Raw genomic sequence first — 55447 nt, forward strand, 5'->3', positions numbered from 1 at the left:
GGCCGTGTTCGCGGAAGATCGGCCGGAGATCCCAGCCGATGTTGCTGACCACTCCCACGGCGATCCCGCGACCGCGCAGCGCCTGGAGAACCTCGGCGGCGTCGGGATAGGGAGCCCATGCGGCGGGAGTCATATGGCGGTCATAGAGCGCGTCATGCAGCGCCGGGTCGGGCAACGGCACCTGGCGGGAGAGTCCGGTGTATGCGGCCCGGTGCAGTTCGGCGGTCCTGTCCCGGGTGGCCCATGCCTCCGCGAGGTGGTCGGGCACGTGCTGCGGAAACGACCCGCCGGCCAGGGCGCCGGCAGCCTCCAGGGCGGCGGCGGTGCGGAGCAACTCCGGCTCGGGAAGGACGATTCCCGCCTCGTCGAGCACGGCGCGCAACCACGATTCGCTGGACTCGATACGGAACAGGGTCCCGGAGAAGTCGAACAACACGCCTTTGATCGTCATGGGCCTGATCCTTCGCGCCCCTGCCTCATCCGGTCAAGGACGGCCGGAGCCGCGCACCTCCTGAGCGCGTCCATCGCGCCACGTCGTGTGCCGCCCGGTCTTCCCCGGCACGTCGTCTCCTTGCTGCATCACGTCCCCGTACGGCATGCCCCTCCTGTCCGGCATGACCCTCCCGTAGGACGTCACCGCGAGCGCCACCAGCAGGGACCCGAGCAACCAGCCGCCCAGTACGTCCGACGGCCAGTGCACACCCAGCCATACGCGGGTCAGCCCGACCCCGATGACGGAGAACACGGCGAGCACCACCGCCGCGCGCCACAGGGCCCGCCCCGCGCCGTAGAGCCGGACCAGCCACAGCAGCAGCCCGCACACGACCGTCGCCGTCATGGCATGGCCTGAGGGAAAGGCCGCGTAGTGGGCGGAGTCCACGGGGTCGGGCCACACGGGCCGTTCGCGTCCGACCGCCGCCTTGAGTGACTGCTGGATACATGTGCCGATTGCACATGTGGCTGCAACCCATAGGGCGAGCCACCATGCACGGTGCCGCCAGGCCAGCCACACAGCGGTGGCGGCGCACAGCGCACGCATTGTCCAGGGATCCCACACCCAGTCCGTCAGAATGCGGTTGACCTGCGTGAGCTCCGGTTCGGCGACCGCCCAGCGGTGCGTCGTGCGGGAGATGCCGCCGTCGAGGTCCACAAGGGGCCCCCACTGGAGCGTGACCAGCAGGACGAGCAGAACCGAGGGAACCGCAAGGGCCAGAGCGGCGCGCGCGGACCGGGTGTCGAGTGTGCGGTGTGTGCGGGCCGGATCCTGAAGCGGTGCAGGGTGCATGGAGTGATACTCGCCGACGGCCCGGCCCGAAGGCCAACTCCGGGGCATGTGGCCCGTGTCATCCCAGGGCGTGCAGGCCGGGCACGAACGTCACCAGCAGCGGCACGACGGGCACCAGGGCGGCGGCCGCGGTCAACTGCAGCCGGCGTCCGGCGGTCAGCCGAGCCGGGGGAGCGAGCAACCGGTGCACCCGCTGCGGCACATGCGCCTCCGGAGCTGGGCAAGGGCCGAAGACCCCCCGGTCCTCGTTCAGGCCGACCAGGGCAAGCGCGATCGTCAGCCGTCCGAAACGGCGCGACGCGACGTCGTCGGCCGCCAGTTCGACCAGCCAGTGCATCTCGTCCCGGAAGGCCGCGAAGACCGGTACCTGCGGAAAGCCGTTGGCCAGCGCGGCCGAGCAGTGAAGCAGCCAGTCGTGCCGGGCCTGCGCATGTCCCTGCTCGTGGGCGAGCACGGCATCCAACTGACGCCCCTTCAACCGGCGCAACGCTGCCGTGGTGATGACCAGCCGGGGCGCCGCACCCGGCAGCCACCAGGCGTCGGGGCGCTCGCCCTCCAGTACCACGAGCCGGTCACTGCCCGGCTCCTCGCCGGGCAGCAGCGGTGCACGGACGAGGAGTTCGGCCCGCCGCTTCCTGCGCCGCCCCCGCGCACGGGCGATCTCGCGGGTCAGCATCGCCGCGGTCCACACACCGCCGCAGGCGAGCAGTACGGCGATCGCCGCAGGCCAGGGACCGGTGGTGCCGGGGTTGTACGCGGCCACGACCGCGTGCGGCGCCGGGGCGAACACATGACCGCGCACCGCCTGCCAGGCGACAGCGGCGCTGAGCGTCATCGAGAGGGCGCAGCACAGCAGAACGGCCGCCACGACGCACTGCCACACCCACAACGCGACCACCGGTTCGCGTTCCGCCCAGTCGGACCGGGCGAGCAGCCGCGGGGCCATGACGGCGGTCAGGGCGCCGAGCAGCAGCAGTGCCGCGGGGACCATCATGAGCGCCAGCCTATTCAGGGGGCGGTGCCCGAGGGTATGGGCCGTCGCTGCAAGTGACGTATGCCACGGGCGGATCCGGGACCTGCCGGACCGGAGAACGGGTGTCAGAGCGTGAGCAGCATCGCGATCATGCCGATGCCCATGGACAGCCGGCACGCCCGGGCCAGCTCCGGCCGGTCGCCCCACGCGGCCGGCGCGGAACCACGGCCGCCGTGTCCCTCTCCCAAGCTCTCGGCTTCGCCCGAGAAGGAGGGACCTCCAGCCGCCGCCACGGGCACGAGCCGGACGCCCGCCCACAGCACGTATCCGGCGAAGTAGAGCAGCAGTACGCCCGTGAGCAGCGGAACACCCGCGCCGCCATGACCGGCGTGCCCCTCTGGTGCGGCGGCCATCACCGCCGCCATGTACACCATGGCGAACGCGCCCACCAGGTGGTGCAGATGGTGCGGGCTGGTACGGGCCGCCCACAGAGCGTGCAGCGCCGCGGCGCCGAACACCGCCGTATAGAGGAGCCACGTCCAGGGCGGCGGGGTCAGTGCGGCGGCGGGCACGCTCATCACGGCCATCCCGAAGCCCATGAGGGCTTCGCCGCCCGCCGCCCGGCGCTGATCCTCCACGCCGCTGCGCATGCGGAGCAGACAGTACGCCCCGGCCGCCGCACACAGCGCGACGAGCAGCCAGCCGGACGATGCCGGTCCGTGCACGGCGCACCTCCCCCGCTCGACGATGTCGGCGAGTAGATGCCCCCGGGCTGCGGGGGCGCATGCGAGCGCACGGGGGTATTGGGGGAGCACTCGGCATGGAGAGGGGGAGGGGAGGGGGCCGATCGGTTTTCGAATGTTTTTCTTGTGAAACACTTGCTAAACTTGTCTCCATGAGCAGCGCACCACCCCACCAGCCTCGACGTGTCCACCGGCTGCCGCTTGCCGGTGTCCTGCGCCTCGGCAAGGCGCCCGACATCTGGTTCAAGCGGGCCTGGAGCGTCGCGATCTCGGCAGCGATCCCGATCCTCACGCTGCTGGCGCTCGACCGGCTCGATCTCGCCATGTACACCATGGCCGGTTCGTTCTGTGCCCTCTACGCGCACAATCGCCCCTACGCCGCACGCGCGCGTGCCCTCTTCTGGGTCGTCGTCGGCATGGTCGCGGGGCTCGCCGTCGCCCTGGTCACCGCCTCGCTCACAAGTTCCGCGGTGGTGCTGGTGACCGTCGGAGCGGTACTCGCCGCCGCGCAGAAGATCCTCTGCGATGCGACGCGTCTCGGCCCGCCCGGCTCGGTGATCTTCACTTTCATCACCTCCGCCTCGCTGTTCGCTCCGCAGACGCTCGGACAGGTGCCCGGCCATCTCGCGCTGGCAGCCGGTGCCGGCGTCGTCTCCTGGCTGATCGGCATGGCACCCGCCCTGGTCCGGCCGCACGGCCCCGAGCGCCGCGCCACCGCCGACGCCCTGAATGCCGCAGCCGCCTACGTCGGCACCCAGGGCACCGCCGCCGGGCATGAACGCGCCCGGAGCGCAGGTGCCGCCGCCATCCACGCGGCCTGGGAGTCGCTGATGGCCACCGGCGAGCGCACCGCGGCGCGGCGCGCCCTCGAACTCCTCGTCGTCCGCGCCGAGGTCGCCCTGGCCGCCCCCACGGCCACGGACGCCGTACAGCTGCGCGCCTGGGCCAGGGCACTGCGCGGCAGCGGCGCGGTACCCCGCCCCCCGGTCACGATCGGCGCCGCCGACGAACTCCTCGGCGTCGACGCCGAGGCCGCGGGCGCGAAGCCCTCGCTGTGGCGCCGCATCGGCCCCGGCTCGCCGCTACTGCCCATCGCCCTGCGCTGCGCCATCGGCTGCGCCGTCGCCGGATATGCGTCACTCGCCCTCGGCGTCGGCCGCCCGTACTGGGCCATCGTCACCGCGGCCTCCCTCTACCAGGCCAACGTCACGCTGTCCTGGAAGCGGGGCGTGCAGCGCGTCGTCGGCAATCTCGTCGGCGTGCTGCTGTTCGCGGCGATCGTGCCGGTCGCCCACCTCGGCCAGGCGGCGCTCGTCGTCTGCTTCCTGGTCGTCAGCTGGGTCGTCGAGTGGCTGATGGGCCGCAACTACTGGCTCGGCAGCGCGTTCGTGACGCCCATGGCACTGCTCATCACCGAGTTCGCGCAGTTCCAGCAGACCGGCGAACTGGTCGTCGACCGAGTCGTGGACACGCTGGTCGGCGCCCTGGTCGGCATGGCCGCCGCCATCGCCGTCACGAACCGGCGCGCCGCCGACCAGATCGAGCGCGCCCTGACAGCCACCGACAGCGCCCGCGAACATGCCGAGCGCATCCTGGCCGACCCCCACCCCGCGCCCGGCGCCCTGGAAACAGCCCGCCGAGCTCTCGCCGCAGCGGTCGTCGCCCTGCGCGACGCAGCCGACGCCGCCGCAGGAGAATGGTGGCAGCGCGCGCTGCCCATGGAGAAGGTGGTCCTCGCCGAGCAGGCCGGACACCGTACGCTTGCCGCCTTGGTACGGCGGCAGGGCCTGCACGCATCGGAAGGTGCACGGACATGACGACACCGAACCGCCGTACGGCGGCCGACGACACCGTCGCCGTGGTGGTGCGGCAGTGGCAGGCCGTCCATCCCGGCACGGACACCGGACCCATGGAGATCATCGGCCGCATCAACCGCTGTGCGGCACTGCTGCAGCAGGCCGAGGACGCGCCACTGCGGCGGGCCGGACTCACCCGCCCCGAGTTCGACCTCCTCGGCGCACTGCGCCGTACGGGCCGCGACCTGACGCCGAGCGGGCTCGCACGCGAGACCTTCTCCTCCGGTGCCGCCGTCACCAAGCGCCTCAAGCAGCTCCAGGAGCGCGGTCTCATCGAGCGGCACGGCGACGTCCGCGACCGGCGCGTCGCCCATGTGACGCTGACGGACGCGGGTCGCGACCTGGTCGACTCGATCCTCCCCGTGCAGCTCGGCTACGAGAAGGACGTCCTCTCCGGCCTCGACCCCGCGGACCAGCGGGAGCTGAGCGCCCGCCTGGGAGAGCTGCTCCGCCGCTTGGAGGGGGGCACTGGGCGGGCCCCGGGCCTAGGCCCAGGGCCCTAGGCCCGGCGCCACAGAAGGACTGGTGCCGGGGCCGGTGCCTGAGGCCTGCCGGGGCGTGAAGCCGAACCGAGCGGCCCGAGGGGTCAGATGCCCGGACGGCAGCGGATCGGGTGATCGGCGGGGACTTCGACGATGCAGATCCTGATGCCGTCGGGGTCGGCGATCCACATCTCGATCAACCCCCACGGCTCCTTCTGTGGCGGCCGCAGCACGTCGACGCCGCGCTCCTTGAGCTGGTCGTGGGCCGCGGCCGCGTCCGCGACCTGCATCCACAGTTCCATTCCGGGGGACGGCGGGGAATCGGAGCGGCCCGAGACCTCGAGGAAACCGCCGCCGAGGAAGTAGACCGTGCCGCGCTCGGGCCCCGTGCCGAACTCGCGGTAGACGCCCAGACCCAGCTGCTCGCCGTAGAAGGCCCGTGAACGCTCGGGATCGGTCGGCCGCAGCAGGATCCTGCTGCTCAGTACGTGCACCATACCGACGCACCCTAGCCGCCGCGTTAGGCTCAACGGAGCCCCGGCAGCACCAGAGATCGGAGAACCGCCCCATGGAGACCGCCCCGCGCCCCGACACCGGCGACCTCGTCTTCAGGGCGGCCATCGACGCCGACGTGGACGCGCTCGTCGCGCTCATCGAATCGGCGTACCGCGGGGACTCCAGCCGCGGCGGCTGGACGACCGAGGCGGACATCCTCGAAGGTCAGCGCACCGACCCTGAGGGCGTCCTCGCCGTCATCAAGTCGCCCGACAGCCGGCTGCTGACCGTCGAGCGCGACGGCGCGATCATCGCCTGCTGCCAGCTGGAGCACCGGGGTGCGAGCGCCTACTTCGGGATGTTCGCCGTCCGGCCCGATCTGCAGGGCGGCGGGCTGGGCAAGGTGATCATCGCCGAGGCGGAGCGGACCGCGCGCGAGGAGTGGGGCGCGACCGAGATGCAGATGACGGTGATCTCGGTGCGCGAGGACCTCGTAGCCTGGTACGAGCGGCGCGGCTACCGCCGTACGGGTGAGATGACGCCCTTCCCGTACGGCGACGAGCGGTTCGGCATCCCCCAGCGCCCGGACCTGCAGTTCGAACTGCTGGTCAAGCCGCTCGGCTGACCCTCATGCGGTGACCCGGCCGGTTCCCTCGGCCGCCACGGGGTGAACCGCGCCCGGTGCTCACGCGGTGAACCGGCCCGTGCGCTTGATCTCCGGGTAGTCGGTGGTCGCCCCGTCCAGCTCGAGGGCGCGCACCAGCCGCAGATGCTCCTGGGTGTTCACGACCCAGCCGATGATCCTCAGGTCGGCCTTGCGCGCGCGCTCCACGATCTCCAGGGTGAGGCGGCGGATGTTCAGCACGAGCGCGGCGGCACCGACCGCCGTGGCCCGCTCCACGACGTCGGTGCCGTAGCGGCTGGCGACGAGCGCCGTCCGTACGCCGGGGACGAGACGCGAGATCTCGGCGATGGCCTCGTCGTGGAACGACAGCACCTCGACCCGCGAGACGAGATCGCGCCGGTGCATGACCTCTGCCAGTGCGCGGGCCGCGGCCACGTCCTTGATCTCTGCCTGCAGCGGTGACTTGACCGCGTCCAGCACCTCTTCGAAAACGGGGATACGCTCGCCGCCGCCCGCGTCCAGGGCGCGCAGCTCGTCGAGGGTCTTCTCGGCGATCGGCCCCTTGCCGTCGGTCGTACGGTCCACGTCGGCGTCGTGCATCACCACGAGCGCGCCGTCCTTGCTGAGATGCAGATCGAGTTCGATCAGGTCGAGGCCCGCGTGTTCCGCGGCGATGAAGGAACGAAGGGTGTTCTCGGGCTCGACACCCATGATTCCGCGATGACCGATGGTGAGGAAGTTCAAGGTGGACTCCGCTTCCGTCGACGGCGGCTCGGCTCCCGCGCGGCACCGTGCCCCCGCTCCATCGCAGCTCGGGGTAGGGGGCGCCGCGCGGCCAGATCGCAGCCTAACGGCCCGCCTCCGCGATGGAACCGTTCCGACGCGGGTCGGTGGAAGCGTTCGCTCTGGTGCCGACGACCCCCAGGACGATCGCGGTGATGGCGGCGGCGACGAGGACGGTGCGGGTGCTCATGACTGCCGGGCTCCAAGGGTGTGAGGGGAGGGACGCGGCCTGTCCTACCGGCCGGCGCGCCACCGCCGCGTACCCGTCACTCCTGCGTGGGCGCGTCCTGAAAAGGGTTGACGGCCGCCGGATCTGCTCGAATCGGAGGACTGCCCTGGACCCTCGGGCGCCGCGGAGATCATTCCGTCGAATCTGTCACAAATTGCCTCCTGTGACGCGGTGTCACAGAAAAAAGAGCGGTGTGGGCAGGGGATCGCCGGAGGATCTACGGAACTCTCGCCTTGTGAGGCAAAGCGCTTACACATATGGTGTGCCTACGCGAGGTTCTCCCGTGGAGGATGGGTTATGACGGAAATTCTTGTGCAGGCGGTCGTGGAGGGGAAGGATCCTTCCATGGGCAGGGTGGTGGAGCACCCGGCTTGGCCCGTGATCAAGGATGCCGTGGAAGAGATACGGCCCTGGCAGGCCAAGGACGGTTCGATCGACTTCGCGGCCGACGGTGCGCCGTCGAAGTTCGTGGCCGAACTCGCCGTGGACCGCGTGGTGTCGGCCATCGAGCAGCTCGCGCCGCTTCTGCCGCACGACGCCGAGTATCACCACGCCCTGGTCAAGGATCTGCGCCGCTGGGCCGAGGGCGGCTTCCAGGTCCCGGACTTCCTGGACTCGCTGCTCGCGTTCCAGCCGGCCGCGCACCGCGAGCACGGGCTGCAGCACCTCGTGGTCTTCCCGATGTACACGCAGAACGGCAACCCGGACCGCAACCTCGAAGCGGTCGTGCTGCGCATGGTGTGGCCGGACTGGCTCGCCGAGCTGGAGCGCACGCGCTACGACAACCCGCTCTTCTGCGGCATCACGTTCGAGGACTTCACCTCCGGCTACGACACCAACTCCGCGGTGCTCTTCCCGGAGACCATCGCCGTGCGCGAGGCGCCCGAGCGCTTCACCTGGGGCGGCATATTCTGCGACCGCGAGGCGGCCCGCTTCCGCCGCGTCACCGGCGCCGCGGTCGACATCCTGGGTCTCGACCTGCCCGACGACATCCGCGACATGGTCGCCGATCAGGACCGCTGCCAGCAGGCGTTCGTCCTGTGGGACATGGTCCACGACCGCACCCACAGCCACGGCGATCTGCCCTTCGACCCGTTCATGATCAAGCAGCGCCAGCCGTTCTGGATGTACGGCCTGGAGGAGCTGCGCTGCGACCTCACCGCCTTCAAGGAGGCCGTGAAGCTCGAGGCCGACGGCTTCTCGCAGGGCCGGGACGTGCAGTACGCGGTGCTGTTCGACCGTATGTTCCGCTTCCCCGTCACCGGCGAGCGCGTACGCAACTACGACGGCCTCGGCGGCCAGCTGCTCTTCGCGTACCTGCACAAGCACGACGTGGTGCGCTGGACGGACAACAAGCTGCACATCGACTGGGACCGCGCCCCGCAGGTCACCAACCAGCTGTGCGCCGAGATCGAGAAGCTCTACCGCGACGGAATCGACCGGCCGAAGCTGGTCCACTGGTTCGCCGGATACGAGCTGGTGTCCCGCTACCTCGCCCCGCACCCCGGATCGCGCTGGGCCAAGGGCCCCGACGCCCTTGACCTGACGCAGCCGCCGCGCAAACTCGTGGATGACGTGCTTCCGGACGAGTTTCCGCTCAGCATGTTCTATGAGGCGCTCTCCAAGAAGCTGAAGGACGTGATCGCCTCCACCAAGGGGATCACGGCGGACAGCGCCGAGCGGGTCGCCGCGTGAGCGATCACGTCCACAACACTGCTCAGGAGGCGAGGATCATGGGGAACGGGGCTCTCAGCGGTGCGGTGATCGCGGTGGCCGGTGCGGGTGGACCCGCAGGGCGTGCGGCGCTGCTGCGGCTCGCCGAGGCGGGGGCCACCGTCGTCGGCTCGGACAACGATCCGGAGCGACTGGCGGAGGCCGTTGACGCGGCACGTTACGCACACGGCGGCGCCAGCGTCGTCGGGGACACGGTCGACCTGCTCGACCTGGGGGCCACCCGCGACTGGGCCACCCGCATCGAGAAGGACTTCGGCCGGGTCGACGGGCTCGTGCACCTCGTCGGCGGCTGGCGCGGCAGCGAGACGTTCACCAGGACGAACGTCGACGACTGGGACTTCCTCGAGTTGCTGCTCATCCGCACCGTGCAGCACACTTCCCTGGCCTTCCACGAGGCGCTGCAGCGCAGCGACCGCGGCCGGTACGTCCTGATCAGCGCCGCGGGGGCGAGCAATCCCACCGCGGGCAACGCCGCCTACGCAGCGGCCAAGGCCGCCGCCGAGGCATGGACACTGGCCATGGCGGACTTCTTCCGCAAGGCCGGGGGCCCTGAGGGGCCCACGTCGGCGGCTGCGATCCTGGTGGTGAAGGCGCTGGTGCACGAGGCCATGCGCGCCGAGAAACCCAACGCGAAGTTCGCGGGCTTCACAGACGTCAAGGAGCTGGCCGAGGCCATCGCCGGGCTCTGGGAGAGGCCCGCCCAGGAAGTGAACGGACAGCGTCTGTGGCTCACCGAGAAGCCGTGAACCCTCCGAAGACCGACGCCCGGCGTCATCACGACCCGGAGATCCGCGGATTCGCCAGCGACAACTACGCCGGCGCCCACCCCGAGGTCCTCGCCGCGCTCGCCCTCGCCAACGGCGGTCACCAGATCGCCTACGGCGAGGACGACTACACCGCGCATCTGCAGCAGGTCATCCGGGGCCACTTCGGTGCGACCGCCGAGGCCTTCCCGGTCTTCAACGGCACGGGCGCGAACGTCGTGGCGCTCCAGGCGGTCACCGACCGCTGGGGCGCGGTGATCTGCGCCGAGAGTGCGCACATCAACGTCGACGAGGGGGGCGCCCCCGAGCGGATGGGCGGCCTGAAGCTGCTCACGGTCCCCACGCCCGACGGCAAGCTCACGCCCGATCTGATCGACCGGCAGGCGTACGGCTGGGACGACGAGCACCGTGCCATGCCCCAGGTCGTCTCGATCGCGCAGAACACCGAACTCGGCACGGTCTACACGGTCGACGAGATCCGCGCGATCTGCGAACACGCGCATGCGCACGGGATGAGGGTGCACATCGACGGGGCGCGGATAGCCAACGCCGCGGCGTCGCTGAACGTCCCCATGCGGGCGTTCACCAACGCGGTCGGCGTCGACATCCTGTCCTTCGGCGGCACCAAGAACGGCGCGCTGTTCGGTGAGGCCGTCGTCGTCCTCAACCAGGACGCCGTCAGCCATATGAAGCATCTGCGGAAGCTGTCGATGCAGCTCGCCTCCAAGATGCGTTTCGTGTCCGTGCAGTTGGAGGCGCTGCTCGCCAAGGACCTGTGGCTGCGCAACGCCCGCCATGCCAATGAGATGGCGCAGCGCCTCGCCGAGGGCGTGCGTGCCGTGCACGGGGTCGAGATCCTCTACCCGGTGCAGGCGAACGCGGTCTTCGCGCGACTTCCGCACGACGTCAGCGCCCGGCTGCAGAAGCGCTACCGCTTCTACTTCTGGGACGAGGCGGCGGGCGACGTCCGCTGGATGTGCTCCTTCGACACGACCGAGGACGACGTCGACGGGTTCGTGGCGGCGCTCAAGGAGGAGATGGCGCGCTGAGCAGCACCCCTCGCCTTGCATAAGTATACCGGCTAGCGAAAAGCTATTGACTCCCGGTCGGCGATATTCCTATGCTCTGCGGGCATGGAGTTGATCCAGGAGAACCCCGATCTTTCGGCCTACTTGGCCGCTGATGACGTCATCGACCATCACCATCCGCTGGTGCGCGAGACGGCGGCACGTATCGCCGCGGGAGCGGTGGACTCGTATGCCTATGCGCAGGCCGCCTACGAGTTCGTGCGCGACGAGATCCCGCACTCTGCCGACAGTGGCGACATGCGCGTGACCTGGCGCGCCTCCGACGTCCTGGAGCAGCGCACCGGCATCTGTCACGCCAAGGCCCATGCGCTGGCTGCGCTGCTCCGAGCCGAGGACATCCCGACGGCCCTGTGCTACCAGAAGTTCGACATGGTGCACGGGCTGGTCGCCGTGCGGTTCCGTGGCGCATGGCACCGCCAGGATCCGCGCGGCAACAAGCCGGGGGTCGACGCCCAGTTCTCGCTGGACGGTGAGTGCCTCGCCTTCATGCCGGACCAAAAGTCCAATGAGCTGGACTATCCAGTGCTGTACGCCGAGCCTCACCCGGCCGTGCTGCGCGCCCTCACGGACGCCACCGACCGGGAGCACCTGTGGAAGGCGCTTCCCATCGCACTCTGAGGCACGGCAGAGGATGGCCCGCGCGCGCACGGTGTCGGGCGAGGTCCGCGCCCTGGCGCCCGGTTTCACGCACGTCGCCGTCGAGGCGTACGGCCTCGTGAACGGTCCCAGCACCGAGGCCACTTCGGCACTCCTGGACGACGTGGCCTGGCGTCTCGCGGAGCGCCTCGGCGGGCGCGCCCCGCACCAGGGCCCGCACATGGTCGCCTGGCGCGAGGCCTGCACGGCCAAGGCAGGGACCCCGCTGCGACCCGGAGGCGGCGGGCGCCGAACTGGCCGAACCGATCGAGAAGTTCATCCCCGGGGCGCGGCTAAGTCTCCATGCCCGGAGTCTCGGGCGTAACCCGTCAGGGGGCCTCGGCGGCCTTCACCTCGGCGGGCGTCGGAGCCGTACCGCCGAGGTGGGCCGGCATCCACCACGTGTCGTCCGGGCCCTTCGGGCGCACCGGGTAGGCGCGCTGCGCGGCCTCGAGGAGCTCCTGCACCCGATCGCGCACGCGCCGCGTGATCGCGCCCGCGTACTGGTCGCGCGGGGCCTCCACCGCCTCGCCGACGCGGATGGTGATCGGGATGTGCTGGCGCTTGAAGTTGCGCGGGCGGCCCTTCGTCCACAGCCGCTGTGTACCCCACACGGCCATCGGGATCAGCGGAACGCCGGCCTCCTGAGCCAGGCGTGCGGCACCGGACTTGAAGCTCTTCAGCGTGAACGACTGCGAGATGGTCGCCTCGGGGAACACCCCGATGATCTCACCGGCGCGCAGTGAGTCGAGCGCGTGCGCGTACGCGTGCTCGCCCTGCTTACGGTCCACCGGGATGTGCTTCATCCCGCGCATCAGCGGTCCGGAGACCTTGTGACGGAAGACGGACTCCTTCGCCATGAAGCGCACCAGACGCTTCTGCGGCAGCGCGGCGAGGCCGTTGAAGATGAAATCCAGGTAGCCGATGTGGTTGCTCACCAGCACCGCCCCGCCCGAGCGGGGGATGTTCTCCGACCCCTTGCAGTCGATCTTCAGGTCGAGTGCCTTGAACAGCGTGAGTGCGGCACCGATGACCGGACGGTAGACAAGCTCTGCCATGGGTGGGGAGGGCCCTTCGTCTCTGCCTGGGGAGGGAGCTCCCGGCGGGAAGTTACGCAGCCGTAGGTTTTAGGCTTTGCGCAGATCGTGCCCCAAGAACGAACGAGTAGCCAGTCCTGGGTCCCTTGAAGCGCGAGATCCTCGTCACGTTGGAGTAAACAAACGGATACGCAAAGGCCGCCGAACCGGGAATCCTTACCGCTCGACGGGCGCTGACAACGGGAGTATGAAAAGGGCGTTCTGCACCGACCGAGTGCACGTGGCCTGACCAACGAGCGGAAGCGGAGAACGGCAGTGCGCGGACGGGACGGCGGCCGACGGCTGGGAACGGCGGAGCTGGGCGGCGAGTTGGGCGAGCGGGCGACGCTCGTGCAGTTCTCCAGTGCCTTCTGCCAGCCCTGCCGGGCGACCCGCCGGGTGCTCTCCGATGTCGCGGGCCTGGTCCCGGGCGTGAGGCACGTCGAGATCGACGCCGAGGACCATCTCGACCTCGTACGGGAGTTGGACATCGTCAGAACACCCACGGTGCTGGTCCTCGACGCGGAAGGGCACATCGTGCGCCGGGCGACAGGTCAGCCGCGCAAGGCCGACGTGATCGCGGCGCTCGGGAAGGCCGTCTGACGCATGGTGAGGGCTTCCGGATGCCGGAACAGACTTGACTGCAACGGCCACCTATCATCAGCCTGACTCTCATGCCCCCGGAACTCCTTCTTCACGAGCGCATCGATGTGGATCTCGCCCGCAACGCGAGCGCCCGCTGTCCCGGCCGCTGAACAGTCGCCGACTCGCTCGAACCTCCACCAGAAGGACAACCGCATGACGGCCACGCCCGGTCTCGGCACTCCTCAGCTCGCCTCCCCGGACCTCCTGCGCTCCGTCTTCCGGCAGCATGCCGCCGGTGTGGCGGTGATCACCGCACAGGGCGGCCGCCCCGTCGGCTTCACCGCCACCTCCCTCACCTCCGTCTCCGCCGAGCCCCCCGTCGTCTCGTTCGGCATCGGCCTCGGCGCCTCGAGCTGGCCGGTCATCGCCGAGTCCGAGCACGTCGGAGTGCACATACTCGGCGAGCACCAGCAGCAGTTGGCCGCCACCTTCGCCAGGAGCGGCGCCGACCGCTTCGGTGCGCCCACCCGCTGGTACGAAGGCCCACACGGCGTGCCGGTGCTCGACGGCGTTCTCGCCTGGCTCGTCTGCCGGGTCGTCGCCCGGGTGCCGGCCGGGGACCACCGCATCGTTCTGGCCGAGGCCGTGGTGGGGAACCCCGCCGGTGTCGGTCGCCCGCTCGTGTACCACCAGGGGCGCTTCAACGCCCTGCGCGACTGAGAGATCCCGGTTACGCAGCGTTGCAAAGGTCACAGTTCAAAGCGCTTGCTTAGCGGGTAAGTAGTGGGTGTACTGGCGAGTAATATTTCGTTCGGAGCGAGAGCCGCCACGAGCGGAATCTGCCGCTTCAGGCGCCTATGCTGCCTGCAACAAGGCAGCCCTGAAATGACGATGCAGTAGGAGAGCCGGCGTGAGCTTGAGGATCGTTGTCACTGTGAAGTACGTGCCCGACGCCACTGGCGACCGGCACTTCGCCGATGACTTGACCGTCGACCGTGACGACGTCGACGGGCTGCTGTCGGAGCTGGACGAGTACGCGGTCGAGCAGGCGCTGCAGATCTCCGAGAACTCCGACGACGACGTGGAGATCACCGTTCTGACGGTGGGCCCGGAGGACGCCAAGGACGCGCTGCGCAAGGCGCTGTCGATGGGTGCCGACAAGGCGATTCACGTCGAGGACGACGACCTGCACGGCACGGATGTCATCGGTACCTCCCTGGTCCTGGCCAAGGCCATCGAGAAGGCCGGGTACGACCTGGTGGTCTCCGGCATGGCCTCCACCGACGGCACCGCCGGTGTGGTCCCGGCCCTGCTCGCCGAGCGCCTGGGCGTCCCGCAGGTCACCTTGCTCTCCGAGGTCTCCGTCGAGGACGGCGTGGTCAGGGGCCGTCGTGACGGTGACACCGCGTCCGAGCAGCTGGAGGCTTCCCTGCCGGCGGTCGTGTCGGTGACGGACCAGTCGGGCGAGGCCCGCTACCCGTCGTTCAAGGGCATCATGGCCGCCAAGAAGAAGCCGGTGGAGTCCTGGGACCTGGAGGACCTGGAGATCGAGGCGGACGAGGTCGGTCTCGAGGGTGCCTGGACCAAGGTCGAGGCGGCGGCGGAGCGTCCGGCCCGCACGGCCGGCACGATCGTCAAGGACGAGGGCGAGGGCGGCAAGCAGCTGGCCGAGTTCCTGGCCGGCCAGAAGTTCATCTGAGCTTCGGTCATCACCCCTAACCGCCCCGCAATACTTCGCAAGCAGGAGAGAAGAAGTCCCATGGCTGAAGTTCTCGTCTACGTCGACCACGTGGACGGTGCCGTCCGCAAGCCCACGCTGGAGCTGCTGACCCTGGCCCGCCGTATCGGCGAGCCGGTCGCCGTCGCGCTGGGCGCCGGTGCCGAGGCCACCGCCGCCACGCTCGGTGAGCACGGCGCGGTGAAGGTCCTCACCCACGACGCGCCTGAGTACGCCGACTACCTGGTCGTGCCGAAGGTGGACGCGCTGCAGGCCGCGTACGAGGCCGTCTCCCCGGCCGCGGTGCTGGTGCCGTCGTCCGCCGAGGGCAAGGAGATCGCCGCGCGTCTGGCGGTCCGTATCGGGTCGGGCATCATCACCGACGCCGTCGACCTGGAGGCCGGCGACGAGGGTCCGGTCGCGACGCAGTCGGTGTTCGCCGCGTCGTTCACGACCAAGTCCCGTGTGTCCAAGGGCACGCCGGTCATCACGGTCAAGCCGAACTCGGCGCCGGTCGAGGCTGCTGCGGCCGCGGGTGCGGTCGAGGCGCTGAACGTGTCCTTCTCCGAGAAGGCCACCGGCACGAAGGTCACCGCGCGGACGCCGCGTGAGTCGACGGGTCGTCCGGAGCTGACCGAGGCCGCGATCGTGGTCTCCGGTGGCCGCGGTGTGAACGGTGCGGAGAACTTCGCGATCATCGAGGCGCTGGCTGACAGCCTGGGCGCGGCGGTCGGTGCCTCGCGTGCCGCGGTGGACGCGGGCTGGTACCCGCACTCCAACCAGGTCGGCCAGACCGGCAAGAGCGTGTCGCCGCAGCTGTACATCGCCTCGGGTATCTCGGGTGCGATCCAGCACCGTGCCGGTATGCAGACGTCGAAGACGATCGTCGCGATCAACAAGGACGCCGAGGCCCCGATCTTCGATCTGGTCGACTACGGCGTGGTCGGCGACCTGTTCGAGGTCGTCCCGCAGCTGACCGAGGAGATCAAGTCCCGCAAGGGCTGATCCTCCCCCAGTGCCTCAAGGGCCTGGGAGGTGCCCCCATCGGAGCCTGTGAGGCCCCTGCGACCGCATGCATCGGTCGCAGGGGCCTCCTGCCCTATCAGGGCCTGTGGCTCACCCCGTCCGCGCAGGGGTAAGACGGTGTTGACCAGCGGGAAGCGCCATGGATAGCTTCGCTCAACGGATTGTTGATTCCGTGACTCGGAAAAGTGACGGCGGAGGGTGTGGACATGGGGCAGCAGGAGAAGGTGGCCACGAGCCTCGCCGGCGCGGTCAAAGAGGACATCAGCGCCACCCTCGCCCTGGTGGACGCGCAGCTCGACCGCCGCTACCCCGGAGACCCCGGCACCCGTCAGCCCGTCCACACGGTCTACGTCCCCGGTGACGTCTTTACCACCGACACCATCCGCTCCTGGGGCGACCAGGCGCTGGTGGCCCTCGACGAACACGCCCCTGACGCCGCCTCGTTCGCCGCCGTCCTCGGCCTGAGCGACGACCTCGCCGTACCCGTGTACGAGCGCGTCCGCGCCAAGCTGAAGCGCGAGCCCATCGAGGACCTGCGCATCGACTTCGAGGACGGCTACGGGCCCCGCCCCGACACGGAGGAGGACGAGGCGGCCGCCCGCGCGGCACGGCTGGTCGCCCAGGCGTACGAGAACGGCACCGCCGCCCCCTACATGGGCATCCGCATGAAGTGTCTGGAGGCCGCCGTACGCGACCGCGGCATCCGCACGCTCGACATCTTCCTCACCGGGCTGATGGAGGCCGGCGGTCTACCCGACGGGCTTGTTCTGACGCTGCCCAAGGTGACGTACGCCGAGCAGGTCACCGCCATGGTCCGGCTCCTCGAGGCGTTCGAGAAGGCCCGCGGCCTGGAGCCCGGCAGGATCGGCTTCGAGATACAGATCGAGACCAGCCAGGCCATCCTCGCCCCCGACGGGACGGCGACCGTCGCCCGGATGATCGACGCCGCCGAGGGCCGCGCCACCGGCCTGCACTACGGCACCTTCGACTACAGCGCCTGCCTCGGCGTCAGCGCCGCCTACCAGGCCAGCGACCACCCGGCCGCCGACCACGCCAAGGCGATCATGCAGGTCGCCGCCGCGGGCACCGGCGTCCGCGTCTCGGACGGCTCCACGAACGTGCTCCCGGTCGGCACGACCGAGAAGGTCCACGACGCCTGGCGGCTGCACTACGGCCTCACCCGCCGGGCGCTGGCCCGCGCCTACTACCAGGGCTGGGACATGCACCCGGGCCATATCCCGACCCGCTACGCCGCCGTGTTCGCCTTCTACCGGGAGGGTTTCGCGCAGGCCGCGGCGCGCCTGGCCGCCTACGCCAACCGGGTCGGCGGGGACATCATGGACGAGCCCGCGACGGCCAAGGCCCTCAGTGGCTATCTGCTGCGCGGTCTCGACTGCGGAGCCCTCGACATCGGCGAGGTGGCGCGCCTGAGCGGACTCACGCGCACCGACCTCGAGCGGTACGCGGCACCGCGGCGCGGTGATCTGACGGTCTCCGGCCAGTAGTAGCCCCGCCCGGGGGTGTGGTCAGTAATAGCGGTGTGGCCGGTAGCTCCGGTCGCACGGGGTTCAGCGGTCAGTCGGCGGGCGGGAGTTCACCCGAACCCCGTGTGATCAGCCGCGTCGGGAGCACGGTGCGCTCCGGCGAGGCGAGCACACCGTCCAGCTGCTGGAACAACCGCTGCGCGGCTGTACGTCCCAGCTGCGCGGCGTCCTGGGCGACGACGGTCACGCCCGGCTGCAGCAGATCGGCGAGTTCGAAGTCGTCGAAGCCGACCAGGGCCACGGGGCGCGGACGTTCGGAGAGGACACGCACCACCGTCACGGTCACACGGTTGTTGCCGGCGAAGAACGCGGTGACCGGCTCCGGGCCGCTCAGCATCTCCGCAGCAGCCCGCCGGACCCGCTCCGGATCCGTGGCGCCCAGCGACATCCAGGCGTCCTGGACCGGTATGCCGGCGTCTGCCATGGCCGCGCGATAGCCCCGCAGCCGCTCGGCCGCGGTGTGGATGTTCGGCCGGTCGCCGATGAAGCCGATCCGGCGGTGGCCGTGAGCGATGAGATGGGCGACGCCGTCCCGCGCGCCGCCGAAGCTGTCGGAGACCACGGCATCCGCGTCGATCTTCCCGGCGGGCCGGTCCACGAAGACGGTGGCGACGCCCGCCTTGATCTCGGGCTCCAGATAGCGATGGTCGTCGCCGGCCGGGATGATCACCAGCCCGTCCACGCGGCGTGCGCAGAGGGCGAGGGCCAACTCCTGCTCGCGGTCCGGGTCCTCGGCGCTGGATCCGTTGATGAGCAGGGCGCCGTGGGCGCGGGCGACCTCCTCGACGGCGCGGCTGAGCGGGCCGTAGAACGGGTCTGCCAGGTCCTCCAGGACCAGGCCGATGCTGGCGGTGCGGCCCTTGCGGAGGACCCGTGCGCTGTCGTTGCGCCGGAAGCCCAGGGCGTCGATGGCCGCCTGGACGCGGCGTTCGGTGTCGGGCGTGACGCCAGGCTCGCCGTTCACCACGCGAGAGACCGTCTTCAGGCCGACTCCGGCGCTCGTGGCGACGTCCTTCATGGTCGGACGAGAGCCGTAGCGGTTGTCGGGTCGTCGGGCGGGGTCGGCCACGTTCGCGCTGTCCTGTCCTGTCGTCCACGAGTGGGTCGTATGCGCGGGATGCGTCCTGAGGTCGGGTGCATCCTGCATAAGGATGGGCTGCATAAGGATGTGCACCTGAGCATAGACCCTGGACAACGTTGTCAAAAGAGGGAGAGACTGTCCATCGCCCCCGTATCGTTCACTCTCCGCACCCTGCGCTTCACAGGAGATCCCACGCTGATGCAGAACGACCTCGTCGCCGCCCTCGACATCGGCGGAACCAAGATCGCCGGAGCCCTGGTGGACGGTGACGGCCGGATCCTTGTGCGCGCACAGCGCCCGACGCCTGCGCAGGAAGACGGCGAGACGGTGATGCGCGCCGTCGCGGATGTGGTCGGCGAGCTCACGGCCTCCCCACTGTGGACCCGGGCGCGGGCCGTGGGCATCGGCAGCGCGGGCCCGGTCGACGCCTCGGCCGGCACGGTGAGCCCGGTCAACGTCCCAGGCTGGCGCGACTTTCCCCTCGTCGATCGGGTACGGGCGGCTGCCCACGGGCTGCCCGTCGAACTCGTCGGCGACGGGGTCGCCATCGCGGCCGCCGAGCACTGGCAGGGCGCCGCCCGCGGTCACGACAACGCACTCTGCATGGTCGTCTCCACCGGGGTCGGCGGAGGCCTCGTCCTCGGCGGCAGTCTCCACCCCGGCCCGACGGGCAACGCCGGCCACATCGGACACATCAGCGTCGATCTCGACGGTGATCTCTGTCCGTGTGGAGCGCGCGGCTGCGTGGAGCGGATCGCCAGCGGCCCGAACATCGCACGCCGCGCGCTGGAGGCGGGATGGCGGCCCGGTCCTGACGGCGACACCTCGGCCGCAGCCGTGGCGGAGGCCGCGCGTGCCGGTGATCCGGTGGCCGTCGCCTCGTTCGAACGCGCGGCCAAAGCGCTGGCCGCCGCCATCGCGGCCACGGCCACGCTCATCGAGATCGACATCGCAGTGATCGGCGGGGGAGTGGCGAAGTCCGGCGATCTCCTCTTCGCGCCCCTTCGCAAGGCCCTGCGGGACTACGCGACGCTCTCGTTCGTGCAGCGCCTCACCGTGGTGCCCGCACTGATGGGCACGGACGCCGGCCTGGTGGGCGCAGCCGCGGCGGCCCTCGGGGCGGGGGCCGGGACGGCTGTGGCCGGGGTCGGCGGTTGAGGCGCTCACCCCCGTGAGGGGTTCGCGTGTGAAGAGCCGAGGGTGGTGAAGCAGCGGGGCGCCGCACAATGACGACTGCCTCCGCGGTCGGCGGAGGCGAGGCGCCCGCCCAGGACCTCTCGCCGTCAGTCGAAGGGTCCGTCATGCAGTCCGCGCGGCAGCCGCCCGCCTTGTACCGCTGACGGAGCGCGGCGGCCGCCTGTTCGCGCGGTACGTAGGGGTGGCCGAAGTGCTGGGACGCGACGCCGATCACGTCGTCGATGCGGACGATGACAGGCTTGCCGCGGTCGGCCCTGCGGCGCGCCCCCGAGATCGCCATGTCGGCGGAGCGGAGCAGATGCCTCCGGTAGTCGCGTGCCAGCGCCGCGCGGGCCCGTTTCCGCGACAGGGGGCGAAGGGCGCGTCCCTTCCAGACGGCTCCTGCTGCAATGAGCACCACGCCCACCGCGACGAACCCCAGACCGGTCACGGACGTATGCGTTGCGGGCGCAGCCTACGCGGCCTCGCCGACACCGCAGCGGACGGCCGCTGCCCATTCCATGACCAGCTTTTCGTACTCCACGCGCTCTTCGGCGGACAGTGTGCCGCCTGCGCGCAGCCACAACTCGCGGATCTGCTCGTTCACCGCGGAGGCAGACCGCACGTAACCAGAAGGCTGTGGGCTCGGGGACATGGAGCAAGACTAAGGCCAAGGACCGGCTTCGGGAACAGTCAGCTACCGTTCGGATCCGTCAAGTGATCGGGGACGTGCCGTCGCCGTCATCAGGGGCTGGTTTCCGTGGCAGGGTTGAGCGGGCAAGCCACAGGGGGCCAACAGAAGAGGGGGAAACGTGATCGTCTGGATCAACGGCGCGTTCGGTGCGGGAAAGACGACGACCGCACGGGAACTGATCGACCTGATCCCGAACAGCACGCTCTTCGACCCCGAGCTCATCGGCGGGGGACTGTCGTATCTCCTGCCGCCCAAGCACCTCGCCGAGGTCACGGACTTCCAGGATCTGCCGATCTGGCGGCGACTCGTCGTCGACACGGCCGCGGCGTTGCTCGCCGAGCTTGGGGGAGTCCTCGTGGTCCCCATGACCCTGCTGCGCCAGGAGTACCGCGACGAGATCTTCGGCGGGCTCGCCTCGAGGAGGATCCCGGTGAGGCATGTGCTTCTCGCCCCGGCCGAAACGATCCTCCGAGAGCGAATAGCCGGCCGTGACATACCGCCCGGCACAGCCGATGGCGAGATGCGTGTACGCCAGTGGTCCTACGACCACATCGAGCCGTACCAGGCGGCGCTCGGCTCCTGGCTCACCACCGACGCCCACCTCGTCGACAACGGCCCGCTCACCCCGTACGAGACCGCGGTCCGCATAGCCGACGCCGTGCGTACCGGGGACGCGCCCGTCTGCGACATCGTGCAGAGCCCCGAGCCGACCGCCGAGACCGTCGCATCCGGCGTACTGCTCTTCGACGAAAAGGACCGGGTGCTGCTCGTCGATCCGACGTACAAGCCGGGCTGGGAGTTTCCCGGAGGTGTCGTCGAATCAGGTGAGGCTCCCGCGCGCGCGGGCATGCGCGAGGTCGCCGAGGAGACGGGCATCCGGCTCCAGGACGTGCCACGGCTGCTGGTCGTCGACTGGGAGCCGCCCACCCCGCCCGGATACGGCGGGCTGCGCCTGCTCTACGACGGCGGGCGGCTCGACAGCGGAGAGACCCGGCGGATGCTTCTGCCGGGCCCCGAACTGCGCGACTGGCGCTTCGTCACCGAAGATGAGGCGGCCTCACTCCTGCCGCCCGTCCGGTACGAGCGGCTCCGCTGGGCCCTGCGTGCGCGCGAGCGCGGCGCGGCCCTCTATCTGGAGGGCGGCGTGCCGGTCGGCTGACGGGCGCAGCGCCCCGCCCCTGTGCCCGTTGCCCAGTGGCGAAGCGCGGCGCGGCTCCCGTCCGTCGCCGCGCGCCTCACTCCGCGGCCTACGTCAACGGGCCGCGTAGTTACGCAGGAACAGCGCTTCCGCGACCGACAGCCGCTCCAGCTCCTCCGGAGACACGCTCTCGTTGACCGCGTGGATCTGCGCCTCCGGCTCGCTCAGGCCGATCAGCAGGATCTCCGCGTCCGGGTAGAGCGCGGCGAGCGTGTTGCATAGCGGGATGGAGCCGCCCTGGCCCGCGTACTGCATCTCCTCACCCGGGTACGCGACGCTCATCGCATCCGCCATCGCCTCGTACGCGGGGCTGGCGGTGTTCGCGCGGAACGCCTGGCCCTGGCCGATCTGTTCCGTCTGCACGCGCGCCCCCCACGGCGTGTGCGCCTCGAGATGGGCCAGCAGCAGCTTCGTCGCCTCTGCCGCGTCGACGCCCGGCGGCACGCGCAGGCTGATCAGCGCCTGCGCGCTCGCCTGCACGGACGGCGTGGCACCCACCACCGGCGGGCAGTCGATGCCCAGGACGGTGACGGCCGGCCGCGCCCAGATCCGGTCGGCGACCGTGCCGGAACCGATCAGCTGCACGCCGTCCAGCACCCTGGCGTCCTTGCGGAAGTCGGCCTCCGGGTATTGCAGTCCGTCCCACGCGGTGTCGCCCGTGAGCCCGTCGATCGTCGTCGACCCGTCCTCTGCGCGCAGCGAGTCCAGTACGCGCACGAGGGCGGCCAGCGCATCGGGTGCCGCGCCGCCGAACTGGCCGGAGTGCAGGTTGCCTTCCAGCGTGTCGATGCGTACGCGGACCATGGTCATGCCGCGCAGGGTGGAGGTGACCGTGGGCAGGCCCACGCGGAAGTTGCCCGAGTCGCCGATGACGATCGTGTCGGCAGTCAGCAGCTCCGGGTGCTCCTCGGCGTACCGCTCGAGGCCGCCTGTTCCCTGCTCCTCCGAACCCTCGGCGATCACCTTGACGTTGACGGGGACGCCGCCGTTCGCCTTCAGGGCGCGCAGCGCCAGCAGATGCATGATCACGCCGCCCTTGCAGTCGGCGGCACCGCGCCCGTACCACCGGCCGTTCCGCTCGGTCAGGACGAAGGGCGGGGTCGTCCACGCCGCCTCGTCGAGCGGCGGCTGCACGTCGTAGTGCGCGTACAGCAGCACGGTCGGCGCACCCTCGGGGCCGGGCAGGAAGCCGTACACCGACTGCGTGCCGTCGGGGGTGTCCAGCAGCTCCACATCCTGGAAGCCCTCCGCACGCAGTGCGTCCGCCACCCAGTTCGCGGCCTTCTCGCTCTCGCTCCTCGGGAACTGCTCGAAGTCCGCCACCGACTTGAAGGCCACCAGGTCGGTGAGCTCCGCCTTCGCCCGCGGCATCAGCGCGGCGACGGTCTCGGCGATCGGATTCGGCGACATGGGCACGCTCCTCGTAGGTGCGACGGCGCGCGCATGCATGTGCCTGCACGCGTGCGCTTGTGTGCGTATTCGTAGTGTTTCGTTCTGCGGGTCCGCGCGTCCTGGATGTACGGCGAACACATTGCCGATCCTCCCACAGCGGCGGGCGGCGGCGTCCGCCGTAGGATGCGGGGGAAAGTGCGGCAGACGGCTGGATCGGGAGCGGCAGACCATCGTGAGCAGCGAGAACTCAAGCGAGAACTCAGCGGACGACGCTCGGCAGGTATGGGACGTCGTGGTGGTCGGGGCTGGACCAGCGGGCGCCTCCGCCGCCTATGCGGCAGCGGTCGCGGGGCGCCGGGTGCTGATCCTGGAGAAGGCCGAGCTGCCCCGCTACAAGACGTGCGGTGGGGGCATCATCGGCCCCTCGCGCGACGCACTGCCGCCCGGCTTCGAACTGCCCTTCAAGGACCGGGTGCACGCCGTGACATTCTCCCTTGACGGCAAGTTCACCCGTACCCGCCGTTCACGGCACATGCTGTTCGGGCTCATCAACCGGCCGGAGTTCGACCAGCAGCTGGTCGAGCACGCGCAGAAGGCGGGCGCCGAACTGCGTACCGGCGTCACGGTCTCCCGGGTCGAGCAGCACGGCCCGGCCGTACCGGACCGGCGCACCGTCGCCGTCGTGCTGCAGGGCGGCGAGACGCTGTACGCGCGGGCCGTCGTCGGCGCGGACGGCAGCGCCAGCCGCATAGGAGCCCATGTCGGCGTGAAGCTCGACCAGGTCGACCTGGGACTGGAGGCGGAGATCCCGGTTCCGCCCACCGTGGCCGAGGACTGGAAGGGCCGGGTCCTCATCGACTGGGGCCCGCTGCCGGGCAGTTACGGCTGGGTGTTCCCGAAGGACGACACGCTGACCGTCGGTGTCATCTCCGCGCGAGGCGAGGGTGCAGCCACGAAGCGGTACTTGGAGGACTTCATCGGGCGGCTCGGCCTCGCGGGCTTCGAACCCAGCCTCTCCTCCGGGCATCTGACCCGCTGCCGCAGCGACGACTCCCCGCTCTCGCGCGGCCGTGTCCTGGTGTGCGGCGATGCTGCTGGACTGCTGGAGCCGTGGACCCGCGAGGGCATCTCGTTCGCACTGCGCTCCGGGCGGCTCGCGGGGGAGTGGGCGGTACGCATCGCCGAGGCGCACGACGCGGTGGACACCCGGCGCCAGGCGCTCAACTACGCATTCGCCGTCAAGGCGGGACTCGGTGTCGAGATGAGCGTCGGCAAACGCCTGCTGGCCGTTTTCGAGCGCCGGCCCGGCCTGTTCCACGCGGCGATCACCGGGTTCAGGCCCGCCTGGAAGGCGTTCACGGGTATCACCAAGGGGTCGACCTCGCTGGGCGAGCTCGTACGGACCCACCCGATGGCGGGGCGCGCCCTGAGCGCCCTGGATCCGTCTGCGTAGGCGCACTTGTCTGCGTGAGCGCACTCTTGACCCGCCTGACGGGACTGAGCGCCGGCTGCGGTTCCGAGCGTCCTCAGCTCTTGACCGTGATACGGAAGACGGGGTGCTTGTGCGCCGCCGCGAGCAGCTCCTCGTCGGTGGAGTCGGCGGTGATGTCGCCGAAGAAGCGGCCGACCTCCCAGCCCCACTTCTTCAGGTAGGTGCGCAGGATTGTGGGCTTCTGGTCGTCCGGAAGCTCCACAGCGGTGAACTCCTGGGTGCGGCGGCCGACCTGGAGGCGGCCCCCGCCGGCGGCCCTCATGTTGCGCACCCACTCGGAGTGTCCGCGAGCCGAGATCAGGTAGGGGCCGCCCTCGTACGGCAGCGGGTTGACCGGGACGCGGCGCCACTCTCCGCTCTTGCGGCCGCGGACGGACAGCTCGGCGTGGCCGAGGAGGCTGATGCCGCGGCGGGCGATCCATCCGATGAAGCGGTTCATGCCCGCTTCGAAGGCGCCGGGCCTGATGTAGTGCTGCTGTGCCATGGTGACCTCCACCTGTTGAGAGAGCACTGCTCTCGCTTGAGAGCAGTGTGCACGGGATCGGTGATCCAAGGCAAGAGCACTGCTCTCTTTTTAAGGCGGCGCTCTCGTTTGTGTGCACTGCTCCGAAATCGTGGGACACTGCCTCGTATGAGCACCGCACGTGGAGCCCGTGCCCGGGCACGTACCGAGATCACCGCCGCCATCAAGGACGAGGCGCGCAGACAGCTCGCCGCCGAAGGCGCCGCCAAGCTCTCGCTGCGCGCCGTGGCCCGTGAGCTCGGCATGGTGTCCTCCGCCCTGTACCGCTATTTCCCGAGCCGCGACGACCTGCTGACCGCCCTCATCATCGACGCCTACGACTCCCTCGGCGAGGCCGCGGAGTCGGCGCACGCCAAGGCCGCCGACGCCGAGCCGGTGCAGCAGTGGACCACCGTCTGTGAGGCGGTGCGCGCCTGGGCACTGGCGCATCCGCACGAGTACGCGCTCATCTACGGCTCGCCCGTGCCCGGCTACTCCGCGCCCGACTCGACCGTCCCCGCGGCGTCGCGCGTCGGGCTGCTGCTCATCGGTGTCGTCCGTGAGGCCTGGGAGGGGCGCGGTATCGCACGCCCGCCGCTCCCGGCCGACCTGAGGCCCGAGGCGGAGCGCATGATGGCGGATCTGGCGCCCGACCTGCCGCCGGAGGTGGTCGCGGCCCTGGTGTCCGCGTGGGCGCAGCTGTACGGACTGGTCGGCTTCGAGGTCTTCGGGCAGTTCCACCGGGTCGTCGAGGACCGCGCGGTGTTCTTCACTCACGCCGTCACCCAACTCGCCCATCACGTAGGCCTGTTGAACCATGGCCGAACCGCCGAGACACCTCATCGCCCTCAGGGCAGGGGCAAGGGTACGGCCTCGGGCGGCAGACGGGCCGGGTCGTGACGCGGGATCCGCTCTTGCAGTGAGCGCAGCGCGGGCCCCGGATCGACGGCTAATCGGGGAGTTCGCGGCCCGCTCCAAGGAACCCGCGGCCGCCGAGACACTGTCCGAACTCACCGAGCGGGAACGGGAGGTGACGGCTCTGGTCGGCATCGGCCTCTCGAACGAGGAGATCGCCCGCCGCCTCGTCGTCAGCCCGCTCACCGCCAAGACCCACGTCAGCCGCACCATGGTGAAGCTGGGCGCCAGTGACCGTGCCCAACTCGTGGTCCTGGCTAGAGAGTCGGGCTTGGTCCGGCCGGGTTGGCTGGGCTGACCTCGAGGCGCCCACGGCACGTACGGGACACGGACACGCGCGCGTGCCCGGCGCACAGGGACGTTGAGCGCCGGGCACGCGCGCGTGCTGGTGGTTTCAGTCGGCCGGTGGATGTCAGTCGCGGACGGCGACGCGTTCCTCCGCCGTCTCCGGCTCCGCCTGCACGGACTCGTCCTCTTGGACGGACTTCGCGACGAGCACGGTCTGCTGCGGCCGCCGCGCGCGGAGCCCGGGGAGCGTGACCAGCAGTCCAGCGAGTGCGATGGCCGTCACCACGACCAGGCCCGGACGGAAGCTGTCCAGTACGGCCTGCGGGGACGAGCCTCCGTGGCCGTTCGCGGTCACCACGGCCGTCACCACGGCCAGGAAGATCGCGCCGCCCACCTGGATCGACGTGTTCAGCAGGCCGGACACCATGCCCTGTTCGTCGTCGTCGACGCCGTTGGTGGCCTGGATGTTGAGCGAGGGGAAGACCAGTGCGCACGCCGCGCCGAGCAGCAGCATCGAGGGGAGGATCACCGCCGCGTACTGCGGTGTCAGGCTGATTCGCAGGAACAGTGCGTAGCCGATGACCAGCAGCGTGAAGCCCGTGGCGATGACCCGCGGGGTGCCGAACCGGTCGACCACGGCGCCGATCTTCGTCGCCGACAGCGCGACCAGCGCACCGGCCGGCAGGAAGGCCAGCGCGGTCTGCAGCGCCGACCAGCCGAGCAGCGACTGCATGTAGAGCGTGACCAGGAACTGGAAACCGACGTACGAACCGAAGAACGCCATCGCGCCGAGCTGTGCCCTGATCTGGCTGCCCGAGCGCAGTACCCCGAGCCGGATCAGCGGGCTCGCGGTGCGCTGCTCGATCGTCACGAAGACGGCGAGCAGTACGGCGACGGCGAGGAAGGAGAGGAGGGTGCGGGCCGACGTCCAGCCGGCCTCCGGTGCCTGGACGACGGTGAAGACGAGCAGCAGCATCGAGGCCGTGCCGATGACGGCGCCCGGTACGTCGTAGCCGCCGTGCTTCTTCTCGCGCTCGCTGTGCGGGATCAGCTTCAGCCCGGCGATCAGGGCGATGAGCGCGATGGGCGCGGGCAGCAGCATCGTCAGGCGCCAGCTGGCCTCGGTGAGCAGGCCGGACAGGACGAGGCCCATGGAGAAACCGGTGGCCGCGCACGTGGTGTAGATGGAGAGCGCGCGGTTGCGCACCGGGCCCTCGGCGAACGTGGTGGTGATGATCGACAGGCCTGCGGGCGCCGTGAACGCGGCACTCAGGCCCTTGATGAACCGGCTGGCGATCAGCAGCGGACCCGAGTCGACGAGGCCGCCGAGCAGCGAGGCCAGCGCGAAGACGCCGAGCGCGATGAGAAAGACGCGGCGACGGCCCAGCAGGTCGGCGGTGCGTCCGCCGAGGAGCAGCAGTCCGCCGTATCCCAGGATGTAGCCGCTGACGATCCACTGAAGGGTCGAGGTGGACAGGTCGAGTTCGGAGCCGATGGACGGCAGGGCGACGCCGACCATCGAGACGTCGAGAGCGTCCAGGAACATCGCGGCGCAGAGCACCAGCAGGGTTCCCCACAGTCGTGGGGTCCAGCGCTCGTGTGCCGCGGAAGCCGTGAGCGGAGAGGTCATGCACAGCACGCTACATGCACATGCATCTGATGCAAGTGCATTTAATGTCGATGCAACAAACACCTTTCTTCTGCTACCGTGCGGTCATGGCGGCGAAGAAGGCCGAGCAGGGGCTCGTGGACCAGTGGCGGGACATCCTCGCCGTGCACGCACGCACCATGTGCGAACTCGACCGTGAGCTGCACCGGTACGGCCTGGGCGCCAGCGACTTCGAGGTCCTCGACGTACTCGCGGAAGGCGCGGCCGAGGACGGCGGCTGCTCGTACCGGGTGCAGGAGATCGCCGGGCGGGTCCATCTCAGTCAGAGTGCGCTGTCGCGGCTCATCGGACGGCTGGAGAAGGAAGGCCTGGTCGAGCGGGGCCTGTGCGTGGAGGACCGGCGCGGGGTGCGCGTCGCGCTGACCGCTAAGGGACGCGACCTGCATGCCCGGGTGCGCCCCCTGCAGCGGGCGGTGCTGACGCGGATGCTGGCGGAGGACCGGTCCGCCTGATCGGTCAGCTCGGTCAGCTGTGTCAGCGTCAGGTGACGCCCGACTTCTCCCGCCACAGCGCCGTGAGAGAGCTGTCACCCGTGGCGCGGGGGAACGGCAGCCGGTTCCACAGCGACAGATAGAGCCGCGCGGCAGGGCCCGAGACCTCGCAGTCCGCCTCGCCGGCGTCGTCGCGCTCGGTCACCGGGGGGTCGGCGGAGATCCGGACGGTCCACACCGCGTCCGTGTCGGTCGCCCGCACCCGCAGGACGCGTGGTTCTTCCGTACGCACCTTGCTCCTCGGCCGGGCGTGGAAGCCGCACAGCAGCTCGTCGATCCCGTCCACGGCGAAGTCCGTGCCGATCGTCTCGGGCTTCCCGCCCCGTGCCGACTCCGCGTCGACCCGGTGCACCGCCGTCTCGTGCGCCTGCCGTCGGGCCCAGAAGGCCAGTGGTGACAGCGCCGGAAGAAAGCTCCAGCACGCCACATCGGGCGGGGCGGTAGCGAGCGTCTCGACCAGCGCGCGGTGTCCCGCGCGGAACCATGCCAGCAGCTCGCCGCCGTCGAGATCCGGCAGACCACCGTCGGGATGGTACGAGGTGTGGCCCTCGGCGACGAACGTGGCGGCCCAGCGGTGCACCATCCCCGTGTGCCGCAGCAGATCACGCACTTCCCAGCCGGGGCAGGTCGGCACCTTGGCGTCCGGCCCGGCCTCTTCCGCGGCGACGGCCAGCAACCGGCCCTCCGCCTCCAGCGTGTGAATGTGCTCGGAGGTGTCCATGCGGTGAGTGTGCCCGATGGAGTGCGGTCGAAGAGGGCTTAGGAAGAGGGTCGCGTCACCGTCGTCCGCCGCTTGCACGAAGCGTTCCACCCTCTCCACGCCTCAGCGGCGGCGGAACAGGCAGATCAGCGCCGTCCGTTCGCCGGTGAGCGCCTTGCCCTCCACGCCGGCCATGCGGTCGAGTATCCAGCCCTGCGCCTCGATGGCCTCGATCTGCTCGCCGACGCCCGCCATGAGGCCGGTGTGGCGGTGGCTGGAGCTCGCCTCGATGATCTTGAAGACCAGGATCTGTCGGCCGGCACTGTACGCCTCGGTGGCGACTCTGGTCGCCTCGTTCGCCTTGGCGTTGTTGATGAAACCCATTGCTTCCCCCGATGTCTGAAAGGACGTGAGATCTGAGCGCGGCTCAGCTTCTCACAGGGGCAGGCGGTCCCGGCGAGGTGGTGGTTCCGTGACGTTCAGGCTGCTCACCGCGTGGCCGCGTGCCGGGTCGCGTACCCGATGAGTGCCGCCACCGCGGCCAGTGCCGCCACGCTTGTCAGGGCTGCCGGGAGCGATAACCAGTCCGCTATGAAGCCGATCGCGTGCGGTCCCAGCAGCATGTGTCCCCCGCGGCCGGCATCGGTACACCGGCCACCAGACCGGTGGTGGTCTCTCCGAGGTGCAGGTCGTTGCTACGGCCGAACCAGGTATGGAACGCGACAACTCGCTACCGGAGTCTTCGCAGACACCCCCGAGGTGTCGACGGACCGCTGGCCCGGATGCGTACAAGGGTGTTCGCGGGCGCTCAAGGCGTTCGGACGTGTACGGCGGCGCCCGGCCCGCCCCGGTGCCGCCGCGGGCTCACACCGCCAGGACCCTCACCCCCGCCTCCTCGAACCCCGCCACCGTCTCAGGATCCACGCCCGTGTCGGTGACCAGCGTGTCCACGCGGTCCGTGGCGCAGATGCGGGCGAAGGCCCGTCGTCCCAGCTTGCTGGAGTCAGCGGCCACCACCACGCGCTCCGCACGCTCGCACAGCAGCCGGTTGATCGCGGCCTCCTCCTCGTCGTGCGCCGCCGCGCCATGGATCGCGTCGAAGGCGACGACACCGAGGACGGCGGTGTCGAGGGTGATCTGGTCAAGTACGCCGTCCGCGAGGGGGCCGACGAGCTCGTAGGACTGCGGGCGTGCGACACCGCCGGTCACCACGATCTTGAACTGCGGCCGTACCGCCAGCTCGTTGGCGATGTTGAGGGCGTTCGTCACCACCGTCAACGCCGGGGAGCCCGTGGCCAGATCGGGTCGCACGGCGAGTGCGCGCGCCACCTCCGTAGTGGTGGTGCCGCCGGTCAGGCCGACCGCCTCGCCGGGTGAGACGAGATCCGCCACGGCCTTGGCGATGCGTTCCTTCTCGGAGGCGCGCCGCGCGGTCTTGTAGCGCAGGGGCAGCTCGTACGACACACCGTGCACGACGGCACCGCCCCGCGTCCGTACGAGCATCTGCTGGTCGGCGAGTTGATCGAAGTCCCGGCGGATCGTCGCGGCCGACACGTCCAGCTCGGCAGCCGCCTCCTCGACGTCCAGCCGGCCGCGCTCGACGAGCAGTTCCAGCAGCGTCTTCCAGCGGGCGTCGCGGGACATCCGCACTCTCCGTTCCTCGATCTTCACGGGGACCCTAGCGCAATACGAATCCCCTCGGCATGCTTGATCCTGCTCGGAACAGCTCGATATCGTGCAGAAAAGAGCATCGCGCGTCGAGTCGTTGTGTGGAGGGGGCCGACATGAGCCATGTCGAGACCGAGTTGAACAGCCAGCCTGAGTGCTGGCAGCGCGCCGCCGGCCTGGCCGTCGGCCATCGCTCGGTGCTGCCGGCGGCGGGGGAGCGGGTCGCGATCGTCGGCTGCGGTACCTCGTGGTTCATGGCGCAGGCAGCGGCGGCGCTGCGTGAGCAGGCGGGCCAGGGCGAGACCGACGCCTTCGCCGCCTCCGAGTTCCCCGCCGGCCGCGCCCGCGCCTACGAAAGGGTTGTCGCCCTTACACGCTCAGGCACCACGACCGAGGTACTCGAACTGCTCCGGCGGCTGCGGGGATGCACCCGCACGACCGCGATCACCGCGGACCCCCGGACGCCCGTGATCCAGGCCGCCGACGACATCGTCGTACTCGACTTCGCCGACGAACAGTCCGTCGTGCAGACCCGGTTCGCCACCACCGCGCTCACGCTGCTCCGAGCCCACCTCGGCCTGCACACCGAAGCCGTGGTCGACGACGCGCGCACCGCGCTCGCGGAACCCCTGCCCGAAGGGCTCGTCGACTGCGCGCAGTTCACCTTCCTCGGGCGTGGCTGGACGGTCGGGCTCGCCCTGGAAGCCGGGCTCAAAATGCGCGAGGCATCACTGGCGTGGACCGAGGCCTACCCCGCCATGGAGTACCGGCACGGCCCGATCGCCATCACCACCAAGGGCACCGCGACATGGATGCTCGGCGAGGCTCCTGAAGGACTGGAGGAGCAGGTGCGCGCCACGGGCGGGATGTGGGTGGCGGGCGCCCTCGACCCGCTCGCCGAGCTGGTGCGCGCCCAGAGGCTCGCCGTCGCGGTCGCGGCCACCCGCGGCCTCGACCCCGACCGGCCGCGCCACCTCACCCGCTCCGTGATCCTCACCGGTTCCTGACCGACCCGCCCCCGACCACGAGCAGAGAGGGAGGATGAGCCGTGCCGCTCGCCACAACCGGTGCACTGGTCGCGGAGGCGTCCGCCGCGCACACCGCCGTCGCCGCGTTCAACATCATCACGCTCGAACACGTCGAGGCCGTCATCGCGGGCGCCGAAGCCGTACAGGCGCCCGTCGTCCTGCAGATCAGCGAGAACGCCGTGACGTTCCGCCAAGGGCAGGTGCTTCCACTGGCCCGTGCCGCGACGGCCGCTGCCGAGCGGTCGCCGGTTCCCGTGGCGCTGCATCTCGACCACGTCCAGAGCGACGACCTGCTGCGGCAGGCCCCCGGCGCCGGGTTCAGCTCCGTGATGTACGACGCGGCGCGCCTGCCGTACGAGGAGAACCTCGCCGCGACCCGCGCCGCCGCCGACTGGGGTCATGCTCACGGGCTCTGGGTGGAAGCCGAGTTGGGTGAGGTGGGCGGGAAGGACGGCAGGGCGCCGCTCGACGCCCACGCACCCGGAGCCCGTACCGACCCGATCGAGGCCCGGGCATTCGTGGCCGACTCCGGTGTCGACGCGCTCGCCGTCGCCATCGGCAGCTCCCACGCCATGACCACCCGCACCGCAATCCTCGACCACGACCTGCTGAAGCGCCTCGCCGAGTCCGCGGGTGTGCCGCTCGTCCTGCACGGATCCTCCGGGGTGCGGGCGGAAGAACTGTCGGCGGCTGTCACCGGCGGCATCGCCAAGGTCAACGTGGGCACCGCGCTGAATCTCGCCATGACGACGGCCATCCGGGAGTATCTGGCCGCCCACCCCGACGTGGTGGATTCGCGGAAGTATCTGAGCGTGGCACGTGAGGCCATGGTGGGCAGCGTGACGCAATTGATCACCGTGGTCCGCGGCGGCCGGCCGGGACAGTGGGGGGAGGACAACCGGGACCGGTCGCGGTGACATGATTGCCGGTGATGAGCGGTGAGTTGTTTGCCCGGCCCCGCTCCGAGGTGACCCCGGGTGCAGTGCACGTCCCGGACTGGCTGCCTCCGGAGCGCCAGCGCGAGCTGCTCGAGGCCTGCCGCGAGTGGGCGCGCCCGCCCGCCGGGTTGCGGACCGTGCGCACGCCGGGCGGCGGCACGATGAGCGCCCGGCAGGTGTGTCTGGGCTGGCACTGGTACCCGTACGGCTATGCCCGCACGGTGACGGACGGGGACGGGGCGCCCGTGAAGCCGTTCCCGCAGTGGCTCGGGGACCTCGCCCGCCAGGGAGTGATGGACGCCCTCGGTGTCGCCGAGTGCTCCTCGCCGTACGACATAGCGCTGATCAATTTCTACGACGAGGGCGCGCGGATGGGGATGCACCGGGACAGCGACGAGGACGCCGACGATCCGGTGGTGTCCCTGAGCCTCGGCGATTCCTGTGTCTTCCGGTTCGGCAACGTCGAATCGCGAGGGCGGCCGTACGTGGACGTCGAGCTGCGCAGCGGGGACCTGTTCGTCTTCGGCGGGCCCGCACGGCTCGCGTACCACGGGGTGCCGCGTGTCGAGCCCGGCAGCGGGCCGCCGGAACTCGGGCTGCGCGGGCGGCTGAACATCACCCTGCGGGTGAGCGGACGGCGGATGCCGGTGGCGTGACGGGTCCGATGCCTCACTGTCCGCTGATCATGGGAGACTCGCCCTCATGAACGGCGATGAGGCCCATCGAGTGGCGGGAGAAACGTCCACGCGCAACCGGCTCGAGCGAGGGCGCGGCGCGCTCGGTCCCGCGTTGGAACTCGTCCACACCGGCCGTGCCCCGACCCGTGCCGTGCTCACCTCCGAACTGGGCGTCACGCGTGCGACAGCCGGCGCCGTCGCCGCGGAACTCGAAGCCCTCGGCCTGATCCGCGTCGACGTCCGCCCCACCGCGGCCGCCGGATCGCAGGGAAGGCCCTCGCACCGCCTGGAGATCGCCGAGGAGGGCCCCGTCGCGCTCGCCGCGCAGGTCCACGCCGATGGATTCCGGGCAGCGCTCGTCGGCCTCGGCGGCCGCATCGTCGCCACCGCCCCCGGCTGCGAGATCATCGACCCGGACCCGGCGAAGGTCCTCGGCTCCGTCGTCGAAGCGGGCGCCCAGCTGCTGCGCGAGACGGGACGACGCTGTGTGGGCTCCGGGCTCGCCGTGCCGTCCGCCGTCGCCGAACCCGATGGCACCGCGCTCAATCCACTGCACCTCGCCTGGCCCGCGGGCTCCCCCGTGCGGGAGATCTTCGCCGGGAAGGTCGGCGAAGCGGGCATCCCCGGGCCCGTGTTCGCCGGCAACGACGTCAACCTCGCCGCGCTCGCCGAGCACCGGCACGGAGCGGGCCGCGGCGCCCGCGACCTGCTGTGCGTGGCCACCGGCCACCGCGGTGTCGGCGGCGCGCTCGTCCTTGACGGGCGCCTGCACACCGGGAGTTCGGGCCTCGCCCTGGAGGTCGGCCACCTCACCGTCAACCCGGAAGGCCGCCCCTGCCACTGCGGAAGCCGCGGCTGCCTCGACGTCGAGGCCGACCCGCTCGCGTTCCTCAACGCGGCGGGCCGCACCCCCGGCCCCGAGGTGTCGCTGCTGCAGCAGTCGCTCGATCTGATCCGCACCCAGTACGCCGACCCGACGGTTCGTATGGCCACGGAGGCGCTGATCGACCGGCTCGGCCTGGGACTCGCGGGCCTGGTCAACATCCTCAACCCGGACCGCATCATCCTCGGCGGCCTGCACCGCGCCCTGCTCGACGCGGACCCCGAGCGGCTGCGCGCCGTCGTGGCGGATCGCAGCCTGTGGGGCCGCAGCGGCGGCGTGCCGATCCTGGCGTGCACGCTGGACCACAACAGCCTTGTCGGAGCGGCCGAGCTGGCGTGGCAGCCGGTGCTCGACGATCCGCTCGCCGCGCTGGGACATGGCTGAGGCCCGGCCGCCTCCGCCCCGCTGAGGAGCAGATCTCTCGGCCCTCGCCCACCACTGCCGTGCTCACCACTGCCGCCCCCGCGGCAGCCGGTCCCGCTCGGGCGCCGAGAGATGAAGCACCTGGAACACATCACCGGGCGCCTTCGGCGTGTCGTGATCCCAGAGTGAGAAGTGCACCAGTTCCCAGTGCCGCGGGTCCACGGCCGCAGCCGCGCACACCGCGCCGTCCAGCCGGGCCACCCGCTCGGTTTCCCGTACGGCCTCCTCGATCAGTTCGGACAGCGGTTCCGTGTCCGGCATGTGCTGCCGCCGGCGTACGGCGACCCGCGCGGCGGACTCGGCGGCCGCTCCGGGCTCGTACGCGAGACCGGTCCAGTGCTGCACCACGGGTCGGCCGAAGTCGTTGACGAGGCCTTGGAATCCAGGTCCCCAGAGGAAGGAGTTCATGCCTTCGAGGGTGTTCCAGAGGTAGAACGGCCCGTACTGGTTGACCGGCGAGCCGTCGACCCCGCGCTCGCGCATCAAGAACGCCTTCAGGCCCAGGCCGGGGTAGTCGTCCATGAGCGGGCCCTTGCCCGTCGCGCGGGTGCGGATGATGTCCATGTCGTAATCCGCCGGCAGGGTGAGCTCGTACTGCATGGCGTGCATCGTGTTCCTCCAAGGACTACGTGGCGGGGGAGCCGGCCGTGAGCAGGGACAACAACCCTTGGACACCGGCATCGAAGGCGGCGGGCGAGCCGGACGCCCGTGCCAGTACGTATCCGCCCTGGACTGTCGCGAGGATCGTCGCGGCGATCGCCTCCGCGTCGAGTGAGGGCGCGAAATCGCCCTGCTTCTTGCCCTCTTCGACGATCGCGGCCAGCCGCTCGCGCAGCCAGTCCAGTGTCTCGTCGACCGGCGTGCGCAGCTCATCGCTGGCCATCACGTCGGGGTCCATGGTCAGCCGCCCGATGGGGCAGCCACGCAGAACGTCACGCTCACGCCGCAGATACGCCTGGATGCGCTCGCAGGCCGAACCGGGAGCACTCAGTACGCCCTCGGTGGTGGCGCGCATCTCCTCGGCGGTGCGCCGGATCGCCGCGAGGGCCAGATCCGGCTTGCCCGTGAAGTGGTGGTACATGCTGCCCTGCCCGGCACCCGCGTGCTGCTGGATGGCCTTCGGACTGGTCCCCACATAGCCGCGCTCCCACAGCAGCTCACGAGTGGACTCGATCAGTCGCTCCGGGGTGCTCATACGGGCACTGTACATACTAGTAGGTACAGTCGTCCATGTTGGGGGCGCCAGGGGGAGTAGCCCGCAGTCGTCGCCGTTCTGCGACGCACCGTGCGGCGCGGACGCCGCGGCCCGTGGCGGCCCACGGACGGACGCGGCCCATGGCGGCCCACGGACGCATGCGGCCCGTGGGATACCTCCGACGACAACTCGCCCATCGCCATGCTGGGCCGCCGCTTCCCCTCCGGCGAGATCGACGAGGACGAGTACTGGCGCCGGCTGTCGGTCCTGGACGAGCAGTCCGGACGCAGCGGCGGCGGCAAGGGCGGTGCGGTGTCGCGCGGTGTGACGAGCACCGTGACCGCCGCCACCCGGACAGCCGCCCGGGTTGCGCCCGCGCGCCGGGCGGCACGGCTGGATGTGCTGCGGGCCATCGCCACGGAGTGAGGGCGCCTCGGAGTGAGGGCGCCTCGGAGTGACGGCGCCTGGAGTGATGGCGCCACCGGCTGGCAGAGCGACGCACCGTGAGCCCGCGTTCAGTGCACGCGCCTCTTGGGCCGACAGCCCTGAGCTCCGGTCACCGCCCGGTCAGCCGACAACGGCCGACCGGGCGGGAGCATGTCCGGGTACGTGCTCCTCGTCAGGCACCGTCTCCAGGTCCGCCAGCAGCGGACCTGTCGTGGTGGCGCCGTACACGGGAGATGCGGGCAGCAGTACCGACGGGGCGGACGGGTTCGGAGCGGGAAGCGTGAACCACACGACCTTTCCGTGCTCGCCGTGCGGGCGAGCGCCCCAGCTCTCGCTCACCGCGGCGACCATGGCGAGGCCGCGGCCGCTGGTGGCGAAGGACTCCGCGTCATGGATCTGCGGGAGTCTCGGATCGTGGTCATGGACGGAGACGGTGAGGCGGTCGAGCAGCAGCTCGAGTTCTACGGTGCACACCTTGTCCGGCTGTGCGTGCCGGTGGACGTTGGTCAGCAGCTCGGTCACACCGAGCGCCGCCCGATCGATCAGGGCGTCCAGATGCCAGTAGCGCAACTGCGCCGAGACGATTCTGCGGACCTGGCCGATCCGCGACGGCAGGGCCTGGAGCTCCACCGTGCAGTGCCTGCTTGGCTGACTGATCACGGCTGCGACTCCCCGAATTGAGGTCCGGAAGAAGACGAAGTACGGATCCAGCAAGGCGGCTGCGGATCACGGTCGCCTGCTGCGTGACCGGCGAACTGATTCGCAGCGTAGTCGCCGGTAAACCCTGAGTAAACGTTGAGACTGAGACCAGAGTGACTCAGGGGGTGCCTGCGTGCAACTCGCGTCGTGCCTGGCCGCTTCGGCGACTACGCCCGGCCGCCTCCGGCCCTGCGTACCGCCTCGATGAACCGGCGTGCGGAGGGTGGCCCGCCCTTGCCGGGCGCCGGGTCTCCCTCGGCGAGCGTCAGGTGGTAGCGCGTGCCGTTGACGTCGGCCAGTGCCCGGTCGTCGTCGCCCAGCCAGGGCTTGCCGGCGCGCACGGCCTGTACCGGTGCGCTGTCGATCTCGCTCCCGTAGCTGGTGAGCAACTCCAGCCTGCCGTCGGTGATCCGGATCTGACCTGCCCGCGTGAGCGAGCGCAGCCCCTTGCCGATCCGCACGCCCGTGGCCGTGAACTCGGGCTCCGCCATGCTCCCCGCCCCCTCGTGTGCTCGGCCGTGTCCACCCGTGCTGCCGTGCAGTGTCCACCCGTGCTCCCGTGCAGTCTGCACGCGCCCGGCGTCGAGCACCAGTGCTCTCGCCCAGCAGGAGTCCTCCATCGGAAGCATTCCGCGGATGCGCCCCGGCTGCCCACGGGGGCTGTGCGTAGGCGCGTCCACGCAGCCGTCCGGCATCCCGCCCCAGGCCTTCCTTGGGGGCACTCAAAGGCGCGTTTATGCAGGTGAGAAGCGTGCGGAAGGTGCCTATGATCGAAACGTGCAGCCGGCGCGAACGGGGGTCGGCGCGATGCGAAGGAGCCCCGCGGTGAGCACCATCCAGCAGCACATCACCCAGCAGGCACAGACCGGTAGCCCACGCCCCACGCTCGACGTGGACCGCAGCGACGCGGAGTACCGCACCTGGCTCAAAGAGGCCGTACGCAAGGTGCAGGCCGACGCCAACCGGTCCGCGGACACGCACCTGTTGCGCTTCCCGGTGCCCGAACAGTGGGGCATCGACCTGTATCTGAAGGACGAGTCGACCCATCCGACGGGAAGCCTCAAGCACCGCCTCGCCCGCTCGCTGTTCCTGTACGGTCTGTGCAACGGCTGGATCCGGCCGGACCGCCCGGTCATCGAGGCGTCCAGCGGGTCGACCGCGGTCTCCGAGGCCTACTTCGCAAAGCTGATCGGCGTCCCCTTCATCGCGGTGATGCCGCGCACGACGAGCGCCGAGAAGTGCCGTCTGATCGAGTTCCACGGCGGTCGGTGCCACTTCGTCGACGACCCCCGGACGATGTACGAGGAGTCGGCCGCCCTCGCGGTGGAGACAGGCGGCCACTACATGGACCAGTTCACCTACGCGGAGCGGGCCACGGACTGGCGCGGCAACAACAACATCGCCGAATCGATCTACCGTCAGCTGCGGTTGGAGCGGTATCCGGAGCCGGCATGGATCGTCGCCACGGCCGGCACCGGCGGCACCTCCGCGACTCTCGCGCGCTACGTCCACTACATGCAGTACGACACCCGCATCTGCGTCGCTGATCCGGAGAACTCATGCTTCTTCGAGGGCTGGACGACCGGCGAACCGGACGTCACGTGCGACTCCGGTTCCCGGATAGAGGGCATCGGCAGGCCCCGTATGGAGCCCAGCTTCGTACCCGGTGCCATCGACCGGATGATGAAGGTGCCGGACGCGGCCAGCGTCGCCGCCGTCCGGGCGCTGGAGCGTGCCATCGGCCGCAAGGCGGGCGGCTCCACGGGCACCGGCCTGTGGGGGGCGCTGAAGATCGTCGCTGAGATGGTGGCGGAGGGCCGCACGGGCAGCGTCGTCACACTGCTGTGCGACCCTGGCGACCGCTACCTCGACAAGTACTACTCCGACGCGTGGCTGACCGGGCAGGGACTGGACATCACGCCGTACGTGACGGCGATCGATTCGCTGCTCGAGACGGGGGTCTGGCCGGGCTGAGGCAGGAACGTGGTCTGGCCGGGCTGAGGCAGCAGGCTTCCGCCGCGACCGGCGGCGGACGGACGTGGCCAGGCTGGCGGCTCGGCTGGCGGCTGGCGGCGAGGCTGTTCGGCCGTCTCGGACTCAGGTGGTCGCAGACGCCAGCCGCTGGTCGAGCGCCGTGACCGCGTCACGGAAGGCGCGCCCGAGGCCCGGCCGCCCCACCCGCAGAGCGAACCGGAAGAGCGTGTTGCCGGCCGCGGCGAACGTCCACTGCACGCGCGTACCGGTCCCGGCCGGAGTCAGCCGCCACTCCTCTAGCAGGGCGCGGACGCCCGGCGCATTCGTCTCGTCGACGCGGTAGGCGTACACCTCCGGCGCCTTCGCTGCGAGAACCGTTTCCTGGAAGCGCGTACCGCCCTTGAGCCGGACCTCTCGTCCCGCGCCGTCCTCGGTCGGGCGGATGTCTGTGACCGCCGTGAACCACTCGGGCCAGCCCGCGACGTCCTCGGCGAGCGCGCGGTACACCACGTCCGGCGGCGCGGAGATCTCATGAGCGAAGATCAGGCGCAGCGGAGCGGACTCGGTGAACTCGAGTCCCACGGCGGTGAGGCGTCGTGCCATGAAACGCACCCCCAAGCGGAGACGGAACCCCGGCGGAAGCCGATCGACCCGTCGCAAACGGGCGATCGGCAGGGCTGGCCACCATAGCTGGCGGAACGTCAGATGTCTGCAGTGATTCCCAGAGGTCCGCGGTTCTCAGAGGTATGCGGTTCTCAGCGTTCCGCAGTTCGCAGCGTTATTCCGCAGTTCTTAGAGGTCCGCGGCGAGGTCCGTCTCGCCCGCCACCACGAGCCGGTGCAGATGCTCGGAGATCTCCGCGCGTGCCTCGGTCGGGAGCCCTGCGTCCGTGACGAGCGTGTCCACCTGCTCGAGCGCAGCGAACGAACTCAGTCCCACAGTGCCCCACTTGGTGTGGTCCGCGACCACAATCACGCGGCGCGCGGAGTGCACGAGCCGCCGGTTCGTCTCCGCCTCCGCAAGATTCGGCGTCGACAGACCTGCTTCGACCGATATGCCGTGCACGCCAAGGAACAGCAGGTCGAAGTGGAGCGCGGCGATCGCCTGGTCGGCGACCGGGCCCACCAGTGAGTCGGACGGCGTACGCACGCCCCCGGTGAGGACCACGGTCGCCGCGCCCTGGCTCTGGCCGGAACTGCGCTGCGCCGAGTGGAAGACGTCGGCCACCCGCACCGAGTTCGTGACCACCGTCAGATCCGGCACGTCCAGCAGGTGCTGGGCCAGCGCATACGTCGTCGTACCGCCTGACAGCGCGATCGCCGAGCCCGGCGTGACGAGGGCCGCGGCCGTCCGCGCGATGTCCTCCTTGGCGGTCAGCTCCAGGCCCGACTTCGCCTCGAAGCCGGGCTCGTGCGTGCTCGCCTCGACGACCGGGACCGCGCCGCCGTGGACCTTCTCGATCACACCCTGACGGGCCAGGGTGTCGAGGTCACGGCGGACCGTCATATCCGAAACGCCCAGTTTGCGGGTGAGTTCATTGACGCGTACACCGCCGCGTCGGCGTACCTCGTCGAGGATCAGGGCGCGGCGCTGCTCCGCGAGGAGGTTCTGGTTCTCACTCACGCCCGCTCCGGTCCTTCCGCCTCGTCGATTCCTCAGGACGCCCCATCCTTGCACGAGCCACCGACAACCGTGCCACTGCCTGCGTTAATGCCATACGCCAAGGTCACCGGATGGGGGAGATTCCGTGACGAGGCGTGCGCGCGGGTTCCCGAACCGAGATCCTGTGTCTGCACATGACATAACCCTGCACATGACATAAACCCTGCACCGGGCACACGTCTGCCCGGAGATACGCGCAGTACGGGGGAAGCGGAACAGTGGACCATGCCACAGAGCGTCCCGCGGCGGAGGAGACCGCCGTCGGGCAAGGCGTCACGTCGGACGGGCGCACCGTCGAGGAAGATCCCACCACTCCGGGCGAGACCGCCCTGGAGTTGCTGGTGCACGGAGTCGGGGGCACGACCCCCGAGGAGATGCTGGGCGATCCGCGCACCGTACGCATGTCCGGCGACGACACGGCGGCGGTCTTCCGGCGCACCGATGACGCGGACGCCGAGCAGCGGCCGGAGGACTACCGCGGCAAGCCGGTCCCCGAGGCGTACGTCTGGTGCAACCTCACCTCCGGCAACGGTTCGCGAGCCCTGTGGCTTCTGCTGCTGCCGTTCATGGTCGTCAATCTGGCGCACTGGATGCGCCCCACCGCCCGCCGCAACCAGCAGAGAACCGTGCGCCTGTACGGCCTGCTCGTGCGCCTGGCCGGCCTGACCCTGACCGTGCTGCTGGTGGCCGCCGCCTGCGAGGTCGCCCTCGACCTGACGGCGTGGCAGTGCGCGGGCACGCGCGCGTGCGCCGAGGACCGCTCATGGCTCGGCTTCCTGTCGCCCGAGGTGTCCGACAACGGCTGGTGGAGCCAGCCCGGGCGGCGCCTCGCCCTCGCGGCCGTGGCACCCGTGGCGCTCACCGGACTCCTCTGGTACCTCTCCCACCGCACCTGGAGCGCGTACGAGTCCCAGCAGCCCCTGCCGCACCAGTCGGACCCGGACGAGGACACCGGCCGTACCGCCCTCGGACGGCCGGGCTTCTGGTACGGGCGTCGCCTGGTGGCCCGGCTGCGCGCTGCGCACACCGCGGCGGGCCTGCTCACCGTGGCGGCGGCCGTCGGCACGTCCGCCGCGCGCTTCGACCGGCAGGCCGGCGGCCCCGCACTGCTGGATGTACTGGGGCGTGTCCTGGACGCAACCCTCGCTGTAGGAGCGGCAGTTGTGGTGTGGGTGGTGTGCCGCAGGGGGCGTAGTGAAAGCCGGATCGACGAGCGCCTCGACAGGACCCTGATCCGCTGGCTGCCCGCAGGCGCAGTCGTCCTGCTGGCCCTCACGGTGGTGTACGCCGGGTGGTCGCGCCCCGACTGGCGGTCCGCGGGCCGTCTGCCCGGCGACGCGACCTTCGGCGGCATCACACTGGTCCAGGGCCTCCTCGTCATCGCCCTGGCCGTGGTGGCCACCCTGCTCTTCCGCACCGCACCCGACGCACGCACCGCCATGCGCGGACTGGGCGGCCCTGCGGTGGCCATGCTGGCCTGCGCCCTGGGCGGAGTCATGACCGGCGGAGTGGCCCAGCGTGTCGGCGACTGGCTGGACGGCGCCGGAACCCCCGGCGCCGGAGGCACCATCGACGGCCCGCCCGTGCTGCTCACCTGGCAGGCCTCCGTGATCCCGCCGCTCCTGGCCGTACTCGCCGTGCTGTGCGGCTGGCTGGCCGTGCTCACCTGGCGCCGCGCACGCCGCGACATCCCCACGGTGATGCGCGACTACCCGGGCGAGCCGGAGGACAGCGCACGCACCCGGCGTATCGCCGGCACGCGCGCTGGTGCCGCCCTCACCGACCGCGTGCCCGTGGTCGTCGGCATCACCTCCGCCGTCACCCTGCTCCTCGGCGCAGGCGCGCTCGCCGGGGCCTGGACGGCCGGCAAGGTACCCGGCGAGGCGGCGAAAGGCAGCGGCGCCTTTCTCACGGGAGCCGCAGAGACCGCACAGGCACTCGGCTCCTGGCTGATCAGCCTCGGCTTCATCCTGTTCGTCACCTGGGGCCGCCGTGCCTACCGCGACGCGTCGGCCCGCCGCACCATCGGCATCCTGTGGGACGTCGGTACGTTCTGGCCGCGCGCCGCACACCCGTTCGCACCGCCGTGCTACGCCGAGCGCGCCGTTCCGGACCTGACCTGGCGCATGGCCACCTGGACGCGCACCACCGGCGGCAGGCTCGTCATCTCGGGCCACTCGCAGGGCAGCGTCCTTGCGGCCGCAGCCTCCTGGCAGCTCACGCCTGCAGTGCGCAAGCGGGTCGCCCTCCTGACGTACGGCTCACCGCTGGAGCGGCTCTACGGACGGTGGTTCCCGGCCTACTTCGGCCCGGCCGCGCTAGCCGGCCTGCACCGCGAGGTGGACTGCTGGCGCAATCTGTACCGGGACACCGATCCCATCGGCGGTCCCGTCCGGCTGCACAGCGCAGGCGGCCCTCAGGTCGACCGCGCAGCCCTGAAGGACCCGCTCGCCTACGGCCGCACCGAGCAGCATCCGCTTCCGGCGCCGATCCTGGGACACTCCGACTACCAGGCCGACCCCGCCTTCGCGGAGGAACGCACCCGGCTGCTCGCCCGGCTCAGGCCGGGCGTCCCCGCCCAGCGACCGGACACCGCACCTCCGGAGGATGCCGACGGCGGTCACGAGACCGCAGCCGGGCACGGCGGTGCCGGTGGCCGGGACGGTGCCGACAGCGGTCAGGGCACCACCACCCGGTGACCCTCACGGCAGGTCGGGCAAGTCCTCCGGATAGAGCAGGGTGAGGTCGTCCGTGCTCGGCTCCTCGAGCTGGGCGACCCGCCCCGCGTGCCGCTCCACCATCGCCTCGAAGGTCTGCCGCGCGGTACGGCCGTTGCCGAACGCGGGCCCTTTAGGGATCGCCGTGAAGTACTTCAGCAGCGCCTCGGACGCACCCGGAGCAAGCTGGTACTCGTGCTCCTCGGCTTGCTGCTCCACGATCCGCAGCAGCTCCTCGGGAACGTAGTCACTGAAGGTGATCGTCCGTGAGAAGCGGGAGGCGACGCCCGGGTTGACGGAGAGGAAGCGCTCCATCTCCGCCGTGTAGCCCGCGACGATCACCACCACCGCGTCGCGATGGTCCTCCATCAGCTTCACGAGCGTGTCGATGGCCTCGCGGCCGAAATCGCGGCCCGAGTCCTCCGGGGAGAGCGCGTACGCCTCGTCGATGAACAGCACGCCGCCGCGGGCCCGTTCGAAAGCCTCCTGCGTGCGGATGGCCGTGGACCCGATGTGCTCCCCGACCAGGTCGACGCGCGACACCTCCACGAGGTGCCCCTTCTCCAGCACACCGAGCGACGCCAGGATCTCGCCGTAGAGCCGGGCGACCGTCGTCTTGCCGGTGCCGGGCGACCCCGTGAAGACCAGATGGCGTCTGACCGATGCCGCCTTCAGCCCAGCCTGTTGCCGGCGCCTGCCCACCTCGATCATGTCCGTGAGGGCGCGCACCTCGCGCTTGACGCTCTCCAGGCCGACCAGCGCGTCCAGTTCACCCAGCACGGCCTTCGACTCCCGCGCGACGGGCTGCTCGGGGGCGGCCGGCTGCTGTTCGGTGGTGCGCTGGCCCGGGATCGGGGAGAGAAGCCCGGACGTCGGCTGCGTCGCCGTCTGTACGGCCGTCTCCCGCGTAGCCCGGCGGAGGCTGCCGCTCTCATCGCTCGTGCAGTCCTCGACCATCGGTCCGCCCGTGCCCCCCGAACCCTGGGAGGCGCCGCCGTCCGCGAACTCGTAACCACCGCGCGAGCAGCGCTCCGTACGGCACTTCCGCAGCGTCGTACGGCATCCGTCGATGACGTGGAAGCCGTACCCGCCGCTGTCGCTCACCTGGCAGCCGTGGAAGGTCCCGCGGCCCCCGGCGGAGACGTAGAAGCCGGCCTCCGCAGGGGATGTGACGGTGCACCGCTCGATGGTCGGGTCGGCGCCCTTGGTGACGATCACGCCGGTCTGCGTGGTGTCGAGCGTGCAACCCGAAAGGGTGCCGCCGCTCCCGTGGTCACGGAACCACGCGCCCGTCGCCGCCTCGCGGATACGGCAGTCGTCGAGCTGCGCGCTCGCCCCGTCGCTCACCGACACCGCCGTGTTGCGCACCTGCGACAGGTCGCTGTCGACGACGTCCACGCGCGAACCGCGGTCGAGGACGAACAGCGCGTCCGGCACGTCGTGCACCCGGCACGAGTCGAGGACGGCGGTCGCGCCGTCGCTGACCCAGACGGCCGGGTAGTCGCCCGTACTGTCATGGATCTCGCACTGGTTGGCGTCCACCCGCGTGCCCGGGTCCCATACGGACAGGCCGTTGCGGCCGAACCGGCGCACGCTGGAACGCGTCAGCGTCAGCACGGAGCGGGAGCGCAGATCGATCGCGTTCTCGGGGATCTCATGGATCCGGCAGTCGGCGAGCGTGAGGACGGCATCGGTGTCGAGCGTGATGCCGTCGGCGGTCGTACGGTGCACATCGCACTCGGTGAGACTGGCCGTGGCACGCCCCGTGACCTGTACGCCCGAGCCCTTGATCTCGTACACCTCGCAGCCGACCGCATCGAACCCCGTGTCCTCGCCCGTCGCCGAGAGGCCCGAGCCCGAGGCGTGGTGCACCCGGCACCGCTCCAGACGCGGATAGGCGCCTCCCCGCACCGCGATGCCCGACTGGCCCGCCGAGACGACCTCGCACTCCTCGAAGACGCCACCACCACCGTCCATCACAGCGATGCCGATGCCCGCCGGATTGTCGACCGTACAGCGGCGCACGGCCGGCCGCGCGCCCCCTCGCACCTCAATTCCACTGGCCGACCGTGTCACGACGCGCACATCCGCGAGCTCGGGGGCACCGTCCTCGATGAGCAGGGCGGGCGCTGCGGAGTCCTGGCCCTCCACATGGAGGTGCTGCACTACCGCGGAGGCGCGCACCGTCAACGGCACCCCGTCGACGGGCGCGATGCGCACCGAGCCGGGGGAACCCTCGGGGCCGCGCAGTGTCACGGCGCGCTGGACGACGAGGTTCTCCCGGTAGGTGCCGGGAGCCACGGTCAGGACGTCGCCGTCCCCGGCGGCCTCCAGGGCGGCGGCGAGTGATGCGTACTCGCCTGTGCGGCGCCGCCACCGCGACGTGCCGGTGTGCGTCACCTGGACCGTGCCCTGTGCCATGGGTCTGCTCTGCCCCCACCTCGTGGTACGCGGGTTCTTGCGAAGGGTGCCGAAGTGTTCGGCCGGTCCACCGTAGCGTGCGCGGGGAGGGCGAGTTGACCCAAGAGCCGTGCTCTCAGCTGCCGGTGCCCGTCCTGCCCCAGTCCGGCCCGGTCTTCTCCCACGCCTGGTCCCAGCGCGCGTACCGCCGCAGCACCATGCGCCATACGATCAGGCGCCTGGCGCCCTCGACGAGCGCGGCGGCTGCCGCGGCCGCGCCGAATCCGGCCAGCGCGGCGTGTGTCGTGGCGGTGGCGGTGTCGAGGGGACGGCCCACGACCTCGCCGTGGGCATCGGTCCACAGCGGGAACCGGTCGCCCGCGTGCGGCTCCTTGAGCTCGGCTATGACGGTGCCGCGGTGCCTGGTCCCGTCCGGTGCCGTCCAGCGGGCGAGCACCCGGCTTTGGACGTCGCGGTCGGGCGACGTCTCCGGGTCGGGGTCGAGCCGTGGCTGAGCGATCTCCTTCACCACGGTCGCGGATATCCGGTGGCGCTCTCGCTGCTGCTCCTCGACCGACTGCAGCAACGCGTGGTGGGAGAGGTCTCCGGTGACGACTCCGACGACCGGCACGGCGACGGCGATCAGCAGCGCGGCCACGAGCGCCAGCCATGCCTCGACGAGGTCGGTCCTGCGGCGCAGCGGATTGTGCCGCCAACGCCAGAAGCCTGCGAGTGCTCGCACAGTCCTGCACCCCCTTCCCCGTCCGTGATAACCCTGAACGGCACGCCCCACGCGCGCATGCAGCGAAAGAGAGAGCGAGATCACCCCTCCCTCTCAGCGATTTCCCACACAGTGCCAACGACTGGGCCCGGCGGGCGTGTTCCCGTGACGGAGCCGGTTATCCGAGGATCTCGACCGCGTCGCCGACGCGGATCGTGCCGTCGGACTCGGGCACCAGGTTCTGCCCGAACACCAGTTGGTCGCCGAAGCGGCGGTGGCGGGCGAGGGTGCGCAGCGGTTCCTTGCCCCGCTCGGCGGTGGCCTGGTCCGTGGTGGTCACGACACAGCGCCCGCACATCTTGGCCACTCGGAAGGTCACGTCACCGATGGCTATGCGCGACCAATCGTCCTCGGCCCAGGGAGCTGTGCCCCGCACCACGACGTTCGGTCGGAAGCGGTTCATGGGCAGGGGGCCCTCGTCGGCATGATCGCCCTGCGCGATGAGGGAGTTGAGGGCGTCGAGCGACGAGAGTGTGGTGAGCAGCAGGGGATAGCCGTCAGCGAAGCTGACAGTCTCGCCGGGCTGCGCGTATTCCGGGTCGATGGGGCGGCGCCTGGCGGGGTCGTCGAGATGGACGAGGCGCACGTCCGCGTCCAGGTAGTCGCTGAACCATGCGTGTGCCGCCGAGTCGGCAGGCACTGCGTCGACCTTGTCCCGCCAGATCTCCACCAGGATCGTCCGGGCCGCCTCCGGCACGGGCACGGTGAGCGGCTCGCGTCCGGGCGCGGACAGCCGTATGCCGCCGCCGGGCAGTAGCTCGGCAGCGGCCAGCGCCATGCATGGGTGCGGGCGCTGCGTGACGACCTTGCCCGCCTCGTCGACCAGCATCCACCGCCGGTCGCCGCGAAGGCCCCATGGCTCCACGAGCGTCTCACGCGGCGCGTGTCCCCGAGCCGCCTTCAGCGGATGGACGTGGATCGAGTCGAGCACCCCATTCACCATGAGGCCATCTTGCCAGCCGGCACTGACAACCCCAGGTGCTTTTGGATCAGTAGCCGCGCTGCTGGCGGTTGTACGGATCCTCGTACGGCGCGGGGGCCGGGCGGGGCTGCGCCGGTCGCATCGCCTCATAGCCCGCGCTCTGCACGGGGCGCTGGGCCTGCGGACCCGGGTAGCCGCGCGGACCCGTCGGCTGCTGGGGAATGTACGGCGAAGGGGCCTGCTGCAGCGGTGCGGGCTGCTGGGCCGCGTAGCCGTACTGGGGAGCGGGCTGCGGCGACGGGGCCGAGGGCAGGGCGGGCAGCGCTGCCGGCAGCGCGGGCAGATGGCTGCCCGTGTCGTACGCGGAGGGAACACGGATCGGCGCGATCTGCGGTGTGCCCCGCTCTGCGACGAGCGAGTCGTAAATGGGAGTGTCCGGGAAGGACGGCGCGGAGTAGTAACCGCCGCCATAGGTGGAGCGGGGGGAGGTCATGGCACATAAGTTAAGCCCACGATGTGCTGGTTGGGGAGACCGATAAGAGGGTTGTTTTCCGTGTCGGCAGGGGCTGCGGATCCCCAATGCGAGCGAACTCGGCAAAAACGGTCGTCTTTGAGCGTCGGGATCGTGTAAAGGCCGAGTTCCCGACGGGTTACCGGCGGTTGACCGGGGAGCTTCGTGCGAGTTCATGGGGGGCTTCGGACTCGTAGGAATAGGTTGGCCGTCAACGCAAAGACGGCTCGGCCGGCCTCGGCGACGCGTGTTGGGAGCGGACATGTCAATGGCTAAGGGTTCGAATCTTCAGGTGCCGGCATCGGCTGTTCGGATCGAATTAGGCTGGCGTTCCGGCCCCGGTGTGCCCGACGCGGATGCCTCCGCACTCCTGCTCGTCGCCGGAAAGGTGCGATCCGACGGGGACTTCGTCTTCTACAACCAGCCGGTGCACGCCTCGAGCGCGGTACGGCACGAGGGCAAGCGGAACGCCGGCGGAGGGGTGACCGACACGCTCCTCGTGGACCTCGCGCGCGTGGAACCCGCCATCGAGACCGGGCCGCATCGGCGGACGGCGGTACGTTCGGACAGGTCGCCGGGCTGTACATCCGGGTGCTCGACGCCGCGTCCGGCACCGAGATCGCCCGCTTCGACAGCACGGACGCCACCGTGGAGACGGCCTTCGTCCTTGGTGAGCTCTACCGCCGTCAGGGAGCCTGGAAGTTCCGTGCGATCGGCCAGGGGTACAGCAGTGGACTCGAAGGCCTGGCAACGGACTTCGGTATCACCGTCGACGAACCGCAGCAGACGAAGGCGCCCGCAGCGCCGGCTCCTGCGACGCCACCCGCCACCGCTCCCGCGCCTCCTCTTTCCCCGCCGGTCACCGTTCCGCCTCCCGTGACGGATGCGCTGCCCGTATCGCCCGCTCCTCCCTCGCCCGTGCGGCTCACCAAGGTGACGCTCACCAAGGAGGCACCGTCCGTCTCGCTGACCAAGCAGGGCAGCACCTCGGGGGCCATGCGCGTGAACCTCAACTGGCAGGTGCGCAAACAATTCAAGGGGTGGGGCAGCAAACGCAGCCGCGCCGTCGCCATGCACGCCGACCTCGATCTGGACCTCTGCGCGCTGTACGAACTCGCAGACGGCCGCAAGGGCGTCGTCCAGGCCCTCGGCGACGCCTTCGGAGCGCTCCACCAACCTCCGTACATACATCTCGACGGTGACGACCGGACGGGAGCAGTCGAGAGCGGCGAGAACCTCACCATCAATCTCGACCACAAGGACAGCCTTCGGCGCGTGCTCATCTTCGTGGCCATCTACGAAGGTGCGCGCTCCTTCGCCGATCTGCACGCCACGGTCACCCTGCAGCCGCAGCACGGCGCGCCGGTCGAGTTCTCTCTGGACGAATGCACGGTGCCGTCGACGGTGTGCGCGCTCGCGCTGATCACCAACACCGGGGGCGACCTCGTCGTGCAGCGCGAAGCCCGCTACCTCGTCCCTGAGCGCGGGGTGAGCCCGCAGCGCACCATCGACCGCGCGTACGGCTGGGGCATGAACTGGACGCCCGGCCGGAAGTGACGGGACAGCGGGCCGGAGTGGTTCAGCGCTGCTCGGGCGCGGACTCGCGGGCCGCCCCCGGACGCGCATAGGTGCGCCCCTTCCAGGCCGCTCCTCGCCCCCGGTAGTGCTGCACCGCGGAGTCGACAGTCATCAGGAGATACAGGAAGGCCGTGGCGGGCAGCAGGGGGGCAAGCCACAGCGGCTGGTCGTAGTAGCGCAGCATCGGTGCGTACGTCGAGGCCATCAGCAGCCACGCCGTTCCACCGGCCGCGACCGCCGCCGCGTTGCCGGTGAGGAGGCCCGCGACGAGTGCGACGGGCGGCATCAGATACACCACGACCAGACCGCCTACGGTGCCGAGCAGCAGCAACGGGTTGTGCCGAAGCTGCGCATAGGCGCTGCGCGAGATCATCCGCCAGAGGTCGGCAAGGCGCGGGTACGGGCGCACGCTGTCCACCCGGTCGGCGAGACCGAGCCAGATGTGGCCACCACTGCGTTTGACCGCCTTGGCGAGCGAGACGTCGTCGATGACGGCATGCCGGATGGAATCCGGCACCCGTGCACGCTCGGCGGCGTCCGCACGCAACAGCACACATCCGCCGGCCGCGGCCGCTGTCCGGGAGACCCTTCCGCCGATCCGGCGAAACGGATACAGCTGCGCGAAGAAGTAGACGAAGGCCGGCACCACGAGCCGCTCCCAGGCGCTCTGTGCGCGCAGCCGGGCCATCAGGGACACCAGATCGAACCCACCCGCGCCCGCCGCGGCCACCAGCTCCCGCAGACTGTCCGGCCCATGCGCGATGTCGGCGTCGGTGAGAAGCAGGTATTCCGGTGCACGCGCGCGTGCCAGTCCGATGCCGTGCCGTACGGCCCAGAGCTTTCCCGTCCAGCCCTCGGGCGGCTCGCCCGGCGACGAGACGGTGAGCGACAGCCCGCCGTGCCGCTCCGCCAGAGTGCGCGCCAGCTCACCGGTGCCGTCCGAGCTGCCATCGTCGACGAGGAACACCTCCGCACGCCCCGGATAGTCCTGGGCCAGCAGTGACGGCAGACTCTCCGGCAGTACGCCGGCCTCGTCCCGCGCGGGTACGACGATGCCAACGGCCGGCCACTCCCGCGGATCCTCACGCGGCGGCAACCGCAGGTCCGTACGCCAGAAGAAGCCGTGCCCCAGCAGCAGCCACAGCCACACGGCCAGTGATCCGGCGGCGGTCCACACAACGGCGCTCACCCGCCGCAGTCTGCCCCACCGCACCGGCCGCCGGGACCCCATCGTCTAAGGTGACCGGGTGAAGATCGCGCTTGTGGACTCGGGACTCGGACTGCTCGCGGCGGCTGCGGCGGTACGCCGCCTGCGGCCCGATGCCGATCTCGTACTGTCCACGGACCCCGACGGAATGCCCTGGGGGCGCACCCCCGACCACGTCGCGGACCATGCCGTGGCCGCCGCCGAGGCGGCCGCCGCATACCGGCCGGATGCGCTGATCGTGGCGTGCAACACCGCTTCCGTGCACGCTCTGCCCGCTCTGCGCGCACGTCTGGAACCGGACCTGCCCGTCATCGGTACCGTCCCGGCGATCAAGCCGGCTGCCGCCGGTGGCGGCCCCGTCGCCATCTGGGCGACGCCCGCCACCACGGGAAGCCCGTATCAGCGAGGTCTGATCTCCGACTTCGCCGCTGGCATCGAGGTCACCGAGGTGCCCTGCCCCGGCCTGGCCGACGCCGTGGAGCACGCCGACGAGGCGGCGATCGAGAAAGCGATCGCCGCGGCCGCCGCGCTCACCCCGGCTGATGTAAGGGCCGTCGTCATGGGCTGCACCCATTACGAACTGGTAGAGGAACTCATTCGCGAGGCCCTCCAGCAGCCCGATCTGCCGCCGCTCGCCCTGCACGGCTCCGCAGGCGCCGTAGCCGCCCAGGCGCTGCGCAGGATCAACGAGCGTCCCGCCCCCTCGGCGACCGCAGAGGGCAGCCTGACCGTGTTGCTCAGCGGACAGGAGGCGGCACTGCCCGAAACCGCCCTCACCTTCGCTGAGGGCAGGCTGCTGGCGGCCGTCAGCCCCGCCCAGTGACCGACATCATCGTCAGTCACGCTCCGCGACTCTGTGCCATCCTTCCGGAACATGAGTAGTCTCATGCCATGAGGGACCACCCCCACGGCAAGCGGGGCAGCGCCGGCCCCCCGCCCGAGATCTGGACCGGCCGCGCGACCAATCGAGCACAGTGGCTGCTGGCGACGGCGGGCTTCGCCTGCCTGGCCCTGGGCATCCAGCTTGCCGTCGAATCCCCATGGGCCTCCGGTGTCACCGCGCTGGTCATGTCCGTCGTCGGCTGCATCGCCGTGGGACTCCTCGTGGTCTTCGGCACCCTGGCATTCGTCCATGTCGCCGTGAAGGTCGACAAGGACTTCCTGGAGGTGCGGTGCGGCCACATCGGCGTCCCCCGCCGCCGCATTCCGCTTGCCGACATCGTCCGTGTCGACTTCGTACCCAGGGTGACCCCGCGGCACTGGGGTGGATGGGGCTACCGCTGGCGGCCGGAGAAGGGCACGGGTGTCATCGTGCGGCGCGGCGAGGCGGTGGTGCTCAAGCTGGGTGACGGTCACACCTTCACGATCACCGTCGACAACGCGGAGGCGGCGGTGCGGGCCATCCGCGCCCAGCTGCGCCCGACAGCGCCCGGACCCACGCTCTGACCTGAGTCAGCGGCCCTCCGTCCTCAGCGGCCCTCCGTGAACGTGCCGCTTTCGGAACGTTCCTGCGCACCGGTGAAGCCGTGCCCGAGATCATCACCCCACGGCCGCGACGTCGCAAAGCCCGCGAGCAGTCCCCCGCCCGCCGTCACCGTCGTGAAGCTCAGTGTGTTGCCGACCAGGGCCATGAGTGCCAGGGATGTCAGAGCGGCACCCGCCGTGACGGCGACCGGCGTGGCACGCGGCGACCGCCACAACGCGTACAGAATCCAGCAGAACACCGCTGCCAGCAGACTTACCCCCACGATTCCCTGCTCGGCCGCCTGCTGCAGCGGTGCCGAATGCGGCCTTCCGTCCGCGACCAGCGTCTGGGCGACCGTGGGGCTCAGCTCGCCGAAGCGGCCCGGGCCCACACCGAGGAACGGCTCCTGACCGGCGAGGTCGAGCGCGTCCCGCCACAACAGAATCCGGTGCTCGGTCAGCTGGCCCTCGAGGGAGATCGTCAGCCCATCCGGGAGGACGTCCTCGGTGACCGCCCAGGACAGGCCTGTCACCAGGGCCGTGGCGCCCCCGAGACCGGCGAGGGCCAGGCCCCTGCGCCGCATCCGGGCGGCGGCGAGCGAGTACAGCAGCACGCCGACGCACGTCACGAACCCGGCCGTCGACCCCAGCGTCGCGGCGGCCACCACGATCCCGGCCGCGAGCAACCGCAGAGCAAGGCGCAGTGCAGCCTGTTCAGCGGCCCAGGCAGCGCAACATGCAGCACCGGTGGACAGCGCCAGCAGCGCGGCGGTGGCCCCGGCGTCGCCGAGCGGCGATGCCATGTCCGGGCCCGGGGCAGCCGGAGGGGAGGTAGCGGCGAAAAGCAGACCGGCGAGAGCGCCGACGCAGGGTGCCCCAACCGGCAGGAGCGCCCCTGTGATCCGCCCGCACGCATACCCGGCGCCTACGGCGAGGACGGCGAGAAGTACGCCTTCGGGCCTGCCCTGGCGGCTGGCCGCGGTGATCAGGGACCACACCGCGCACGCCGACAGCACGACGATGCCTGCCGCGTCCGAGATACTGCGAAGCTCGCGCATACCGGGCGGACCACCGGCCGTCGCCATCCCCGTACCATCCACCCGTCGCCCCCCGACATGTGACGGGCCCCGGCTGCCGGGCCGATACGACCACGTGCCGGGGACTCGGGCACACGGTAACGGCTGGTGCACCATTTTGTGGACAGGTTGCGCAGGAATGATGCAGTAAACGGGCAGACGGCGGGCCGCAATCGGGTAGGCGGCGGGCCCCAGGAGCCGGTACGCCCGCATTGCGGGGGCCGCGGTCACGCGCCGTAGACTCGCCGCGTGACCGTCACCGCCACCTCCATAGACGAGCCGGAACAGCTCGAACCGCGAGCAGAGCCCGCCCCCCGCGCGGCACGTATCGCGCGTCGGCTCGTCCCGGCCGCCGCGGCGGCGCTCTCCGGAGTGCTGCTGTACGTCAGCTTCCCGCCCCGCACTCTGTGGTGGCTGGCACTGCCCGCCTTCGCGGTGTTCGGCTGGTGTCTGCGGGGCCGCACCTGGAAGGCGGGGCTCGGGCTCGGCTACGTCTTCGGGCTGGGCTTCCTGCTTCCGCTGCTCGTATGGACCGGTGTGGAGGTCGGTCCCGGGCCGTGGCTGGCGCTCGTCGCAGTCGAGGCGGTATTCGTCGCTCTGGTGGGCGTCGGCATGGCAGCGGTATCGCGGCTTCCTGTCTGGCCGGTGTGGGCGGCCGCTGTGTGGATCGCCGGCGAAGCGGCACGCGCGCGTGTACCGTTCGGCGGCTTCCCCTGGGGGAAGATCGCATTCGGGCAGGCAGACGGGGTCTTCCTCCCTCTCGCTGCCGCGGGCGGCACGCCGGTGCTCGGCTTCGCGGTCGTACTGTGCGGCTTCGGTCTGTACGAGACCGTCCGTCAGGTGGCCGGGGCCCGGCGAGCCCGGACCGTGCAGCGTGGCGCCGCGTTGGCGGCCGTGCTCACGGTGGTCGCACCGGTCGCGGGAGCCTTCGCCGCGAGTCCGCTCGTCAGCGACGCGGCCGAGGACGGTACCGCGACCGTCGCCGTCATCCAGGGCAACGTCCCGCGCGCGGGACTCGAATTCAACGCTCAGCGCCGCGCCGTGCTCGACTACCACGCGCGGGAGACCGAGCGGCTGGCCGGGCAGGTCAGGGCGGGCAAGGTCGCGCAGCCCGACTTCGTGCTGTGGCCGGAGAACTCCTCCGACATCGACCCGTTCCGCAACTCTGACGCGCGCGCCGTGATCGATGCGGCCGCCAAGGCGATCGGCGTGCCCATCTCGGTCGGCGGCGTCGTCCTGGCCGACAACGGCAAGCTCTACAACGAGCAGATCCTCTGGGACCCGGAGAAGGGCCCCACCGACACCTACGACAAGCGGCAGATCCAGCCCTTCGGCGAGTACATACCGCTGCGCTCGTTCATCAGCGTCTTCAGCAGTGATGTCGACATGGTGCGGCAGGACTTCAGCCGTGGCGACAAGCCGGGCGTGTTCGCGATGGCGGGGACCAAGGTGGGCCTTGCCACCTGCTATGAGGCCGCTTTCGACTGGGCCGTGCGCGACACGGTGACGCATGGCGCGCAGATGATCTCGGTGCCCAGCAACAACGCGACGTTCGACCGCAGCGAGATGACGTACCAGCAGCTGGCGATGTCCCGGATCCGTGCCGTGGAACACAGCCGGACCGTCACCGTGCCGGTGACCAGCGGCGTCAGCGCGGTGATCATGCCAGACGGACGGATCGTCCAGAGGACACAGATGTTCACTCCGGACTCGCTCGTCGCGGAGGTCCCGCTGCGCTCGTCTCAGACGCCGGCCACGCGACTGGGCGTACTTCCCGAGGTCCTTCTGGTGCTGATCGCGGCCGGCGGGCTCGGCTGGGCCGGGACCGCGGCCGTACGAAGCCGTCGCAGCGAACCCTCGGAGTAATCCATCGCCGGGAGCAGTGACCCATCGCCGTGAACGAGGGACGGCGGCGGGCCGCTAGGGTCGGCGCATGGCTACTCCTGACTTCATCCGCA

At 70.6% G+C, this 55447-nt stretch carries 55 protein-coding genes and 5 pseudogenes (2 of these 60 cut by a window edge); 31 read left to right on the forward strand and 29 right to left on the reverse strand.

All coding sequences use genetic code 11. The features are described 5' to 3' along the window. The 4 genes from H1D24_RS08800 to H1D24_RS08815 form a co-directional block, all read right to left on the reverse strand. On the reverse strand, positions 1-451 hold the 5' portion of the coding sequence (locus tag H1D24_RS08800; RefSeq protein ID WP_181656851.1) for an HAD family hydrolase. 245 nt of this gene lie to the left of the window's left edge; 451 of the gene's 696 nt are visible here — the first part of the coding sequence; its start codon is at positions 449-451; its stop codon lies beyond the left edge, outside the window. Between the two features lie 33 nt (positions 452-484). Then, positions 485-1285 (reverse strand): phosphatase PAP2 family protein, encoded by an 801-nt coding sequence (locus H1D24_RS08805; protein WP_181656852.1) that lies wholly within the window; start codon positions 1283-1285, stop codon positions 485-487. A 58-nt stretch (positions 1286-1343) separates the two neighbouring features. Then, positions 1344-2279 carry a M56 family metallopeptidase gene (locus tag H1D24_RS08810; RefSeq protein WP_181656853.1) on the reverse strand — a complete coding sequence of 312 codons (936 nt, stop codon included), beginning with the start codon at positions 2277-2279 and terminating at the stop codon, positions 1344-1346. Positions 2280-2383: 104 nt separating this feature from the next. Then, positions 2384-2983, reverse strand: coding sequence for a DUF5134 domain-containing protein (locus H1D24_RS08815; protein ID WP_181656854.1), 600 nt, complete (start codon positions 2981-2983; stop codon positions 2384-2386). A gap of 170 nt (positions 2984-3153) precedes the next feature. Between H1D24_RS08815 and H1D24_RS08820 the strand changes: the two genes are divergently transcribed. Together H1D24_RS08820 and H1D24_RS08825 are read left to right on the forward strand one after the other, a co-directional pair. Beyond that, complete coding sequence (locus tag H1D24_RS08820; RefSeq protein WP_181656855.1) at positions 3154-4818, forward strand: FUSC family protein; 1665 nt, start codon at positions 3154-3156, stop codon at positions 4816-4818. Next, complete coding sequence (locus H1D24_RS08825) at positions 4815-5360, forward strand: MarR family winged helix-turn-helix transcriptional regulator (RefSeq protein WP_181657108.1); 546 nt, start codon at positions 4815-4817, stop codon at positions 5358-5360. Before H1D24_RS08820 ends, H1D24_RS08825 begins: the two co-directional genes overlap by 4 nt. Positions 5361-5443: 83 nt before the next feature. Here the strand turns inward: H1D24_RS08825 and H1D24_RS08830 are convergent, their stop codons facing one another. After that, on the reverse strand, positions 5444-5836 hold the full coding sequence (locus tag H1D24_RS08830; protein ID WP_181656856.1) for a VOC family protein: 393 nt from the start codon (positions 5834-5836) through the stop codon (positions 5444-5446). A gap of 71 nt (positions 5837-5907) precedes the next feature. Here H1D24_RS08830 and H1D24_RS08835 point away from each other — a divergent pair, with 71 nt between their 5' ends. After that, complete coding sequence (locus H1D24_RS08835; protein WP_181656857.1) at positions 5908-6459, forward strand: GNAT family N-acetyltransferase; 552 nt, start codon at positions 5908-5910, stop codon at positions 6457-6459. A 60-nt stretch (positions 6460-6519) separates the two neighbouring features. On the opposite strand, the gene H1D24_RS08840 is transcribed toward H1D24_RS08835, so the two are convergent. Together H1D24_RS08840 and H1D24_RS42230 are read right to left on the reverse strand one after the other, a co-directional pair. Next, the gene (locus H1D24_RS08840; protein ID WP_181656858.1) at positions 6520-7203 is read right to left on the reverse strand and encodes a glycerophosphodiester phosphodiesterase; all 684 of its coding nucleotides are present in this window, start codon (positions 7201-7203) and stop codon (positions 6520-6522) included. A gap of 103 nt (positions 7204-7306) precedes the next feature. Beyond that, positions 7307-7432 carry a hypothetical protein gene (locus H1D24_RS42230; RefSeq protein ID WP_258563950.1) on the reverse strand — a complete coding sequence of 42 codons (126 nt, stop codon included), beginning with the start codon at positions 7430-7432 and terminating at the stop codon, positions 7307-7309. A gap of 336 nt (positions 7433-7768) precedes the next feature. Here H1D24_RS42230 and H1D24_RS08845 point away from each other — a divergent pair, with 336 nt between their 5' ends. From H1D24_RS08845 to H1D24_RS42235, 5 genes and pseudogenes are all read left to right on the forward strand, one after another. Then, the gene (locus tag H1D24_RS08845) at positions 7769-9166 is read left to right on the forward strand and encodes a DUF6421 family protein (RefSeq protein ID WP_181656859.1); all 1398 of its coding nucleotides are present in this window, start codon (positions 7769-7771) and stop codon (positions 9164-9166) included. Between the two features lie 38 nt (positions 9167-9204). Further along, positions 9205-9951 (forward strand): SDR family NAD(P)-dependent oxidoreductase, encoded by a 747-nt coding sequence (locus H1D24_RS08850; protein ID WP_181656860.1) that lies wholly within the window; start codon positions 9205-9207, stop codon positions 9949-9951. Then, positions 9948-11018, forward strand: coding sequence for a threonine aldolase family protein (locus H1D24_RS08855; RefSeq protein WP_181656861.1), 1071 nt, complete (start codon positions 9948-9950; stop codon positions 11016-11018). The genes H1D24_RS08850 and H1D24_RS08855 overlap by 4 nt, the downstream gene beginning before the upstream one ends. An 84-nt stretch (positions 11019-11102) precedes the next feature. After that, positions 11103-11675: a transglutaminase domain-containing protein gene (locus H1D24_RS08860; RefSeq protein ID WP_181656862.1), complete on the forward strand. Its 573-nt coding sequence runs from the start codon at positions 11103-11105 to the stop codon at positions 11673-11675. A 13-nt stretch (positions 11676-11688) separates the two neighbouring features. Next, positions 11689-11925, forward strand: a pseudogene (locus tag H1D24_RS42235) (cytoplasmic protein); the annotation flags it as partial. Between the two features lie 97 nt (positions 11926-12022). Here the strand turns inward: H1D24_RS42235 and H1D24_RS08865 are convergent. Further along, positions 12023-12751, reverse strand: coding sequence for a lysophospholipid acyltransferase family protein (locus H1D24_RS08865; RefSeq protein ID WP_181656863.1), 729 nt, complete (start codon positions 12749-12751; stop codon positions 12023-12025). Positions 12752-12991: 240 nt separating this feature from the next. Between H1D24_RS08865 and H1D24_RS08870 the strand changes: the two genes are divergently transcribed. From H1D24_RS08870 to H1D24_RS08890, 5 genes are all read left to right on the forward strand, one after another. Next, entirely contained in the window at positions 12992-13372 is a 381-nt protein-coding gene (locus tag H1D24_RS08870; RefSeq protein WP_181657084.1) for a TlpA family protein disulfide reductase, read from the forward strand. Positions 13373-13567: 195 nt separating this feature from the next. Beyond that, entirely contained in the window at positions 13568-14074 is a 507-nt protein-coding gene (locus H1D24_RS08875) for a flavin reductase family protein (protein WP_181656864.1), read from the forward strand. A gap of 190 nt (positions 14075-14264) precedes the next feature. After that, positions 14265-15053 carry an electron transfer flavoprotein subunit beta/FixA family protein gene (locus tag H1D24_RS08880; RefSeq protein WP_181656865.1) on the forward strand — a complete coding sequence of 263 codons (789 nt, stop codon included), beginning with the start codon at positions 14265-14267 and terminating at the stop codon, positions 15051-15053. A gap of 60 nt (positions 15054-15113) precedes the next feature. Next, complete coding sequence (locus tag H1D24_RS08885) at positions 15114-16076, forward strand: electron transfer flavoprotein subunit alpha/FixB family protein (protein WP_181656866.1); 963 nt, start codon at positions 15114-15116, stop codon at positions 16074-16076. Between the two features lie 221 nt (positions 16077-16297). Then, on the forward strand, positions 16298-17602 hold the full coding sequence (locus tag H1D24_RS08890) for a DUF6986 family protein (protein ID WP_181657085.1): 1305 nt from the start codon (positions 16298-16300) through the stop codon (positions 17600-17602). 70 nt (positions 17603-17672) lie between these two features. On the opposite strand, the gene H1D24_RS08895 is transcribed toward H1D24_RS08890, so the two are convergent. Beyond that, complete coding sequence (locus tag H1D24_RS08895; protein ID WP_258563951.1) at positions 17673-18659, reverse strand: LacI family DNA-binding transcriptional regulator; 987 nt, start codon at positions 18657-18659, stop codon at positions 17673-17675. 261 nt (positions 18660-18920) lie between these two features. Between H1D24_RS08895 and H1D24_RS08900 the strand changes: the two genes are divergently transcribed. Then, complete coding sequence (locus H1D24_RS08900; protein WP_181656868.1) at positions 18921-19880, forward strand: ROK family protein; 960 nt, start codon at positions 18921-18923, stop codon at positions 19878-19880. Between the two features lie 493 nt (positions 19881-20373). Here H1D24_RS08900 and H1D24_RS08905 read toward each other — a convergent pair whose 3' ends face one another. Continuing rightward, the gene (locus H1D24_RS08905; protein WP_181656869.1) at positions 20374-20553 is read right to left on the reverse strand and encodes a hypothetical protein; all 180 of its coding nucleotides are present in this window, start codon (positions 20551-20553) and stop codon (positions 20374-20376) included. Positions 20554-20710: 157 nt separating this feature from the next. Here H1D24_RS08905 and H1D24_RS08910 point away from each other — a divergent pair, with 157 nt between their 5' ends. Continuing rightward, positions 20711-21751 carry an NUDIX hydrolase gene (locus H1D24_RS08910; RefSeq protein ID WP_181656870.1) on the forward strand — a complete coding sequence of 347 codons (1041 nt, stop codon included), beginning with the start codon at positions 20711-20713 and terminating at the stop codon, positions 21749-21751. A 93-nt stretch (positions 21752-21844) separates the two neighbouring features. Here the strand turns inward: H1D24_RS08910 and H1D24_RS08915 are convergent, their stop codons facing one another. Beyond that, positions 21845-23200, reverse strand: a complete 1356-nt coding sequence (locus H1D24_RS08915; RefSeq protein ID WP_181656871.1) for a dipeptidase — start codon at positions 23198-23200, stop codon at positions 21845-21847. A gap of 214 nt (positions 23201-23414) precedes the next feature. Between H1D24_RS08915 and H1D24_RS08920 the strand changes: the two genes are divergently transcribed. Continuing rightward, the gene (locus H1D24_RS08920; protein WP_181656872.1) at positions 23415-24635 is read left to right on the forward strand and encodes a geranylgeranyl reductase family protein; all 1221 of its coding nucleotides are present in this window, start codon (positions 23415-23417) and stop codon (positions 24633-24635) included. Between the two features lie 73 nt (positions 24636-24708). Here H1D24_RS08920 and H1D24_RS08925 read toward each other — a convergent pair whose 3' ends face one another. Further along, positions 24709-25158 carry a nitroreductase family deazaflavin-dependent oxidoreductase gene (locus tag H1D24_RS08925; RefSeq protein ID WP_181656873.1) on the reverse strand — a complete coding sequence of 150 codons (450 nt, stop codon included), beginning with the start codon at positions 25156-25158 and terminating at the stop codon, positions 24709-24711. A 147-nt stretch (positions 25159-25305) separates the two neighbouring features. On the opposite strand from H1D24_RS08925, the gene H1D24_RS08930 reads away from it, so the two are divergent. Together H1D24_RS08930 and H1D24_RS08935 are read left to right on the forward strand one after the other, a co-directional pair. Then, complete coding sequence (locus tag H1D24_RS08930) at positions 25306-26076, forward strand: TetR/AcrR family transcriptional regulator (RefSeq protein WP_181656874.1); 771 nt, start codon at positions 25306-25308, stop codon at positions 26074-26076. Continuing rightward, positions 26021-26389: pseudogene (locus H1D24_RS08935) on the forward strand (LuxR C-terminal-related transcriptional regulator); the annotation flags it as partial. The gene H1D24_RS08930 and the pseudogene H1D24_RS08935, both read left to right, overlap by 56 nt. A 114-nt stretch (positions 26390-26503) precedes the next feature. Here H1D24_RS08935 and H1D24_RS08940 read toward each other — a convergent pair. Continuing rightward, positions 26504-28009, reverse strand: coding sequence for an MFS transporter (locus tag H1D24_RS08940; RefSeq protein ID WP_181656875.1), 1506 nt, complete (start codon positions 28007-28009; stop codon positions 26504-26506). Between the two features lie 86 nt (positions 28010-28095). Between H1D24_RS08940 and H1D24_RS08945 the strand changes: the two genes are divergently transcribed. Continuing rightward, positions 28096-28500 (forward strand): MarR family winged helix-turn-helix transcriptional regulator, encoded by a 405-nt coding sequence (locus tag H1D24_RS08945; protein ID WP_181656876.1) that lies wholly within the window; start codon positions 28096-28098, stop codon positions 28498-28500. Between the two features lie 28 nt (positions 28501-28528). On the opposite strand, the gene H1D24_RS08950 is transcribed toward H1D24_RS08945, so the two are convergent. The 4 genes and pseudogenes from H1D24_RS08950 to H1D24_RS08965 all read right to left on the reverse strand — a co-directional run bounded on the left by H1D24_RS08950 (position 28529) and on the right by H1D24_RS08965 (position 30883). After that, positions 28529-29260: a maleylpyruvate isomerase family mycothiol-dependent enzyme gene (locus H1D24_RS08950; protein ID WP_181656877.1), complete on the reverse strand. Its 732-nt coding sequence runs from the start codon at positions 29258-29260 to the stop codon at positions 28529-28531. A gap of 102 nt (positions 29261-29362) precedes the next feature. Further along, positions 29363-29623, reverse strand: a complete 261-nt coding sequence (locus H1D24_RS08955; protein WP_181656878.1) for a hypothetical protein — start codon at positions 29621-29623, stop codon at positions 29363-29365. 104 nt (positions 29624-29727) lie between these two features. Continuing rightward, positions 29728-29868, reverse strand: a pseudogene (locus H1D24_RS08960) (MFS transporter); the annotation flags it as partial. Positions 29869-30103: 235 nt separating this feature from the next. After that, a complete protein-coding gene (locus H1D24_RS08965; protein ID WP_181656879.1) occupies positions 30104-30883 on the reverse strand; it encodes a DeoR/GlpR family DNA-binding transcription regulator in 780 nt (259 codons plus the stop codon). Between the two features lie 140 nt (positions 30884-31023). Here H1D24_RS08965 and H1D24_RS08970 point away from each other — a divergent pair, with 140 nt between their 5' ends. The 4 genes from H1D24_RS08970 to H1D24_RS08985 are packed head-to-tail and all read left to right on the forward strand — an operon-like array spanning position 31024 to position 34817. After that, positions 31024-31914, forward strand: a complete 891-nt coding sequence (locus H1D24_RS08970; protein WP_181656880.1) for an SIS domain-containing protein — start codon at positions 31024-31026, stop codon at positions 31912-31914. 41 nt (positions 31915-31955) lie between these two features. Continuing rightward, positions 31956-32852, forward strand: coding sequence for a class II fructose-bisphosphate aldolase (locus H1D24_RS08975; protein WP_181656881.1), 897 nt, complete (start codon positions 31956-31958; stop codon positions 32850-32852). Positions 32853-32866: 14 nt separating this feature from the next. Continuing rightward, complete coding sequence (locus H1D24_RS08980; RefSeq protein WP_181656882.1) at positions 32867-33529, forward strand: alpha-ketoglutarate-dependent dioxygenase AlkB family protein; 663 nt, start codon at positions 32867-32869, stop codon at positions 33527-33529. A gap of 46 nt (positions 33530-33575) precedes the next feature. Next, a complete protein-coding gene (locus H1D24_RS08985) occupies positions 33576-34817 on the forward strand; it encodes an ROK family protein (RefSeq protein ID WP_181656883.1) in 1242 nt (413 codons plus the stop codon). A gap of 63 nt (positions 34818-34880) precedes the next feature. On the opposite strand, the gene H1D24_RS08990 is transcribed toward H1D24_RS08985, so the two are convergent. Both H1D24_RS08990 and H1D24_RS08995 read right to left on the reverse strand, forming a co-directional pair. Continuing rightward, a complete protein-coding gene (locus H1D24_RS08990) occupies positions 34881-35465 on the reverse strand; it encodes a DUF4865 family protein (protein WP_181656884.1) in 585 nt (194 codons plus the stop codon). A 16-nt stretch (positions 35466-35481) separates the two neighbouring features. Continuing rightward, positions 35482-36066 (reverse strand): TetR/AcrR family transcriptional regulator, encoded by a 585-nt coding sequence (locus tag H1D24_RS08995; RefSeq protein WP_181656885.1) that lies wholly within the window; start codon positions 36064-36066, stop codon positions 35482-35484. A 63-nt stretch (positions 36067-36129) separates the two neighbouring features. Here H1D24_RS08995 and H1D24_RS09000 point away from each other — a divergent pair. After that, a pseudogene (locus tag H1D24_RS09000) lies at positions 36130-36363 on the forward strand (SHOCT domain-containing protein); the annotation flags it as partial. Positions 36364-36618: 255 nt separating this feature from the next. Here the strand turns inward: H1D24_RS09000 and H1D24_RS09005 are convergent. Continuing rightward, the gene (locus H1D24_RS09005) at positions 36619-37158 is read right to left on the reverse strand and encodes an ATP-binding protein (protein WP_181656886.1); all 540 of its coding nucleotides are present in this window, start codon (positions 37156-37158) and stop codon (positions 36619-36621) included. Between the two features lie 206 nt (positions 37159-37364). Further along, positions 37365-37688: a hypothetical protein gene (locus tag H1D24_RS09010; RefSeq protein WP_181656887.1), complete on the reverse strand. Its 324-nt coding sequence runs from the start codon at positions 37686-37688 to the stop codon at positions 37365-37367. 334 nt (positions 37689-38022) lie between these two features. Here H1D24_RS09010 and cds1 point away from each other — a divergent pair, with 334 nt between their 5' ends. Continuing rightward, positions 38023-39171: an L-cysteine desulfhydrase Cds1 gene (gene cds1 / locus H1D24_RS09015; RefSeq protein WP_374064192.1), complete on the forward strand. Its 1149-nt coding sequence runs from the start codon at positions 38023-38025 to the stop codon at positions 39169-39171. 123 nt (positions 39172-39294) lie between these two features. Here cds1 and H1D24_RS09020 read toward each other — a convergent pair whose 3' ends face one another. Together H1D24_RS09020 and H1D24_RS09025 are read right to left on the reverse strand one after the other, a co-directional pair. Then, a complete protein-coding gene (locus H1D24_RS09020; protein WP_181656888.1) occupies positions 39295-39774 on the reverse strand; it encodes an SRPBCC family protein in 480 nt (159 codons plus the stop codon). Between the two features lie 189 nt (positions 39775-39963). Continuing rightward, positions 39964-40794, reverse strand: coding sequence for a DeoR/GlpR family DNA-binding transcription regulator (locus H1D24_RS09025; RefSeq protein ID WP_181656889.1), 831 nt, complete (start codon positions 40792-40794; stop codon positions 39964-39966). A gap of 413 nt (positions 40795-41207) precedes the next feature. Between H1D24_RS09025 and H1D24_RS09030 the strand changes: the two genes are divergently transcribed. Then, positions 41208-43532: a hypothetical protein gene (locus H1D24_RS09030; RefSeq protein WP_258563969.1), complete on the forward strand. Its 2325-nt coding sequence runs from the start codon at positions 41208-41210 to the stop codon at positions 43530-43532. A gap of 3 nt (positions 43533-43535) precedes the next feature. Here the strand turns inward: H1D24_RS09030 and H1D24_RS09035 are convergent, their stop codons facing one another. The 4 genes from H1D24_RS09035 to H1D24_RS09050 all read right to left on the reverse strand — a co-directional run bounded on the left by H1D24_RS09035 (position 43536) and on the right by H1D24_RS09050 (position 48146). Beyond that, positions 43536-45971, reverse strand: a complete 2436-nt coding sequence (locus H1D24_RS09035; RefSeq protein ID WP_181656890.1) for a right-handed parallel beta-helix repeat-containing protein — start codon at positions 45969-45971, stop codon at positions 43536-43538. A gap of 115 nt (positions 45972-46086) precedes the next feature. Beyond that, positions 46087-46692 (reverse strand): Rv1733c family protein, encoded by a 606-nt coding sequence (locus tag H1D24_RS09040; protein ID WP_181656891.1) that lies wholly within the window; start codon positions 46690-46692, stop codon positions 46087-46089. Positions 46693-46849: 157 nt separating this feature from the next. Beyond that, positions 46850-47674: an MOSC domain-containing protein gene (locus H1D24_RS09045; protein WP_181656892.1), complete on the reverse strand. Its 825-nt coding sequence runs from the start codon at positions 47672-47674 to the stop codon at positions 46850-46852. A gap of 46 nt (positions 47675-47720) precedes the next feature. After that, positions 47721-48146: a DUF6643 family protein gene (locus H1D24_RS09050; protein ID WP_181656893.1), complete on the reverse strand. Its 426-nt coding sequence runs from the start codon at positions 48144-48146 to the stop codon at positions 47721-47723. A 286-nt stretch (positions 48147-48432) separates the two neighbouring features. Between H1D24_RS09050 and H1D24_RS09055 the strand changes: the two are divergent. Then, positions 48433-49721 (forward strand): annotated as a pseudogene (locus tag H1D24_RS09055) (TerD family protein). 22 nt (positions 49722-49743) lie between these two features. On the opposite strand, the gene H1D24_RS09060 reads toward H1D24_RS09055, so the two are convergent. Next, positions 49744-50931: a glycosyltransferase gene (locus tag H1D24_RS09060; RefSeq protein WP_181656894.1), complete on the reverse strand. Its 1188-nt coding sequence runs from the start codon at positions 50929-50931 to the stop codon at positions 49744-49746. 58 nt (positions 50932-50989) lie between these two features. Here H1D24_RS09060 and H1D24_RS09065 point away from each other — a divergent pair, with 58 nt between their 5' ends. After that, the gene (locus tag H1D24_RS09065; protein ID WP_181656895.1) at positions 50990-51772 is read left to right on the forward strand and encodes a glutamate racemase; all 783 of its coding nucleotides are present in this window, start codon (positions 50990-50992) and stop codon (positions 51770-51772) included. A 68-nt stretch (positions 51773-51840) separates the two neighbouring features. Continuing rightward, positions 51841-52395: a hypothetical protein gene (locus tag H1D24_RS09070; RefSeq protein ID WP_181656896.1), complete on the forward strand. Its 555-nt coding sequence runs from the start codon at positions 51841-51843 to the stop codon at positions 52393-52395. 23 nt (positions 52396-52418) lie between these two features. On the opposite strand, the gene H1D24_RS09075 is transcribed toward H1D24_RS09070, so the two are convergent. Further along, a complete protein-coding gene (locus H1D24_RS09075) occupies positions 52419-53498 on the reverse strand; it encodes an O-antigen ligase family protein (protein WP_181656897.1) in 1080 nt (359 codons plus the stop codon). A 240-nt stretch (positions 53499-53738) separates the two neighbouring features. Here H1D24_RS09075 and lnt point away from each other — a divergent pair, with 240 nt between their 5' ends. Beyond that, positions 53739-55355 (forward strand): apolipoprotein N-acyltransferase, encoded by a 1617-nt coding sequence (gene lnt / locus H1D24_RS09080; RefSeq protein ID WP_181656898.1) that lies wholly within the window; start codon positions 53739-53741, stop codon positions 55353-55355. A gap of 67 nt (positions 55356-55422) precedes the next feature. After that, a protein-coding gene (locus H1D24_RS09085) for an NUDIX hydrolase (protein ID WP_181656899.1) crosses the window boundary here: on the forward strand, positions 55423-55447 show its 5' portion. 449 nt of this gene lie beyond the right edge of the window; the window shows 25 of its 474 coding nt (coding positions 1-25); its start codon is at positions 55423-55425; its stop codon lies beyond the right edge, outside the window.

The sequence above is a fragment of the Streptomyces himalayensis subsp. himalayensis genome, from assembly GCF_013778455.1.
GTDB classification, from domain to species: domain Bacteria; phylum Actinomycetota; class Actinomycetes; order Streptomycetales; family Streptomycetaceae; genus Streptomyces; species Streptomyces himalayensis.

Bases quoted from the DNA above. Each gene is read 5' to 3' on its own strand.
- H1D24_RS08805 (WP_181656852.1), bottom strand. From the start codon at position 1,285: ATGCACCCTGCACCGCTTCAGGATCCGGCCCGCACACACCGCACACTC.
- H1D24_RS08810 (WP_181656853.1), bottom strand. From the start codon at position 2,279: ATGATGGTCCCCGCGGCACTGCTGCTGCTCGGCGCCCTGACCGCCGTC.
- H1D24_RS08820 (WP_181656855.1), top strand. From the start codon at position 3,154: ATGAGCAGCGCACCACCCCACCAGCCTCGACGTGTCCACCGGCTGCCG.
- H1D24_RS08825 (WP_181657108.1), top strand. From the start codon at position 4,815: ATGACGACACCGAACCGCCGTACGGCGGCCGACGACACCGTCGCCGTG.
- H1D24_RS08830 (WP_181656856.1), bottom strand. From the start codon at position 5,836: ATGGTGCACGTACTGAGCAGCAGGATCCTGCTGCGGCCGACCGATCCC.
- H1D24_RS08835 (WP_181656857.1), top strand. From the start codon at position 5,908: ATGGAGACCGCCCCGCGCCCCGACACCGGCGACCTCGTCTTCAGGGCG.
- H1D24_RS42230 (WP_258563950.1), bottom strand. From the start codon at position 7,432: ATGAGCACCCGCACCGTCCTCGTCGCCGCCGCCATCACCGCGATCGTC.
- H1D24_RS08845 (WP_181656859.1), top strand. From the start codon at position 7,769: ATGACGGAAATTCTTGTGCAGGCGGTCGTGGAGGGGAAGGATCCTTCC.
- H1D24_RS08850 (WP_181656860.1), top strand. From the start codon at position 9,205: ATGGGGAACGGGGCTCTCAGCGGTGCGGTGATCGCGGTGGCCGGTGCG.
- H1D24_RS08860 (WP_181656862.1), top strand. From the start codon at position 11,103: ATGGAGTTGATCCAGGAGAACCCCGATCTTTCGGCCTACTTGGCCGCT.
- H1D24_RS08865 (WP_181656863.1), bottom strand. From the start codon at position 12,751: ATGGCAGAGCTTGTCTACCGTCCGGTCATCGGTGCCGCACTCACGCTG.
- H1D24_RS08875 (WP_181656864.1), top strand. From the start codon at position 13,568: ATGACGGCCACGCCCGGTCTCGGCACTCCTCAGCTCGCCTCCCCGGAC.
- H1D24_RS08885 (WP_181656866.1), top strand. From the start codon at position 15,114: ATGGCTGAAGTTCTCGTCTACGTCGACCACGTGGACGGTGCCGTCCGC.
- H1D24_RS08895 (WP_258563951.1), bottom strand. From the start codon at position 18,659: ATGAAGGACGTCGCCACGAGCGCCGGAGTCGGCCTGAAGACGGTCTCT.
- H1D24_RS08900 (WP_181656868.1), top strand. From the start codon at position 18,921: ATGCAGAACGACCTCGTCGCCGCCCTCGACATCGGCGGAACCAAGATC.
- H1D24_RS08905 (WP_181656869.1), bottom strand. From the start codon at position 20,553: ATGTCCCCGAGCCCACAGCCTTCTGGTTACGTGCGGTCTGCCTCCGCG.
- H1D24_RS08915 (WP_181656871.1), bottom strand. From the start codon at position 23,200: ATGTCGCCGAATCCGATCGCCGAGACCGTCGCCGCGCTGATGCCGCGG.
- H1D24_RS08925 (WP_181656873.1), bottom strand. From the start codon at position 25,158: ATGGCACAGCAGCACTACATCAGGCCCGGCGCCTTCGAAGCGGGCATG.
- H1D24_RS08930 (WP_181656874.1), top strand. From the start codon at position 25,306: ATGAGCACCGCACGTGGAGCCCGTGCCCGGGCACGTACCGAGATCACC.
- H1D24_RS08940 (WP_181656875.1), bottom strand. From the start codon at position 28,009: ATGACCTCTCCGCTCACGGCTTCCGCGGCACACGAGCGCTGGACCCCA.
- H1D24_RS08945 (WP_181656876.1), top strand. From the start codon at position 28,096: ATGGCGGCGAAGAAGGCCGAGCAGGGGCTCGTGGACCAGTGGCGGGAC.
- H1D24_RS08950 (WP_181656877.1), bottom strand. From the start codon at position 29,260: ATGGACACCTCCGAGCACATTCACACGCTGGAGGCGGAGGGCCGGTTG.
- H1D24_RS08955 (WP_181656878.1), bottom strand. From the start codon at position 29,623: ATGGGTTTCATCAACAACGCCAAGGCGAACGAGGCGACCAGAGTCGCC.
- H1D24_RS08965 (WP_181656879.1), bottom strand. From the start codon at position 30,883: ATGTCCCGCGACGCCCGCTGGAAGACGCTGCTGGAACTGCTCGTCGAG.
- H1D24_RS08970 (WP_181656880.1), top strand. From the start codon at position 31,024: ATGAGCCATGTCGAGACCGAGTTGAACAGCCAGCCTGAGTGCTGGCAG.
- H1D24_RS08980 (WP_181656882.1), top strand. From the start codon at position 32,867: ATGAGCGGTGAGTTGTTTGCCCGGCCCCGCTCCGAGGTGACCCCGGGT.
- H1D24_RS08985 (WP_181656883.1), top strand. From the start codon at position 33,576: ATGAACGGCGATGAGGCCCATCGAGTGGCGGGAGAAACGTCCACGCGC.
- H1D24_RS08990 (WP_181656884.1), bottom strand. From the start codon at position 35,465: ATGCACGCCATGCAGTACGAGCTCACCCTGCCGGCGGATTACGACATG.
- H1D24_RS08995 (WP_181656885.1), bottom strand. From the start codon at position 36,066: ATGTACAGTGCCCGTATGAGCACCCCGGAGCGACTGATCGAGTCCACT.
- H1D24_RS09010 (WP_181656887.1), bottom strand. From the start codon at position 37,688: ATGGCGGAGCCCGAGTTCACGGCCACGGGCGTGCGGATCGGCAAGGGG.
- H1D24_RS09020 (WP_181656888.1), bottom strand. From the start codon at position 39,774: ATGGCACGACGCCTCACCGCCGTGGGACTCGAGTTCACCGAGTCCGCT.
- H1D24_RS09030 (WP_258563969.1), top strand. From the start codon at position 41,208: ATGCTGGGCGATCCGCGCACCGTACGCATGTCCGGCGACGACACGGCG.
- H1D24_RS09035 (WP_181656890.1), bottom strand. From the start codon at position 45,971: ATGGCACAGGGCACGGTCCAGGTGACGCACACCGGCACGTCGCGGTGG.
- H1D24_RS09045 (WP_181656892.1), bottom strand. From the start codon at position 47,674: ATGGTGAATGGGGTGCTCGACTCGATCCACGTCCATCCGCTGAAGGCG.
- H1D24_RS09050 (WP_181656893.1), bottom strand. From the start codon at position 48,146: ATGACCTCCCCCCGCTCCACCTATGGCGGCGGTTACTACTCCGCGCCG.
- H1D24_RS09070 (WP_181656896.1), top strand. From the start codon at position 51,841: ATGAGGGACCACCCCCACGGCAAGCGGGGCAGCGCCGGCCCCCCGCCC.
- H1D24_RS09075 (WP_181656897.1), bottom strand. From the start codon at position 53,498: ATGGCGACGGCCGGTGGTCCGCCCGGTATGCGCGAGCTTCGCAGTATC.